The 57,671-nt window shown below is 57.2% G+C and carries 51 protein-coding genes (1 of these 51 running past the window's edge); 3 read left to right on the forward strand and 48 right to left on the reverse strand.

Annotated elements, in window-relative coordinates; genetic code table 11:
* Positions 1–149 precede the first annotated feature (149 nt).
* The 43 genes from asnB (AB1555_05365) to AB1555_05575 all read right to left on the reverse strand — a co-directional run bounded on the left by asnB (AB1555_05365) (position 150) and on the right by AB1555_05575 (position 50,742).
* Positions 150–2,060 carry an asparagine synthase (glutamine-hydrolyzing) gene (gene asnB / locus AB1555_05365; GenBank protein ID MEW6246124.1) on the reverse strand — a complete coding sequence of 637 codons (1,911 nt, stop codon included), beginning with the start codon at positions 2,058–2,060 and terminating at the stop codon, positions 150–152.
* A 114-nt stretch (positions 2,061–2,174) separates the two neighbouring features.
* Positions 2,175–2,327 carry a DUF5989 family protein gene (locus tag AB1555_05370; GenBank protein ID MEW6246125.1) on the reverse strand — a complete coding sequence of 51 codons (153 nt, stop codon included), beginning with the start codon at positions 2,325–2,327 and terminating at the stop codon, positions 2,175–2,177.
* 14 nt (positions 2,328–2,341) lie between these two features.
* Positions 2,342–2,737, reverse strand: a complete 396-nt coding sequence (locus AB1555_05375; GenBank protein MEW6246126.1) for an SxtJ family membrane protein — start codon at positions 2,735–2,737, stop codon at positions 2,342–2,344.
* Positions 2,738–2,751: 14 nt separating this feature from the next.
* Positions 2,752–4,596: a carbamoyltransferase gene (locus tag AB1555_05380; GenBank protein MEW6246127.1), complete on the reverse strand. Its 1,845-nt coding sequence runs from the start codon at positions 4,594–4,596 to the stop codon at positions 2,752–2,754.
* An 80-nt stretch (positions 4,597–4,676) separates the two neighbouring features.
* Positions 4,677–5,864: a glycosyltransferase family 4 protein gene (locus AB1555_05385; protein MEW6246128.1), complete on the reverse strand. Its 1,188-nt coding sequence runs from the start codon at positions 5,862–5,864 to the stop codon at positions 4,677–4,679.
* Positions 5,857–8,511 carry a beta-L-arabinofuranosidase domain-containing protein gene (locus AB1555_05390; protein ID MEW6246129.1) on the reverse strand — a complete coding sequence of 885 codons (2,655 nt, stop codon included), beginning with the start codon at positions 8,509–8,511 and terminating at the stop codon, positions 5,857–5,859. The genes AB1555_05385 and AB1555_05390 overlap by 8 nt, the downstream gene beginning before the upstream one ends.
* A 73-nt stretch (positions 8,512–8,584) precedes the next feature.
* Entirely contained in the window at positions 8,585–9,931 is a 1,347-nt protein-coding gene (locus AB1555_05395; GenBank protein ID MEW6246130.1) for a glycosyltransferase, read from the reverse strand.
* A gap of 42 nt (positions 9,932–9,973) precedes the next feature.
* On the reverse strand, positions 9,974–10,936 hold the full coding sequence (locus AB1555_05400; GenBank protein MEW6246131.1) for a glycosyltransferase: 963 nt from the start codon (positions 10,934–10,936) through the stop codon (positions 9,974–9,976).
* A complete protein-coding gene (locus AB1555_05405; protein ID MEW6246132.1) occupies positions 10,936–11,739 on the reverse strand; it encodes a class I SAM-dependent methyltransferase in 804 nt (267 codons plus the stop codon). The genes AB1555_05400 and AB1555_05405 overlap by 1 nt, the downstream gene beginning before the upstream one ends.
* 11 nt (positions 11,740–11,750) lie before the next feature.
* Positions 11,751–12,278: a serine O-acetyltransferase gene (locus AB1555_05410; GenBank protein MEW6246133.1), complete on the reverse strand. Its 528-nt coding sequence runs from the start codon at positions 12,276–12,278 to the stop codon at positions 11,751–11,753.
* A gap of 62 nt (positions 12,279–12,340) precedes the next feature.
* Positions 12,341–13,120 carry a formyltransferase family protein gene (locus AB1555_05415; protein MEW6246134.1) on the reverse strand — a complete coding sequence of 260 codons (780 nt, stop codon included), beginning with the start codon at positions 13,118–13,120 and terminating at the stop codon, positions 12,341–12,343.
* Complete coding sequence (locus AB1555_05420; protein MEW6246135.1) at positions 13,086–14,351, reverse strand: hypothetical protein; 1,266 nt, start codon at positions 14,349–14,351, stop codon at positions 13,086–13,088. The genes AB1555_05415 and AB1555_05420 overlap by 35 nt, the downstream gene beginning before the upstream one ends.
* A 16-nt stretch (positions 14,352–14,367) precedes the next feature.
* Complete coding sequence (locus AB1555_05425; GenBank protein ID MEW6246136.1) at positions 14,368–15,522, reverse strand: glycosyltransferase family 2 protein; 1,155 nt, start codon at positions 15,520–15,522, stop codon at positions 14,368–14,370.
* Entirely contained in the window at positions 15,519–17,414 is a 1,896-nt protein-coding gene (gene asnB / locus AB1555_05430; GenBank protein ID MEW6246137.1) for an asparagine synthase (glutamine-hydrolyzing), read from the reverse strand. The genes AB1555_05425 and asnB (AB1555_05430) overlap by 4 nt, the downstream gene beginning before the upstream one ends.
* A gap of 13 nt (positions 17,415–17,427) precedes the next feature.
* Positions 17,428–18,474 carry a FemAB family XrtA/PEP-CTERM system-associated protein gene (locus AB1555_05435; protein MEW6246138.1) on the reverse strand — a complete coding sequence of 349 codons (1,047 nt, stop codon included), beginning with the start codon at positions 18,472–18,474 and terminating at the stop codon, positions 17,428–17,430.
* A complete protein-coding gene (gene wecB, locus AB1555_05440; protein MEW6246139.1) occupies positions 18,471–19,715 on the reverse strand; it encodes a UDP-N-acetylglucosamine 2-epimerase (non-hydrolyzing) in 1,245 nt (414 codons plus the stop codon). The genes AB1555_05435 and wecB overlap by 4 nt, the downstream gene beginning before the upstream one ends.
* A gap of 14 nt (positions 19,716–19,729) precedes the next feature.
* Positions 19,730–20,734 carry a UDP-glucuronic acid decarboxylase family protein gene (locus AB1555_05445; protein MEW6246140.1) on the reverse strand — a complete coding sequence of 335 codons (1,005 nt, stop codon included), beginning with the start codon at positions 20,732–20,734 and terminating at the stop codon, positions 19,730–19,732.
* Positions 20,735–20,772: 38 nt separating this feature from the next.
* Positions 20,773–21,858 (reverse strand): glycosyltransferase, encoded by a 1,086-nt coding sequence (locus AB1555_05450; GenBank protein MEW6246141.1) that lies wholly within the window; start codon positions 21,856–21,858, stop codon positions 20,773–20,775.
* Between the two features lie 121 nt (positions 21,859–21,979).
* Positions 21,980–23,299 (reverse strand): glycosyltransferase family 4 protein, encoded by a 1,320-nt coding sequence (locus tag AB1555_05455; protein ID MEW6246142.1) that lies wholly within the window; start codon positions 23,297–23,299, stop codon positions 21,980–21,982.
* A gap of 6 nt (positions 23,300–23,305) precedes the next feature.
* The gene (locus AB1555_05460; GenBank protein ID MEW6246143.1) at positions 23,306–24,781 is read right to left on the reverse strand and encodes an SGNH/GDSL hydrolase family protein; all 1,476 of its coding nucleotides are present in this window, start codon (positions 24,779–24,781) and stop codon (positions 23,306–23,308) included.
* A 6-nt stretch (positions 24,782–24,787) separates the two neighbouring features.
* Complete coding sequence (locus AB1555_05465; protein MEW6246144.1) at positions 24,788–25,894, reverse strand: hypothetical protein; 1,107 nt, start codon at positions 25,892–25,894, stop codon at positions 24,788–24,790.
* A 32-nt stretch (positions 25,895–25,926) separates the two neighbouring features.
* Positions 25,927–26,424, reverse strand: coding sequence for a hypothetical protein (locus tag AB1555_05470; GenBank protein ID MEW6246145.1), 498 nt, complete (start codon positions 26,422–26,424; stop codon positions 25,927–25,929).
* Between the two features lie 70 nt (positions 26,425–26,494).
* A complete protein-coding gene (locus tag AB1555_05475) occupies positions 26,495–28,348 on the reverse strand; it encodes a carbamoyltransferase (GenBank protein ID MEW6246146.1) in 1,854 nt (617 codons plus the stop codon).
* Positions 28,349–28,353: 5 nt separating this feature from the next.
* Positions 28,354–30,018, reverse strand: coding sequence for a GMC family oxidoreductase (locus AB1555_05480; GenBank protein ID MEW6246147.1), 1,665 nt, complete (start codon positions 30,016–30,018; stop codon positions 28,354–28,356).
* Positions 29,981–31,003 (reverse strand): glycosyltransferase, encoded by a 1,023-nt coding sequence (locus AB1555_05485; protein MEW6246148.1) that lies wholly within the window; start codon positions 31,001–31,003, stop codon positions 29,981–29,983. The genes AB1555_05480 and AB1555_05485 overlap by 38 nt, the downstream gene beginning before the upstream one ends.
* An 18-nt stretch (positions 31,004–31,021) precedes the next feature.
* The gene (locus AB1555_05490; GenBank protein ID MEW6246149.1) at positions 31,022–31,564 is read right to left on the reverse strand and encodes a gluconate 2-dehydrogenase subunit 3 family protein; all 543 of its coding nucleotides are present in this window, start codon (positions 31,562–31,564) and stop codon (positions 31,022–31,024) included.
* Positions 31,565–31,739: 175 nt separating this feature from the next.
* A complete protein-coding gene (locus AB1555_05495; protein MEW6246150.1) occupies positions 31,740–33,044 on the reverse strand; it encodes a glutamate-1-semialdehyde 2,1-aminomutase in 1,305 nt (434 codons plus the stop codon).
* Between the two features lie 24 nt (positions 33,045–33,068).
* Positions 33,069–33,872 carry a dTDP-glucose pyrophosphorylase gene (locus AB1555_05500; GenBank protein ID MEW6246151.1) on the reverse strand — a complete coding sequence of 268 codons (804 nt, stop codon included), beginning with the start codon at positions 33,870–33,872 and terminating at the stop codon, positions 33,069–33,071.
* A 27-nt stretch (positions 33,873–33,899) separates the two neighbouring features.
* A complete protein-coding gene (locus tag AB1555_05505) occupies positions 33,900–35,162 on the reverse strand; it encodes a DUF4910 domain-containing protein (protein ID MEW6246152.1) in 1,263 nt (420 codons plus the stop codon).
* 94 nt (positions 35,163–35,256) lie between these two features.
* Complete coding sequence (locus tag AB1555_05510) at positions 35,257–36,531, reverse strand: class I SAM-dependent methyltransferase (protein ID MEW6246153.1); 1,275 nt, start codon at positions 36,529–36,531, stop codon at positions 35,257–35,259.
* 109 nt (positions 36,532–36,640) lie between these two features.
* Positions 36,641–37,999: a UDP-glucose/GDP-mannose dehydrogenase family protein gene (locus tag AB1555_05515; protein MEW6246154.1), complete on the reverse strand. Its 1,359-nt coding sequence runs from the start codon at positions 37,997–37,999 to the stop codon at positions 36,641–36,643.
* A 16-nt stretch (positions 38,000–38,015) separates the two neighbouring features.
* Positions 38,016–39,218, reverse strand: a complete 1,203-nt coding sequence (locus AB1555_05520; GenBank protein ID MEW6246155.1) for an NAD-dependent epimerase/dehydratase family protein — start codon at positions 39,216–39,218, stop codon at positions 38,016–38,018.
* Positions 39,179–39,964 (reverse strand): glucose-1-phosphate cytidylyltransferase, encoded by a 786-nt coding sequence (gene rfbF / locus AB1555_05525; protein ID MEW6246156.1) that lies wholly within the window; start codon positions 39,962–39,964, stop codon positions 39,179–39,181. The genes AB1555_05520 and rfbF overlap by 40 nt, the downstream gene beginning before the upstream one ends.
* Complete coding sequence (locus AB1555_05530; GenBank protein ID MEW6246157.1) at positions 39,961–41,277, reverse strand: ABC transporter ATP-binding protein; 1,317 nt, start codon at positions 41,275–41,277, stop codon at positions 39,961–39,963. Before AB1555_05530 ends, rfbF begins: the two co-directional genes overlap by 4 nt.
* A gap of 17 nt (positions 41,278–41,294) precedes the next feature.
* A complete protein-coding gene (locus AB1555_05535; GenBank protein MEW6246158.1) occupies positions 41,295–42,116 on the reverse strand; it encodes an ABC transporter permease in 822 nt (273 codons plus the stop codon).
* A 320-nt stretch (positions 42,117–42,436) separates the two neighbouring features.
* The gene (locus tag AB1555_05540; protein ID MEW6246159.1) at positions 42,437–42,946 is read right to left on the reverse strand and encodes a transcriptional activator RfaH; all 510 of its coding nucleotides are present in this window, start codon (positions 42,944–42,946) and stop codon (positions 42,437–42,439) included.
* A 112-nt stretch (positions 42,947–43,058) separates the two neighbouring features.
* Positions 43,059–43,994, reverse strand: a complete 936-nt coding sequence (locus AB1555_05545) for an XrtA system polysaccharide deacetylase (GenBank protein ID MEW6246160.1) — start codon at positions 43,992–43,994, stop codon at positions 43,059–43,061.
* Positions 43,991–45,028 carry a TIGR03013 family XrtA/PEP-CTERM system glycosyltransferase gene (locus tag AB1555_05550; protein MEW6246161.1) on the reverse strand — a complete coding sequence of 346 codons (1,038 nt, stop codon included), beginning with the start codon at positions 45,026–45,028 and terminating at the stop codon, positions 43,991–43,993. Before AB1555_05550 ends, AB1555_05545 begins: the two co-directional genes overlap by 4 nt.
* A 19-nt stretch (positions 45,029–45,047) precedes the next feature.
* Complete coding sequence (locus AB1555_05555; GenBank protein ID MEW6246162.1) at positions 45,048–47,354, reverse strand: XrtA system polysaccharide chain length determinant; 2,307 nt, start codon at positions 47,352–47,354, stop codon at positions 45,048–45,050.
* A gap of 4 nt (positions 47,355–47,358) precedes the next feature.
* Complete coding sequence (locus AB1555_05560; protein ID MEW6246163.1) at positions 47,359–48,882, reverse strand: hypothetical protein; 1,524 nt, start codon at positions 48,880–48,882, stop codon at positions 47,359–47,361.
* Positions 48,883–48,925: 43 nt separating this feature from the next.
* Positions 48,926–49,564 (reverse strand): polysaccharide biosynthesis/export family protein, encoded by a 639-nt coding sequence (locus tag AB1555_05565; GenBank protein ID MEW6246164.1) that lies wholly within the window; start codon positions 49,562–49,564, stop codon positions 48,926–48,928.
* A 59-nt stretch (positions 49,565–49,623) separates the two neighbouring features.
* The gene (locus AB1555_05570; protein ID MEW6246165.1) at positions 49,624–50,301 is read right to left on the reverse strand and encodes a polysaccharide biosynthesis/export family protein; all 678 of its coding nucleotides are present in this window, start codon (positions 50,299–50,301) and stop codon (positions 49,624–49,626) included.
* 123 nt (positions 50,302–50,424) lie between these two features.
* Positions 50,425–50,742: a PilZ domain-containing protein gene (locus tag AB1555_05575; GenBank protein ID MEW6246166.1), complete on the reverse strand. Its 318-nt coding sequence runs from the start codon at positions 50,740–50,742 to the stop codon at positions 50,425–50,427.
* Between the two features lie 478 nt (positions 50,743–51,220).
* Between AB1555_05575 and AB1555_05580 the strand changes: the two genes are divergently transcribed.
* Entirely contained in the window at positions 51,221–51,835 is a 615-nt protein-coding gene (locus AB1555_05580) for a LuxR C-terminal-related transcriptional regulator (protein MEW6246167.1), read from the forward strand.
* Positions 51,836–52,141: 306 nt separating this feature from the next.
* A complete protein-coding gene (locus AB1555_05585) occupies positions 52,142–52,633 on the forward strand; it encodes a hypothetical protein (GenBank protein MEW6246168.1) in 492 nt (163 codons plus the stop codon).
* 71 nt (positions 52,634–52,704) lie between these two features.
* Here AB1555_05585 and glgA read toward each other — a convergent pair whose 3' ends face one another.
* Both glgA and AB1555_05595 read right to left on the reverse strand, forming a co-directional pair.
* On the reverse strand, positions 52,705–54,186 hold the full coding sequence (gene glgA, locus AB1555_05590; GenBank protein MEW6246169.1) for a glycogen synthase GlgA: 1,482 nt from the start codon (positions 54,184–54,186) through the stop codon (positions 52,705–52,707).
* Positions 54,187–54,215: 29 nt separating this feature from the next.
* The gene (locus tag AB1555_05595; GenBank protein MEW6246170.1) at positions 54,216–54,572 is read right to left on the reverse strand and encodes a DUF971 domain-containing protein; all 357 of its coding nucleotides are present in this window, start codon (positions 54,570–54,572) and stop codon (positions 54,216–54,218) included.
* A gap of 253 nt (positions 54,573–54,825) precedes the next feature.
* On the opposite strand from AB1555_05595, the gene AB1555_05600 reads away from it, so the two are divergent.
* Positions 54,826–54,981 carry a hypothetical protein gene (locus AB1555_05600; protein MEW6246171.1) on the forward strand — a complete coding sequence of 52 codons (156 nt, stop codon included), beginning with the start codon at positions 54,826–54,828 and terminating at the stop codon, positions 54,979–54,981.
* 161 nt (positions 54,982–55,142) lie between these two features.
* On the opposite strand, the gene recO is transcribed toward AB1555_05600, so the two are convergent.
* The 3 genes from recO to era form a co-directional block, all read right to left on the reverse strand.
* On the reverse strand, positions 55,143–55,919 hold the full coding sequence (gene recO / locus AB1555_05605) for a DNA repair protein RecO (GenBank protein ID MEW6246172.1): 777 nt from the start codon (positions 55,917–55,919) through the stop codon (positions 55,143–55,145).
* Between the two features lie 58 nt (positions 55,920–55,977).
* On the reverse strand, positions 55,978–57,411 hold the full coding sequence (mgtE, locus tag AB1555_05610; GenBank protein ID MEW6246173.1) for a magnesium transporter: 1,434 nt from the start codon (positions 57,409–57,411) through the stop codon (positions 55,978–55,980).
* A 92-nt stretch (positions 57,412–57,503) separates the two neighbouring features.
* On the reverse strand, positions 57,504–57,671 hold the 3' end of the coding sequence (era, locus tag AB1555_05615) for a GTPase Era (protein ID MEW6246174.1). The gene runs 717 nt beyond the window's last position; the window shows 168 of its 885 coding nt (coding positions 718–885); the start codon falls outside the window, past its right edge — the gene reads right to left on this strand; its stop codon occupies positions 57,504–57,506.

Here is a 57,671-nt window from a genome sequence, read left to right on the forward strand (position 1 = left end):
TCGACCAATCGAACTCCTCCTCGGTATCGATGACGACAACAAGGTGCGGTGGGCTACCGGATGGAAGATTGCAAAAGTCTTGCGGGCTTGGGCGCAACACGATTCAGGTAAGGGTGGCTTGGGCATTGCGCCCAAACGAAGGTGTCGGCCTATGAGGGCGATACACGCCGAGTGTCTGGATCGATGAACGTGCGGTGCCACTGCTCCAACATGAGAAGATCCCAGAGATGAACGGACCAATCCTCCACTCCGGCTCGGTGGTTCTCAATCATCCGAGCTACGCGATCGGATCGGAAATACCCTCGTTGGTTCGCGCGGCTCGACAAGAGAAGCTCCTCGCTAAGATCCCGTAATTCGTGTCTAAACCACTTGGCCAACGGGACTTCGAACCCCCTCTTGGGACGGTCAAGGATGCTGTCGGGGATAGTTCCGCGCAAAGCGTACCGCAGAAGCCGCTTCTTCTCCCGCCCAAACAATTTCATCTTCAGCGGCAGACTGGCTACGAATTCCATCAGCTCGTGGTCGAGAAACGGCGAGCGTGCCTCCAGAGAGTGGGCCATAGTAGCTCGATCCATTTTCACCAGGAGATCATCCGGAAGGTAGAGGCTGATATCCACATCTAACGACGCATCGGTCCAATCCGCAGCGTCGCTTTGCTGAAACCGGTCGATGAATAGCTGCTCCGGGTCATGACCTTCGAGTGTCGCTAAAAAATCATCGGTATACAGCGCCTGCCGCTCGTAAGGTTGAAAGTGTTCGCTCCACCGGGCAAAACGACGCTCGGGCGTCTGAGCCATCATTTCAACCATTCTGTTGAGTTTTTTCATCGGCGACCATCGCCGCCAAGACCGAGGCAACAGATGAGTCAGATCGGCAATATTTCGTCGGAGCCCGGACGGTAAAAGGTCGCCGTAATGAGCTAGATGATTAAGGACGTATCGATCATACCCCGCAAAGTTCTCATCCCCGCCGTCTCCGTTTAAGACCACTGTGACGTGCTGGCGGGTCACTTGGGCGATCGCGTAGCTGGGGACGGAGGACGAATCTCCGAAAGGTTCATCATAGAACCAGGCAATATTGGGGAGGATGTCCGCCACCGGGGCGTTGACGACCAGGTCCGTGTGATCCGTCCGAAATCGCTCTGCGACCAGTCTTGCGAACGGCCTTTCATCAAATGCCGCATCTGCGAATCCTACGGAAAAGGTCCGCACCGGACGATTCATCGCTTTGGCCATAGCTGCGACGACTGCGCTCGAATCGACGCCGCCGCTCAGAAATGCTCCAATGGGGACGTCGCTCACAAGCCGGAGCCGTACGGCTTCTGCGAAGCGCCATCGGAACTCGGCCGTCGCCTCTTGGAACGAAATCACACGCTTGGGAGTGTAATGCAGCTTCCAATAGCGACCGATCGCGACCTCACCTTCTCGAACTTCTAGCCAATGGCCTGGCGGAAGTTTGCGGATGCCTTTAAATGCGGTTCTCGGAGCAGGGACATAGCCCAAAGCAAGGTATTGATCGATGGCGATCGGATCGGGCTCAATGGAAACGGACCATTCGGCGAGAATCGCTTTCACTTCCGACGCAAATATGAACCGGTCTTGATCGTGGTAATAGACAAGAGGTTTTTTGCCGAGACGATCTCTTGCGAGCAGGAGAGTTCGAGACCTTCCGTCCCAAACTCCGAATGCAAACATGCCGCGCAAACGGTTCAGGCACTCGCGTCCATACTCCTCATAGGCGTGAACGAGCACCTCTGTGTCGCTGTCAGTTCGAAAACTATGGCCGCGTCCTTCAAGCTCCTTCCGTAATTCCATGAAGTTATAGATTTCTCCGTTGAACGTAACCCATACGGTTCCATCTTCATTGCACATCGGCTGACCGGCGATGGTCCTCAAGTCAATGATTGAGAGCCGACAATGAGCCAGACCGACGTGTCCTTGTATCCACATTCCTTCGCCGTCCGGCCCACGGTGACGAAGCTGTGCGATCATCCGCGACAACTCCTCACGGGTCACAGAGTGATGCGGATCAAAATTGAGTTTTCCGCTGATTCCACACATGGTCGAAATTAATCAGGCGGTCAGAGCTACAGATTGCAACAGTTTCGGCGATTCAAGTTGCCAATCCGGAGTCTCCGGACAGAGCCCTTATTGACGATCGATTGGTCTCCTTTGTCAAAAGAGGGTATAGATGAACGGCGCGACGGCGGAGCCTTGAGTGAAGACAATTAATGTTCCGAGGAAGAGCAACACCAGCACGATAGGCAACAGCCAAAACTTCTTTCGCTCTCTCATGAATGCCCATAACTCTATGAGAAATTCACCCATACGCGGATTCCTTATTAGAATTGGTTTTTCATATGCGTTCGCGGGCGTGGATGGCGAATGATCCGATAAGTGGGAGAATCGTTGGCAAATCCCCGGCGCATGGCATCCCACCCAAAGAGGCGCATCGCTAATCCCATAGGCGTAATCAGGCCGAAAAAGACGATGCCCAAGAGGAGCCGGGTATTCATCCACCCAACGACGTGCCCCAGTTTCATCCAGATTGCGTAGACAGGCTTCAAGGTCCGCGGAAACGCTCCGCCGAGTCCGACGAGTCCGCTGCCGAGGCTGACTGCCCATAGCCTCAGCTCTTCGCCTCGCAACACCAACGGCCAGAGTCCGATAACCAGAAAGATCCCCCCGACCAAGAAGCCAAAGGTGCGCAGCTCTTTTGTGGCGTTTACCTGTTCCATAGCGAGGCTCTCCCTCAATCGAGCTCGAACTCGTTCTTCCAATCCGTGTCCCCTTGGAGCGGTTTCTGCTCAGATTTTATAAGCACACAGTTCTCCAGAACGAGAATGTCCATTTCGGTCCGCATGAAACACCGGTACGCATCCTCCGGTGTGCAGACGATCGGCTCACCTCTGACGTTGAAGGAGGTGTTGACCAGCACTGCACAACCTGTTTTTGCCTCAAAAGCATTCAAAAGTTGGTAATAGCGGGGATTGGTCTCTCGGTGAACAGTCTGAATGCGGGCCGAGTAATCGAGATGGGTGACGGCCGGGATGTCGGAGCGCGGCATATTCAACAGGTCGATCCCCCAAAGTTTGGTGCGATCGACCGGGAGAGGCAGGCGGCGCCGTTCGAGAACGGGCGCCACGAGGAGCATGTAAGGACTGTCGGTATTCATGTCAAAGTAATCGGACACACGCTCCCGAAGGACTGACGGAGCGAAGGGGCGGAACGACTCTCGATATTTGATCTTGAGATTCATCACGGATTGCATCTTGGGATTGCGAGCATCGCCCAAAATGCTTCGAGCTCCGAGCGCCCGGGGGCCAAATTCCATACGGCCTTGGAACCAGCCGACAACCTTACCGGCCGCCAGTTCGTCGGCAATGCGATCGAACAGGCGGCTGTCGGCCAGGACTTCATAGGGGGCGTTCTGTTTTCTGAGGAATCGCTCGATTTGGTCATTCGAAAAGGCGGGTCCCAAGAAACTGCCTTTCATCCGGTCATGGCCTGTCGATTTCCGCGGGTGCTCTTCATATTGATGCCAGGCCGCTAAGGCTGCCCCGACCGCACCCCCGGCGTCACCCGCTGCCGGTTGGATCCAAAGTCCCTTATAAGGACCCTCGCGCAGGAGGCGACCGTTTCCCACACAGTTCAATGCGACTCCTCCTGCCAAACACAGACGGTCGCAACCGGTTTCTTGATGGAGGGTACGGCTCAGGCGAAGCATCACTTCTTCCGTCACTTCTTGGATGGAACGAGCGAGATCCATTTCGCGCTGGGTCAAGTTACTTTCAGGCTCACGCGGTGGTCCGCCGAACAGCTCGTCGAACTTGCCTCCGGTCATCTTCAGACCGGTGCAATAGTCAAAGTAATCCATGTTGAGCCGGAAAGTGCCGTCGGCTTTCAGATCGATCAAGTGATCGTAAATCGCTTTAACGTATTTCGGCTCGCCATAGGGAGCCAACCCCATGACCTTGTACTCACCGGAATTGACCTTGAAACCCGTGTAATAGGTGAACGCAGAATACAGCAATCCAAGGGAATGGGGAAACGGGATCTCCCACAGCGGTGTTAGCGTGTTGCCGTTGCCCAGCCATGCGGAGGTTGTCGCCCATTCCCCTACCCCATCCATGCACAAAACCGCAGCCTGTTCGAACGGTGATGGATAGAAAGCCGAAGCCGCATGTGACTCATGGTGTTCGCAGAACAGAATGGGCGGGAAGTCCTGTGTGGATTTGCCGGAACCAGCCGAAAGCAATTCCTTTTGCAGAAGACTCTTGAGCAGCAATTTTTCTTTGAGCCAGACAGGCATCGAAACGAGGAACGATTGAACACCTTTGGGAGCGAAGGCCAGGTAAGTCTCAAGTATCCGTTCGAATTTCACAAGCGGCTTGTCATAAAAGACGATGTACTTTAAATCCGAAAGAGATACACCGCCTTCTTTCAGGCAATAGCCGACGGCGTGGATGGGAAAGCGAGGATCATGCTTCTTGCGCGTAAAGCGTTCCTCTTGGGCAGCCGCCACGATATCCCCGTCCGTGACCAGACACGCCGCACTATCGTGATAGTACGCTGAGATTCCTAGAATGCTGGTCACGGCTCCTCCTACTTCGGATCAGCTTTGATCATCAACTGCCGCGCAAGGTCAGTAGTAAGTTGTGAGAATTTGGTGGTGCACTAGGCACGCAGGTGCGCCGCCTCTCTAAGATTCAGAGCTTCTGTCTTTCCCCGGATCAACTGCTCGTAGAGATCTTCGATCCGGCGCAACCGTACCTGGAAGGAAAACTTCTCCTCCACTCTTTTTCGCGCAGCCAGAGCCATCCGCGAGCGCAGGCGCTGGTCACCGAGCAGTTTCAGGAGGGCTGCGGTCATGCCGGTCGAATCACCGACCGGCAGGAGGTGTCCACTGTCTCCATCCTCGATCAATTCCTTGGTGCCGCCAACGTCTGTAGCAACCACGGGCAATCCCATGGCCATAGCCTCCAAAATACTGTTGGACAACCCCTCCCGACACGAGGTCATAAAAAACACGTCTAACGCCGCATAGATGTTCTGAAGATCCTGGCGGTAACCCGTAAAGACGATCCGTTCGGAGATTCTCAGGCTGGTCGCCATTTCTTGTAGTTCGGTTTGGAGGCGGGGACTTGCACCATCACCGACAATTACAAACCGTGCTTCGGTGTATTGCCGTGCAATGTTGGCTGCAACCCGAAGCCATGTCTGGAGATCCTTCTCTTCGGTTATTCGTCCGATATAGCCGATAAGCGGAAAGACACCTTCCAACCCGAATTCGGACCTGAACGTATTCGTTGCCCGTGGCGTCCAGGCCGTTGTATCTATGGCGTTATGGATGACTGTAATCTTTCTGGGGGATAGCCCTGCATCGATCATTGCGGATTTTGTCGCGTCGGAGACAGCAATCAGGTGGTCGAAGCGCCGCATGACAAACAAGTCCAATCGCTTATAGATTTCTCCCCGAAAACCCATCATGGCCCAGTTATGGGCGGTAGAAATCAACGTGAGAGGGCGGTTCCTCAGCGAGAGGCTGACCAGGTAACAAAAAAGGTCGCTTTTATAATCATGGGGATGGATGAGATTGATGTCGTGCTGGACAACAAGTTTCCTCAATGCCGACAGGACACGCGGATCGAATTTTCCTCGCTCTGGAATTTCGTAAAAGTTCAGGTCGAGCGCACGTGCCTTTTGAGAAATCGTAAACTCTCGATCACGGACATCCCTGATATAGGCGACAACGGTCGATACGCGCGCTCGGTCATGAAGAGCCGCTGAAAGAAGGATGGTCTTATCGGGCCCGCCGCCCCATTTATAGGTGTTCCGCACCTCCAAGAGCCTGATTTCAGGCATAGCGACCCTCGGCGGCGTTTCGTGTTCCTGAGAAACGGGAGCGCGTCCGAAACACGATGTCCTTCACCTGTCCGACCAATTGCTGAATCCCGTCCCTTGCTCGATACAATTCGTGGAACTGACACTTGAACGGTCGAGGACGACCGAAATCGAACTGCCGGAACGGCTCCGGAGCCATTCCCTCGCCTTGGACGAGACAATACGCGTGAATATATGCATGACCCAATAGAATGACGATAGGCCTTGTCAATCTGTGCGTCGGAAAAGACAGGAGATCTGTTACGCTAGCATTAAAGTAGAAGGACGCTTTCGAGCGAAATTGTTCCCGAAAAGGTTCCGAAGAATGCTTGGCTGCCCAATGGAAGACCGTGGCTTTTCTGATATCCTGGGCCGGCCAGGTTTCCGTAGGAATCTCTACCTTGTGGAGCACGCTCTTGTACGGTACTTCATGATCGAGCATCCATCGTGCGTAATGAAGCAGGCTTGCTCTTGCGTATGCATACATGTCATCGCAGGCATCCTGTTCCATTTTGAGATCGAGATATTTTCCCAACACGCTCAGAAACACGGTATAGGACCATCTCCGTTCGACATCATCGAGTTTCCGGTCTTCGATATCGTCGTTCGGGTGAATGCAACGGCGAATCAGTTGCTCGGCTCGATTGAGATATCGAGGGGCGCCGGTCAACGTATAGGCGTCGATCAAAGCATTGACGGAATTTCCTGCCCCACGTCCAGGACCGTGATAGCCGGGAGTGGCGGTCAACGTACAGTAGCCTGTCGGTCGGGGGTCCAAAAGCCCGAGTGTCCGTTTAGACCCATCGTCCATGTTGACGACCCAGTCGGCCAAGGTGATGACCGAATCGAAAGCTTGAGGATTTCCCGTCAGGTAGTAGTAATACAGTAGCCCTGTCGTATAGTTGTGTTCGCAAGCCGGCCCCCCTCCGTATCCGGACGACCGTGCAGCCTGCGGGCTCGCACGTGAATACGCCCGATGGGTTGCGGTCCCGGCATCGGTGTAGTGGTCGGTATGCCAAAACAATCCTCCGTTGACGGCCGGCCGATCCTCCCGGGTGTGATAGATGTCGATGTCTATGACATGTTTTGCAAGATCGTCGGCCAGCGTGAACCACCGATGATCGCCGCTGCGGCAGTATTGCAGAAGAGCGCCGTGGATCACGTCATACTGATTGTTGTAGTGGGCTACCAGGGGAGTTCCGCCCGTATGGCTCACGGCCTCATGATCGGCATACAAATCCCCGAAGTGTCTCCACCCATATTCATCGATGATTTCCCGCCTGTGAAAGAACGTATCGTCGCCATGGACGGCGCTGTCGATCAACTCGCTGGCTAAGACAAGCTCTTTGCTGCGGCGCGGTTGTTGATCGGTCGGCAGGAAAAAGGCAAAGACCTTGGTGTCAGCATACCAGTCTGGAGTAGAACGAGCTAGGATGCGATGATTCATCCACAGAAGATTGGAGATCGATAAATTGTCTTCTCCGAAATACAACCACGCGGCATGTGTCTTTTGCTCTCCTCCCTGCAACTCGAAGACGTCCTGATAGGCATCAGGGAACAAACCGAGTCGGAGCGCATAGCCGTTGATCTCCAGCCGTTTCGGAAAATTCTGCCAAAACTGTTCTATAGTCGTAGCGACCGTCGCCGAATTGGTCGATAAAGCCACGATCGGCGTGGCTCGATTCCCACGTGCAATATCGATCCCATCCTCCGTCACACGGTACCCTTTGAAACTATTCGGGACTACTCCGAGCCGGTTCACGTGGTTATGGCTTTGCCAGTTTTGTCCTCCGCTCGAATCTTGATAAATCTGGAAACGCTCATGATGTCCTGACTGCACTGCCTGCAGCGGTTCGGCAATCCACTGAAATCGACGGCTATCGGCGCAGCGAAGGCCGATCGAAAGAGAAAGGTCCTTAAAATAAGCTGAGCCGGCGTCTCCCAAATCCCATAATCCCCGCGGATGCCGCGCTGCCCGGGGATTACGAAGAGTGAACTGAAGTCGAACCAAGGTGGTTCCGCCAAAGAAGTCAAGTCGAGAAAAGAACTCCGAATGGAGGGTTCCATCTTGAAGTCGGAAGGTTCCCTCGAATCTGACGGTTGCCCTGATCGGTCCTTCAGACTCCACGACTACTTTGTCGACTCGCTGAAAGCACGGGACACCGGCGTGATCTGTCAGGACCATCCCGCTGGCTGCATTGTCCAATATCTCGACGCCTTTTGTTATCACACTTGAGAACGGTCCGAACGAGGTGGTTCTTAATTGGAACACGGCTGCGCCGGTTCGAACTTCGACACTATCGTTCTGTCTCATCACCGACAGTTCAGGATAGGTGACCAGGCCAGCGGAATGGCGTCCAATCAGAAGGTGGTACTTCGTTGTGCGCAAAGGTTCTGCGTCCGCAAAAAAATCGAGCAAGACCCACTTCAGACTACCATCGTTCCATCTCGCCATCTCGCGGACCTGAAAGGGCGCCACGTTATCGTTCGTATCAATCAGCGAGAAGACGCCTAAGGACTGACTTGCCCCCTTAGGAAGCGGAATTCCGAGCGTCACCGGTTCCTGCTTCCTGGTGATCCCCAAGTGTTCTTCTAAAACAATCGGAATATCGAGAGTACGAAGCATCATCGGATGGCTACACTTCCCTGATCATTTAGTCTCACGGAGATGATCAACCAGACATCCTGGTGGGAAGCAAGGATCATTGAGGCAGCAGCGAGGCCAGTTGTTCCGTCATAAATTGTACGTTGTACTTCCGATATGCCGCCTCGTAAGTGAAATCGGGGCGTTCCTTGGCCTTCCAGCGCTTGTAGAGTCTTTCCAATGCGAGTGCGATCTCCTCGACGTCGTCCGGATCGGCAGTTTCGCCCAGTCCTTCCTCGGATACAATTCTACTCGTGGCACCGGACTTGGGTGAGATCGCCAATATCGGTTTTTTCATGCCGATGTATTCGAACAGCTTGGACGGCACTTGCGTTGTGGTTCCAGGTTGGAGTAACAGCAGAACGGACGCGCGACGCATGTGGTCCAAGCTTTCCTGAAAAGGAACGTGATTGTGAAGCATTACGATGTCATCCAGGCCGTGGGCGACGAGGAACTCCGGCAAGTTATACGGCAACTCCACAGTGCCGACAAGGTTGACCGTCAGATGTTTGCGATCTATTTCCGATCGGCTAATGAGTTTCTTGACAGCCTTTAAAAATGGTAATGGATCTCTCCGTCCGTACAAGAAGCCGGTATGGGCGACGACAAAGCTCTCTCCACTCTCATTAGACTGTCCTTCTTTCGATGGTCCATAATCGTCCGGATCAAATCCGTTCAAGAGGACGGCAAACTTGGTACATGGCTGACTCGGAAAACGCCGCATGAATTCAGCTTGCAATTCCTTTGTGTTGGCGATGACGAGATCAGCACCTTCGATAACCTTACGCTCAAGGAATCCTTCCAGAGTATCTTTCAGTCGAGAATAAGGTAATCTAAACGGATTCGTCATCCAGGGATCGCGGAAATCCACGACGAGGGACTTACCGGTGATTCGCTTGAGGAGAAGACCGATCACATGGGCGCTCCATGGGCGACCGGTCGAAAAGATCGCATCGTAGCGATGACGCCTGTAGGCCGCCAAGCCGGCGAAGGTCGCGGGAAGGATCCACCCCATTTCCTCGTCGGGGATTTCGAATAAGTCCGTGATGCCGTCTTTGACCCGCTGGTACCATCCGCCCCGGGAAGAACGCATCACACTCTGAGGAGGCACCGGAGGCGCTTCAGCACAAGGCGATCCTACCGCAACCGGTCGTCTCAGTTTGCCTTTCAGTTCGAGGATGCGGGTCAGCCACCGGATGATGGGCGTCCGAACCACCGGGGTTCCAGGAGAAACTTTCGAGAGTAGCGACGGATCTGTCGATAAATACGGCTCGTAACACTGCTCTTTGACGGAAAGAATGATCGGTTGCCATGCATACTTCGGCAGGTATTTGGCGAACTTGAGGACACGTTGGGAGCCGGCTGCGCCGATCCCTCCAACGGGCGGGAAAAAGTAAGCGATCATGAGGACGCGCTTCATGGGTGATAGGTGCGGCTGTGTTCAGGCTCAGATATTGCGCCACGCATGGATCGGCCCCAGACCGCGGGCCAAGAAATACACCAGGAAATAGGCGGCAAAATGGAAGACATAGCGCGCTGACTCGGCTCTCGCGCTGAGAAGCGCTGATAAAGCGAGAATCGGGCCGCCGAGAGCAGCCGTTGATCCGGCGAGCCACCACCATGCGGCGTAATGATCGACCGCCCAGACGAGCGGGCTCGTGAGGACGCCGAGGAACGCACACACCACGTAGATGGGCACCACCAAGCTCGGCAGTTCTGACGGTCTCAGTCCGTGCCGGAAGGCCCCGGCGAAGTTGTCTCGTCCTCTCCATAACTCCTTCCGAAACACTTCCCACAGCGTTTGGGGCTCGCCATGGTGCCAGCACCGAATGCGGGAGTCCGCAACGATCTTGTACTGCCTGGCCAAGCGATAGCAGAGATCCACGTCCTCACATGTCAGGAGCGCTTCGTCGAAGCCGCCGCATTCCCAGAAAGCGCTCTGGCGGACGAACATGTTTCCGGACGGAAGCCAGGTCGCTTCGGCAATACACGGACGGGCCTGAATCTGTTTTTGTAAGATCCTCCGAACCCAGGTCGGAGGTTGCAAGGGCACGAGATGATAACTACCGACCGCGCCTACTGCGACGTCTTCAAAATGCGGCATCGCGTGGGCAAGCCACTCCTCATCGACTGTGCAGTCGGCGTCGAGGAAGGCCAAAATCTCACCGCCGGCGGCCTTCGCTCCGGCATTGCGGACGCTGGAGATAGTTCCGCCGTGTTTTCGAACGACGGTGGCGCCGGCGTGTTCTGCGATCCGACCGGTGTCATCCGTGGATTCGTGGTCGACGACGATCACTTCCATCTGGTCTTTGGGGAACTTGAGCGAAGCAAGCGAATCTAACAGCGCGGGGAGATGTGCTGCTTCGTTGTGTGCAGGAATGATCACTGACACACGAGGACGAATGGCCATCAGTTGCGCACCTCGATAATAGCTGCCCAACAATACCGCTGGAGAAATGGGAAGGCCGACAGGATCCAACGATCCAATCGGTCCGTCACGCGTAGAGCATTGCGGAGGAGCCATTCGCTCCCCGTCAGCCAAAACAATCCTTGCGGGAAAATGGATAGGAATTGGTGGCCGCGATACTCCCCGAAACGGAATGCGCGTATGAAGTCCGTGATCTGCCTGACCGTCATCGGTTGCTCCGTGGGAGTCCGTCTATGCGGGGTCAGCCGTCGAAATATTCGCAAAAAGATATTGTGCGCGAGCGGCTCAATGAATAGGGCACGACCGCCGGACTTCAGGACGCGGGCAATCTCACGACCTACACAGCTCACGTCCGTGTGATGAAGGATGGAGACTCCCAAAACCAGGTCGAACGTCTTGCTCGGATAGCCCAGGTCTTCGGCAGCCATCACGGCGGGACGGATCCGTCCGGCGACGCCGGCGGTTTCAGCCTCGCGCACAAGGTTGCGAATACTCTCGGGGGAAATGTCGAAACAATAGACCATCGCGCCGCGTTTGCAGTACGCGATGGTGCTCCAACCTTCTCCACATCCGAAGTCCAGGACCCTCCTGCCGTCGAGCGCTCCGACTGAACGCAAGTACGCGTCCCAAACAGGGTCCATGCCGCCCCTCGCATAGAAGTTATGTCCGTTCGAATCGTGGCCGTGGTGATGATGATGGTGCGAAGCGGCCTTTTCATCGTGGAATCGGCGCTCGACTTCGTGCCGCGATTGAAGCGAAGTGTGTTCCTTCTCTCTGTGAGACATTGCCGGTTCCTTTACATTCGGCCGGATCGAGACGACGACCGTCCGGGTTTGCAGACTGCAGGGACGCCTACCGCGAGCGAGTCGGGAGGGACGGAAGCCAGCACGACCGCGTTGGCCCCGATCACACTCCGATCTCCAACGTCGATGCTCCCAAGAACCTTGGCTCCTGCGCCGATCAGGACATTGTTCCCCACGCGAGGCGCGCCGCCCCATCCGCCGCGATCGCCCAAGGTCACATCATGGTACAGCGTACAGTGTTCCCCGATCACGACCTCCGGATGCAGGATGACCCCCCCAAAATGGTGGATGCGCAGGCCCTTTCCGATTTGCGCCTCCACGGGGATGGAGATACCCGTCGTAATTTCCACCAATCGTTCAACCAGGAACCGAAACGGCTGGGTCGGAATGCCGCGCTCGTGAAACCATCGAAAGAACCGATAGACCAAGATCGCGAGAAATCCCTGTGAAGCAAAGCCTCTGACGATGTTCCTGAGGCCGCCCTTGTCCTCCTGAAAGCGGGCAAGATCGGCTCGGATCATGGTCCAGAAGGACGATCTCGGCTTGGAAGAAGACAGGCTTGAATCACGGGTGTCGCAGATATTCATGCAGTGCCTAGGGCAAACAGAGGCAGGCGAGCTTCGGCACAAACCTTCAACCGAGGATGCATGGCGTAATATTGCTTGCCGTCTTCTCGGCGCTGTGATCGTCTCGGCAGGAAGCCATGATCGGCTTCGCAAGCCGTTCGCGCGAGCAGCTCGCTCTGTACCCGGCTCGCAGTAGCTCGGACGGAGACGAGCGTATCGCCGGGATGAATCGGGATACGCTCCATCGCGACGATATCTCCAGTATCGACGCCGGGATCGACGAAATGCACCGTAATGGTGGGGGGGATCCCTTCAAGGAGCGCCCATTCGATGACGTTCATGCCGCGTAATTGAGGGAGCGCGCCCTGGTGCGCATTGAGAGTTCCGATGCGGGGCACCTGAAGGATAGGAGCTTTGACGATCGGCGCGCCGCCGAGAATCATCAGATCGACGTTGAGGTCGCTCAGCGCGCGTCGGGTCTCCTCGCTGTTGACATCCTGAACGACGAGAAACCGCCCGCCCTGGGCTGTCGTCTCGGACTCGAGGGTCGGGGCATGATGTTGCGTCGCATTCAGCGGAGCATGAAGCGCGGTCAGAAGACGGCGGGCGACCCAGCGAGCCGCTACGAGAGGAAGGGCGAACCCGTGGGTCCTCCAGAGCTTTCGGGCCGATCGCTGACCGGACGCGCCGCTCGCTGCGACGACGTGCACTCCCCGGAGTCCCCGGCTATTCAGCGCCCTTAGAATATCCCTGGCGTATTGACTATTGGGGTATCCGCACAGAATGACGATGGTCATCGTAGTGGCTCCGGAAGATGGTCATGGCATCTTCTTCCGCAAACAACGCATCGAGCATGAACTTGGCCGCCCAGTTGGGAACACGATATGACATATAAGGGCCCCGGACCGGATACGACCCCAACACACCTCCGCGAAGCCCGGCATTGCCTGAACGAAGGTCGATTCGGCTGATCACAAAGTCGTTCAACTTCAAAGCTGCGTTGAGGTATCGGGCGTCGCGGGTGATTTCGTACAACCGGTTCCAGATTCGGCTGATTTGGGCGCAGCCGGTCAAACAGGAAAAAGAATGATCGCCTTTCCAGCCCGGTGCATAGGTGCCGGCGAGATGGTGGCGCACTTCGTATCGGTGCAGTAGCGCGTCCGCGGCACGTTGTCCGACCGCAATCCACCGATCTTCTTTCAGGAGGAGTCCGGACTCGATAAATCCTTCGATCGTATAGCCGATCGTGTGCGTGAGCGGCGGCTCGTTGATCTCCAAAGAGCAATGCTCGAACCAGCCGGCGTCATTCTGACAGCGGGCGGCCCATTCCAAGAACCGAACGGCGCTGAGGCGGTAGGCGACTTCGCCGGTGACCTTGGCGAGCACAACCAACGGCCACGCCACCCTGGTGAAATAGGTGTTGGACGTATTCCGGTAGGTAAATCGACGCCATCCCCCGTCTTCGTCTTGGTTCTTGACCAGCCAATCTCCGCCGCGTGCCGCGGCTTCCAGGTAGCGGGAATCTCCGAACCAGGAGTGGGCCGCCACCAGCCCTTCGATCACTTGGCCGGTATTGAAGACCGCCGGCACTTTCGGAGCGGTGACAAAGCTTGATTGCCAGGAGCCGTCGGCGAGTTGAATGTCCGCTTCCCAATCGGCCATCCGCCTGGCCCGCTCTTCATATTCCGAAATCTTGAACCGTCTGGCCGCCTCCAGAAACGTCGGGATGATGTATCCGGTGGTCTCGGGGTACGCCGCGCTCCATCCGTGCGAGAAACTGTAATACCCCGCCACTCCGCCGCCGCCCGTCGCGTCCTGCGCCCGGCAAAGCCAATCGAGGATGGCCTGTCGGCACACGGTCCGGCTTGCTTCGCCGAGGGTCGTTTCGGCTCGAAGCGGCTGAACATCGCGCCAGACGATTGCCATGTGGCTCGGTCGATACAGGCGCTGTCGCACGGCCTCTTCTGCGAGACGGAGCGAGCGGAGCACCGCAGGCGGCAACAATCGTTTGAGTTTTTGACGCATCATTCTGTCTTCGTAAAACCTAGCGTCGCTCGGGAGCCCAAACCATTTCGACATCCCCGCGGAGGGCGCGGGCTATTCCGAGGACGGCGGCCAGATTGACCAGGTAGAAATAAAACATGCCATGGGCGACTCGAGTGCCGATGCCGCCTCGATCCGGGACGACCGCTCCCACGCCGGCCAGTCCGACGCTCAAAGCAAACCCCAACAGGCCGACTCGGTACGCCCATCCATCCTGCGCCGCAACCAGACATCCGACCACCGCGATCATGATCAGGGGGAGAACCAACCAGCGGAGGACTTTATGGGACCAGACTTGCCAGGCGAAGAGACCCACGCGCCACGGCTTGAGCACATCGGCGACACTCATGACTCCCCGCCAACTCCGGTTGACGATCCGTCGCTTTCGGCGGAACTCCTTCCGAAAGTCTCCCGCCGCCGGTTCATAGCCCACGGCCGTCGGCTCGTAAATCGCGCGATAGCCCTTGGCGACAATCTGAAGCGGAATGACCAGATCATTGATAGCCTCCGGGGCCAAGGGGGTATAGAGCTGCCTGCGGATGGCAAAGATGGCGCCGTCTCCTCCCACGGTGCTGCCGACTTGGCTTTCCCATAACCGAATCATCCGTTCGTAGCCCCAGTAGGCGTTCTCCTGCGCGTCCGCCGCGGATTGTGTCTCCTCGAGATAGCGTGAATCGCCGGTCACACATCCGACGCTTGGGTCCGCGAAACCTCTGACCAAATTCCGAAGCGTGTCGGTTTGATACAGGATATTCGCATCGCTGAACACGACCACATCTCCCGTGGCCAGAGTCAAGGCGGCATTGAGCCCGACCGTTTTCCCTCCCCTCGAGAGCATTCTCAGCAAGGTCACGCCTCGGTCTTCGAACGAGCGCACGATCCAATCGGTGCCGTCCGTCGAGGCGTCGGAAATGACGATGATCTGGAGTTTCTCCTTCGGATAATCCAGACGAAGGGTGTTCTCCAACTTTGGTCCGATCGCATGCTCCTCGTTGTACGCGGAGATCAAAAGCGTGACCGACGGCGTCGTGTCGCTCGAAGACACGGCGCGCGGTCTGAGGCGGGCCAGGCACCATAGCGCCAAGGGATACCCGACGTAGACATAGCCCACCAGACCGAAAGCCGTCCATGCCGCGATGACCGCCATTGTCGTCATGGGAGCGCCACTTTGAACCGTTCGCGCCAGAGCTCGAAGACCAAACACGCCAGGATCGCCTCGGTATGGTCCTCTTTTCCCGCATCATGGGCCGCGATCACGGAAGCGACGACGTCGCCGTTCAGAATGCCGTCGCGCTTCAAACGGTCTCTCGCGAGCAACTGGGCGATCAACGGCCGAAGGTCCGTCCGAAGCCACGCTCCCATCGGCCCGCCGAACCCACGCTTGGAGCGGTCGAGGACAAAGTCCGGAACGATGCCCCTGAGCGCGGCTTTCAGCAGACGTTTCAAGGTCCATCCCCGCACGCGGTAATGGGCGGGAACGCGGCGGACGAAATCAACGACCCGGTTGTCAAGGAAGGGCACTCGGACCTCGAGAGAGTTCGCCATCCCCATCTTGTCGGTGAGCAGAAGCAGGCTCTCCGGAAGGACGGTTTTCGCATCGACGTACATCAAACGATCCAGCGAGGCCTCGGCTCCCGCCCGATTATAGAACTCGCCCAAATCGCCGCCAGGATCGTGACCTGGCGTCCGACGGCTCAGCAGGTCGTCGACCAACTCGACTGAAAGCACGGAGAGGAGTCCGACATACTGCTGTGCCATAGGAAGGGCTAAGGCTCGTCCCCACGCCTTTCCGTAGCGACCGAGATTGCCCCAGACCGTCCCGCGGTCTGCGTGAAGCCGGTGGTCGAACAGCTTCCCGATCGATCCCCTGACGTTCACCGGGATCCAGTCAATCAAGCGGTTCAACGACGGAGCGAGATAGCGACGGTAGCCTCCGAACAACTCGTCTCCGCCCAACCCGGACAGTGCGACTTTGACGTCGTGATGAGCGAGTTCGCTGACCAGGTAAGAAAGAAGGAACGAGGTGTCGGTCAACGGTTCATCCAGTTTCTCGACGAGACTGGGCAAGAGGTCCGCGACATGGGGACGAACAATCAACGTCTTGTGTACCGTCCCCAACGCCCGTGCTGCCGCTTCCGCGAACGGGGCTTCGTTGTGATAGACATATTGCGCGTCGAACCCGATGCTATAAGTCCTGACGCCGTGGGTCGCTGCTTGCCGCATGAAGGCGACCACGGCGGTCGAATCGACCCCGCCGCTGAGAAACGCGCCCAGCGGCACGTCGCTGACCATCTGGCTCGTGACCGCCTCCCGCAAGACCGCCCGCAGTTCCTCGCAGCACTCCTCGAAGCTCGGCACGAGAGCGGGGCGGACAAAGTCCAGATCCCAGTACTTCTGCAATTGAAACGTTCCGCGCTCGGCGACCAATCGCCAACCGGCCGGCAACTTGTGGATCCCGCCGAAAAGGGTGCGCGGGGGGGTGACGAATCCCAGGCGAAAGAATTGAGCAGCCGCCTCCGGGTCGATGACCCGCGGGACTCCGGGAACCGTCAGCAGTGCTTTGATCTCGGAGGCCAGGGCGAATCCTCGCGGCGTGCGGGTGTAGTAGAGAGGTTTGACCCCCATCCGGTCTCGGGCGACGACGAGTCGTCCGGCCCGCGCATCCCACAAGGCGAAGGCGAAAATGCCGTTGAATTGCTTGACGCAATCCTGACCATCCTCTTCATACGCGTGAACGATCACTTCGGTGTCGGTCTGTGTCCGAAAGCGATGACCGCGCCGGCTCAAGTTCTCGCGAAGCTCGCGGTAATTGTAAATCTCGCCGTTGAAGACGACCGTGACCGTGCCGTCTTCATTGGAGATCGGCTGATGCCCGCCCGCGACATCGATGATACTCAGACGTCGCATACCGAGGCCGATCCCTCGGGAAAGGAAAACCCCCTCGTCGTCCGGCCCCCGGTGCGTGATGCTCTGACACATCCGCTTCAGGTGATCGCCGACCGCCTCAGTTGGCTCGTTCCAGTTGTAGAGACCGACGATCCCGCACATGGGACATTCGCGCTTAGTTTGTGAGGTGTTTGCGAATACGCGGTCCAAGAACTCTCGAGACGCTCACCGGCAGTCTGCGCCAGATTTCTGCAAGCAAGCGGTATTTCACGTCACTGGCTGACAGCGTTGAACCGGATCCGCCGTCCTGCGTCAGCAGTCGCCAAGGGAGTGTTAGAGGCCGGGCGCCCCACTGTTTCTTGAACTCGAACGTCCCAGAGCCCACAGAGGATCGACCGAAGTCGAACGTCCGGTATCCGTGCTTGCATCCATGTTGAATGGCCTCCCAATACAGGAGATTGTTCGGGCATTTGGCGAAGTGTTCCCTCAGCGAAGAAGCCCACGGGACGAGCATCGTGTCCTTGAAAAACAGACAGACTCCACCTCCCACGGTGTGCTGCCCGTGGCGAACGAGAATCACGCGCATCTGGGGACCCAGTGCCGTTCCCATCCGTCGAAAAAAGGTCCGGGAATGAACCGGCGAGCCGAGATCGCGCATGTTGACGGCAAAGACCTTGTAGAACTCGTCCAGCAGTTCAAGCCCGCCCATGATCGTGGTGAGCCCGGACTTTTCGGCCTTGCGCACCTGATTGCGAACCTTGGCAGGCAACGACCGCCAGAGCGTGTCGATACCGCCGGACAGGTCCAACAACATGCTCGCCTTGTCCGAGCGCAGGGTGCCGACGTGAACCAACGGAAGCGCTTGCCGAATCTCCAGCGCCCGACATCGCCGCTCGCGCATGAGGCGCATCGCATGATCGAGCAATGCCTGCGCGGTCTCCTGATCATCGGCGCAGATACCGCCGTAATCCATAAACGGCATCGAAGTCAGGGAGGCGTCGAAGAAACCTCTCACCATGACAAGGGGGAAGATCCCTTTTACGGTTTCGCCCTCTTTGGCCATGAGGTAGGGAGTCTGATGGTCGTAGGTGTCCCTGATGACGGATTGCCAGGCGAACTGATGGCTGATGGTTGCTGCGGCCGACTGCTGAACGTAACCGTCCCACAACGGCTGATGACTCGGGCCGCAGAAGACAATCTCCGTTGTCGAAGATGAGATCATGGCTCCGGCGAGGGCGTCGGTCTTCGTCCGGTTCCGTTGGTCCCGGGAGAATCTTCGGACGCTGCTAGGCCGGGAGGCCTGCGCGGGATCGCGGAATGACCGGGAGTGTGGGAGCCCCCGCCTTGAGGGTCCAGATGCCGGAGCAAGATCGAAACGATCCGCTCGGAGGCGTGTCCATCCCACAAGGGCGGTGGCGACGGCTTCGGATACGGGCTCGCCAGGACGCGCTCGGTCTCGTAGACGATTTTGTCCGGAGAGGCCCCGACCAGCCGATTGGTGCCATGAGTCACGGTCACCGGACGCTCCGTGTTTTCTCGAATGGTGAGGCACGGGATGCCGAGCGCGGTCGTTTCTTCCTGAATGCCGCCGGAATCCGTCAGCACCAGCCGTGCTCCGGCGACCAAGGCCATGAAGTCCAAATACCCTAACGGATCCAGGCCATAGACCGCGTTGGCCGTTACGGCAGACGCGTCAAGCCGGAGGCCGTAACCGACGGCGCCGGAGTGTTCGAGCGTTTTCCTCGTGCGCGGATGGATGGGGAAAATGATCGGCAACGACTGCCCGATCTTCTTGAGCGCGTCGAGGATGCGGCGAAGCGTCTCGGGATGATCGACATTGGAGGGCCGGTGCAGCGTCACCACCCCGTAGTCACGAGCCGTCAGCCTCAATTGCGCGCGGATGTCCGATCGACTCCAGAGTCGGCGCGAAGCCTCTAACGAATCGATCATGACGTTGCCGACCAGGAAGATCTTGTTCTTGTCCACCCCCTCGGCGAGGAGATTCTGCACGCCGCTCTCCTCCGTGACAAACAGGAAGTCGGCGACCGCATCGGTCACCACCCGATTGATCTCTTCCGGCATCGTGCGGTCGAAACTGCGCAGGCCGGCTTCGATATGGGCCACGGGAATCAAAAGCTTCACGGCCGCCAGCGCGGCCGCCATGGTGGAATTGACGTCCCCGACCACCGCCACGAGGTCCGGTCGTTCCCGCTCGATCACCGGCTCCAGCCGTTTCATGACCTCCGCGGTTTGATAGGCGTGGGACCCCGATCCCACTTCGAGGCACACATCAGGATCAGGGATTCCCAGGTCCTGAAAAAACCGGCCCGCCATTTGGATGTCGTAGTGCTGCCCCGTATGCACCAATATCGGCGTAATCTGCCGATGCTTCCGCATCTCGCGGATCAACGGCGCGATTTTCATGAAGTTCGGACGGGCGCCGACGACGGAAAGAATCTTCATGACTTGGCGTTTGCTTAGAGAACCTTCCGGAAGTATTCGATTGTCTGCCTAAGCCCGTCCTCGAGTTCGACCCGAGGCTCCCAACCGAGTAATGCTTTGGCTCGCCGGATGTCGGGTCGTCGAACGCGAGGATCGTCGGCCGGCAGGGGCCCGTATTCGATGGCGGTCTTCGCCCCAACGAGTTGCACCACGAGCTCGGCGATCCCGTTGACCGTCAACTCCCGGGGATTGCCGATGTTCATGGGATCGTGAACGCTTTCAGGAGGACTCTCCTTGTGGGTGGTCAAAAAGCCGGACCGGTCGGTCCGCTTCTCGATGGATTTGTCCGAGTCGGTCATGAGCAGACCGAGGATACCACGGACCAGGTCGTCCACATAGCAGAAGCTCCGGGTTTGAGTGCCGTCGCCGAAGACCGTGAGCGGCTTGCCCTGAAGCGCCTGTACGATGAAGTTCGACACGACACGCCCGTCGTTCGGCCTCATCCGCGGACCGTAGGTGTTGAAGATCCGGACAATGCGTGTGTCGAGGCCGTGGTAGCGGTGATAGGCCATGGTCATGGCTTCCGCGAACCGCTTGGCCTCGTCATAGACTCCACGGGGACTGAGGGGATTGACGTTGCCCCAATAGCTCTCGGGCTGTGGATTCACGAGGGGATCGCCGTAGACCTCCGAGGTGCTGGCCAGCAAGAACCGCGCACTCTTCACTTTGGCCAGACCCAGGGCTTTGTGAGTCCCCAAGGCCCCGACTTTCAGAGTGGCGATCGGCATCTCCAAATAGTCCTGGGGGCTGGCCGGTGACGCGAAATGCATGACGGCGTCCAGCGGTCCGTCGATGTGCAGGTAGTCGCATACGTTGTATTTAATGAAGCTGAACCTTTCGTGGCCCATGAGATGAGCGATGTTGTCGGGACGACCGGTGCAAAAATTGTCCAGGCACACGACCTCATGGCCGCGCTCGACCAAGGCATCGCACAAGTGACTGCCGAGGAAGCCCGCCCCACCTGTAATCAGTACGCGCATGAACTCCTCCTTACCTCTCTTCGAGGTTGTGTTCGTCGTTACACGATCAACGATCGATAGATCTCGGCCAATTGCGAAGCGCAGTGCCGGACGTCGAACGCGGAGCGGATACGGTTTCTCATGGCGACCCCATCGGGGATCAACTCTTCCGGGTTCTCGGCGTAGTATTGCAGCCGGTCGGCGATGGCGTTCGAATCTCGTTCAGGCACGAGCAAATGCTTCAAGTCTCCGAAGATGAAAGGGATGTCGGAATGCACGGTGGCGATGGCCGGCATGCCCGTGGCCATCATCTGTTGCAGGACGAACGGAGTCCCTTCGCAATCACCGTTGGACGCGGTCACGCTGGGCGAGAGAAAAAGATGACAATTCAGGCCCAGTCGCAACAATTCTTGAAAAGGAAGAAGCGGGGAACAGGTGACCAAATGTTCGATCCCGAGTCGTCTGATCGTGGCGAAGGCGGCGTCGCGGGTTTCCTCCTCTCCGCTCTTGCCCATTTCTCCGGCCACCAAATGGAGGTGGAGTTTGACGCCTCGTCGGTGCGCCGACGAAACGCCCTCCAAGACGTAATGAATCCCCTTTTTCTCGCGGAATGTTCCGGCGAAAAGGAGCTTCAACGGCTCGCCGGACCGGAGGACGCGCAGTTGAAACGGCAGACTGTCCACCTCGACGCCGAGGGGATGAACTTTCACCTTCTCGGAGGGACACCCCATCTTCTGCAGTTGATCGGCCATCACCGGACCGAGAGCCAGCGCATGAGAGAGGCGTTCGAACAGGCGGTTATAGGTCTCTTGCCACTGCGGTTGGAGGCCCAATTGATAGACGTCGGCCCCGTAGAATCCCACGAGCCAGGGAATGCCCAATGCTTCCTGGAGTCCGAGGTCTTCCGCCCCGACGTAACCGAAGTGAGAATGCAGTACACGGGGCCGGCGGGCTTTCACGCGCATCAGATCCACAAGATAGGGTCGACGGCCGGCCAGTTTTCGCCAGACCCGGCGGGCGAAACTGTGAGGATTCACGCACCAGGCATCCAGCTCTGGAAATTCGTCGCGATTTTGCAGCGAATCGCACAGAACCAACTGGCGGACATTCGGCACGAACCGGAGGTGATCATAAAGCCAGTTCATCGTCCGAGCGACAAACCGGTCGCAACGCTGAAGCACAAGAGGATGCACGGGTGCAGCGCGGTTCATTGTATTCTGGTTCCCCATTTACGGCCGTCAGATAACCGGGAAAGCCGTCCGGCGCTCAGAGGCCCCGGACCCCTTCCAATAGCTTCCCAACCTCCTTTTCATAACGGTCAGCGGCCTGTTGCCAAGTCCATCGGCGATGAACATACTCGACCGCCTGTTTGCTTATTGAGGCGCGAAGATTCTGAGAGACCATGAGACGCAAGATTGCCTCGGCGATTTCTCCGGAGTTCCGATCCACAAGAATTCCGCTTACCCCATCGACGACGGATTCTCTGATGCCCGCTTCTCTCACTCCTATGACGGGAGTGCCACAGGCCATCGCTTCTATGGCAACCAATCCGAACGGCTCCATGATCGGCACAAAGATCAACGCTATCGCCCGGTTGTAAAGCCTGGCCAGTTCGTGTTGGCTCGGCCTGTACCAGATCTCCAAAGCAACCCCTTTATCTTTCGCCAACTTTTCGATCCAGGCCCTGTAGGTTGGATCTTTGAGGGAGTCCTTGGATTCGGGCGTCGCGATGACCATGCGGGGTCTTACAATCCGGTCGATCATCCCGACAGCCTCGATGGCTGTGTGATGTTGTTTGGCTTTGACAATTCGACCGATCGAGACGACCATCGACTCCACAGGCAGCGACAGCGGACGAAATGTTTCGTGATCGACCCCATAATGACAAACTCTTGAAAGGCGGCCGTATCTTTGGAAGAACACCTCTCTGGAATATTGCGAGTTGATAAGGATGGTTTGCGCGTGGTTTGTCAGTCGAATATCGTGTCTGTTTTGCAAATGGTCGGCCAGGAGGTGAAGGTTTTCACACACAAAGGTGTACGCGCCCTTAAGCCCAAAGGGCTCTCGCAGGGCCCCATTACTGTTTACGCTCAGGTATCGAGCCGGCGACGGTTCGTGACTGTACAGAACAGTCGGGAGGTCAAGATAAGGCAAAATGCTTGTGGTCCGGCAGAACGGGTACTGATCGATGTGCACGAAGTCATAGTCGGACTTATTGATCTTGTCCGCAAGGATCTGAAAGTCCCGATGCCGTTGACGAACCTTCCATACGGCATAGGCCAGCAACGCCGACGAATAGACCAAGTAGGGTCGCAACCGGGACAGGTTGGGACTATGGACGATCATCTCCATAGACGTTCTGACGAAAGGCTTGAGAGGCAAGTAGTCCGAATCCGTTGCAGGACCGCGAATAATCACTTCATCGAGCACGTGGCCGCGCTTCGAGAGTTCTCGCACCATTTCGAAAGCGAACCGCTTGGATCCGCCGGCATCGCCGTTGTGACACCAGGCTAGTTTCCAGGGTCTTCCCATCGTCTGCGTCAACGCCGTTTCCGAGGGTGGTGAGGTAGCTTCGGCAAGAGCCACGGGAATCTATCGCGTGGGCTGAGATCCCGCATTGTACGCAGGCTGCCGACCGGACAAGGCGGTGATTTGTCGTAGACTCTCTGCCAGGCATTCGGCCACGGCAGCATTGCCTCGCGGTGAATAATGTCCGCCCGGCTGGAACCGCTCCGCTTCAGGCACCTGCAACAGGCAGGAGGTCGGATCGATGTAAGGGATGCCGGTCCGTTGGAGAAACGTTTTGCCGGTCAAATTGGGCCGTTGAGGGTGAAAGTCTCCCGCAGTAGGGAAATAGGCAATGACGGGAATAGTTCCCGACTCGGTTGTCTGTTCGATGAAAGAACGCAAGACTCGTTCGTTGAGCGAGAATACCGCTTCTTCAGATGCATTTGCATTTAAAGGTGTCCATCGAGGAAATCTGGTCAGCAGGAACCGCGCGAAATAAGAGGAGTGGTACCACTCGTGCTGCCACTCCAAAGGTGTGTATCCCATATCGTGCCTGAGGTACGGCAGTTCGGTGATCGCCGACTTGGAGAAGATCGTGGCGGGGGGAATGGTGGGTACGTTGAGCAGCCGAAGCCCTTCTGCGGTCGCAAGGAAACGCGGCTTCGAAAACGGATTCTCCCACTCGGGGAAATTCAGGAACGTATACACAGTCGTCGATCGAAACAGGTTGTTGGAGATGAAACCCAACACGGCGACGGTGGGACGCCACGGCCGTACATCCCGTAGATAACGAAGATACGCTTGATCGACGCCGTATCCAGCCACACCGAAGTTTGCGACGGCGAACCGCCCTCCTAAGAGCTTCTCAAGCCGCGCTGCCCACGTGTCCTCGTACGCCACCTCTTCGCCGAATGTAAATGAATCTCCTAGCGCGGCGATCCATGGTGCGGCCTGAGGCAGAGGAAAGCTCTCACCGGTGCGGGGAGCGCGCAAGCCCTGAGGGTTGGAAAAATAGAGTCCGTTCGCGCTCCTGCGGTTGGGTCCGATGGACCAACCGAGATCTCGATCGTACACCACGTAGCCGACGTCTGAAGTAATCCCTTCCTGATTGTCCCCAGAGGCTTTTTTCCATACTGCGAGGTAGTGGCTCCGCATCCGGTCCCAGTTCTTTGGAAACAAAAGCATGCCGTTGATGGCGTCGCCTTCCGGAGTCCGTTTAGCGAGAACCCGAACCGCGAGCTCACTGCATACCAGAACAAATATAACGGTCACTAGGTTCATCGCCACAGTGAGCTGAAATGCTCTCAAAGCATTTCTGTTACTGAGAAAGTAGGCGCAGCCTATCCATCCGGCCGAGATAGCGAGAACGGCAAGGCTGATGATGAAGAACATTCCTGCGTTGGTCTGAATAAACGAAGAGAAACCTTGCTCTCCCTTCTTGTAAAGGGCTAACAGGGCGAGGCCGCATGAGCCTTCCAGAGCAAACAAAGCGACAATGACGGACCAGTTCAGGGAAGGTTGGGCGAAGCTTCTGCCGGGGGTATCCGATAGATAGGTCATGTTGGGTTATGCCGACGGGCTGGACGTTGAATGCGAGACAGAAACGAGTCTATGGTCATTGTGTGTCGGTCGAACACTTCCGTCGCCGTTCCGGTATTGACGATACATATCCCAAAGAGCTGCAGCGACCCGTCGATGGCCTTCCTCGGTCCAGTGATCGTCGCGATCCTTGTAATGGCGAAGGTCAAGATGTGGTGTTAAAGACTCGTACCGGATTCCGAGTCTGGCGCAAATGTCGCTCAGCTTGCGGTCCGGTAAGCTGCGGTCAACAGGCAAATGGAACGATCTTGCTGCGCACATGGCGCGCATGTGGGACTCGCTGATCGTCACAACGGCCGGCACAGACATCACGACAAGTTCCGCTCCTGCCTCTCTGCAGACGCGGCTGCCTCGGGCCAGGAGAAACTCACAGGCTGCGTAGGCACGCTTGGCGAATGATGTCTCGCTGTGGAGAGCCGCAAGCACGGCGTGAACACGGCGCAATTTCACGTTGTCGCTGCATGTCCACTTGGCCGGTGAGAGATGACGGGTGACGATTTCCCATCGGTTCTCCCCCTTCACCTGGCGCACAAACGGCGTTCGATATCCGTCCATTTCCGGAGTGAGATTGTCGGAGAAGTCGTTGCCGATATAGACAAACCACACGACAAACTTTCCTTTGAGCTGAGGCGCCAGTTGTTCCAACAGGAGAAGCTCCTGGACGAGATTGTATCCGGGAGCGCCGATCGCTTTGATCCGCATGCCGGGATTCAGATTGAAGAACGCCTTGCGATGATCGACGCCGTATCCCCATGCGTGAGAATCCCCGACGACGACCACGTCGCTTTCGGAGATCGTCGCTCTGCCCGCCCATCCGAATCTATCCGTCACGACATGAAATACATCGTCACGGTCTTCGAGGACATGGCAATCGAGATCGCCCTTGGCTTTCCATCCGAGCATCGGATTGAATTCGTAAATGTCCTGCCAACGTTTCACAGAAGGTTCCATCTTCCGGGCGGTCCATCTCATCAGCCCGATGGCCAGCCAGAAAGGAGCCCCGATCACCAACAGAGGCGAAATCACGACGAGAGCGATCCCTGATGCGAGCAGCGCTAGCCCGTATCGACTCATAGCTCTTGAGCTCTCCGCCAAAGCCTTAAAGCCTAAAAGAGGGTGTAGATGCCGGCAGGAAAGACGCGTTCCTGTTCCGGCTCGAGCAGAGCCAGAAGAAGCAGGAAAGGAAGCAACGAAATCGCCCACCCGTTCCCGGATGATCGTGCCCAGGCCGCATAGACCGAGACCCACGAGCGCGGCCTGGCCGGTCCGATCTCGCCCTCGTACTCGTGCGGATAATTCGCGTCAGGCAGTGTGTTGCGCGGCAGCCAGATCGACGCCATCTCAGTCGGCCGATCAAAAAGAAGGGACGATTTCCGACGTCCGACGATCACGAAGATCACGAAAAAGCAGACGGCCTTCACGGCGAGTCGGACAACGCGAAAATAGAGATCCGAGATTCGGAACCACAGTCGGTACGGACCGAGCGTAACGGCAGGAAAGAGAAAGCCGATGTAGCTCAACAGTCCTCCGGCAAGCACGCCCGCGGCTATCCATATGGACCCCAGTCGAGCCGCAAGGAGTCCTCCGACAAGAAACCCGCTCATCGAACATGCGACGATCCAGAAGCTTTGCAGCCAGGCTCGTCGCGGATGCGAAGGGACAAGCATATGGACCTCAATCCAGCGCGTATTGAGCCTTATAGGCCTCGACATCGTTGAGCGAGTCTTCCGGTTGCCGCGTCTTCATCAGAATGAAGTTTTCGAGGATCAGGCAATCCATGTCGGTCGTCATGAAGCACCGAAACGCGTCTTCCGGCGTGCACACGATCGGTTCCCCTCGGATGTTGAAGCTGGTGTTGATGACGACCGGACAACCGGTCCGATCGTAAAAGCGCCGCATGAGACGATAAAATCGCCCATGCCGCTCGGCATCGACGGTCTGAATTCTGGCGGAATAATCGACGTGAGTAATGGCCGGCAACGTGGATCTGGGAACGGCGACCCGAATCCGCAGATCCGGATCCTGCATGCGGCGGCGCTCCTCTTCGGTCAGGTGCCTGCGCCATTGCTCTTTCACTGGGGCGACCAGAAGCATGTAAGGGCTTTCCTGCCCCTCTTCCAGTTCGAAGATTTCGTGCGCGAACTCTTTCAGGACACAGGGCGCAAAGGGTCGAAAGGATTCGCGGAACTTGATCTTGACGTTCATGACCTGTTGCATGCGCGGCGACCGTGGGTCGCCGATGATGCTGCGGCTGCCCAATGCCCGAGGGCCGTATTCCATTCGTCCGTGGAACCACCCTATGACTTTTTCCTGAGCGATCAGCTCGGCTACCGTCGTCAAAAGCTGCTCCTCATCGGGCACGTAGTCGTAGACGGCTCCTACCGAGTCCAGATAGAGACCGATTTCTTCGTTCGTGAACGAAGGGCCAAGCAGAGAGCCCTTTTGGCTGTCGCTCCGACCGACCGAGCGGGGACGGCCGAGCAGATGATGCCACACCAACAGCGCCGCTCCCAGCGCGCCGCCGGCGTCACCGGCGGCCGGTTGAATCCAGAGATAACGAAAGGGTCCTTCCCGCAAGACCCGTCCGTTTGCTACGCAATTCAATGCCACGCCTCCGGCCATCGCGAGATTGCGCGAGCCCGTCAATCGATAGGCATGCCTGGCGGCGTGCAGGACGATTTCCTCGCAGACAACCTGGATCGACGCGGCGATATCCATTTCCTTCTGAGTGATTTCGCTTTCCGGTTTGCGCGGAGGCCCGTCGAACAGCTCATGAAACTTGTCCGACGTCATCGTGAGGCCCTGACAAAAATTGAAATAACTCATGTCGAGCCACAACGAGCCGTCTTGACGCAATTCCAGCAGGTTGTCCATGATCAGCTTGGCATAGATCGGTCGGCCGTAAGGAGCCAGGCCCATCATCTTGTATTCGCCGGAATTGACCTTGAATCCTGTGTAGTAGGTGAAGGCGGAGTACAACATGCCGAGCGAGTGGGGAAATCGCATCTCGTGCGTCAACGTCAACCGGTTGCCGCAGCCCATGCCGATCGAGCTTGTCCCCCACCCGCCGACGGCGTCCAGGGTCAGGACCGCGGCATCTTCAAAGGGCGACGGGAAGAAGGTGCTCGCTGCATGAGATTCATGGTGATCGGTAAAGCAGAGTTCGCCGCGAAAGCTCTCGCCAAGTCCTTCTAGAATCTCGTCCTTGATCCTGAGCCGGTGTTTTGCCCAGAGGGCGACCGACTGTCGAAAAGATCGAAACCCTTCCGGCGCGAACTGCAAGTACGTTTCCAGTAAACGCTCGAACTTGGCATACGGTTTCTCATAGAAGACCGCATAATTCAAATCCGCGACACGGATTCCGGCGGCCTCCAAGCAATACATCACGGCGTTGGAAGGAAAACCGGAATCGTGTTTTACGCGTGTGAACCGCTCCTCTTGGGCTGCGGCGAGAATCTCGCCGTCTTTTAACAGAGCGGCGGCCGAATCGTGATAAAAAGCCGATATGCCCAGCACGTAGATGGCCATAGCTCTTAGATATCTCCTGTTTTAAACCGCTCGATGATGTAATCCGAAGTTCGTGCCGCCAAGGCCATCAAGGTCAAGGTCGGATGCGCGGCCCCACCTGTCACGAACGTGCTCCCATCCGCGATGAAAAGATTGGGCACATCGTGCGCGCGCCCCCACCGATCTACCACGGAATTGCGCGGATCGGTTCCCATACGACAGGAGCCCATGTAATGCGTAGATGCGCCTGGTTGATGCGACCATTCGGACAATACCTCTTTCACTCCCATGGCCGTCAGAAGCTCTCGAATGCTCTGGCTCATCGCCTTGAGCATGGGGAAATCGTTTCCTCTTGCTTCGCTCAAGATTTTCGGAACCGGAAGGCCGAAGTGGTCCGTCATGGTTGGATCGAGCAAAACCTGGTTGCGGATGTCCGGTATCTGTTCGCCCTGCGCGAAGATCGACAGCTCGTGACCGAATCGGCGCTTCATCGCGGCCTTGTGGGTCGAACCCCATCCACCGATTCGTCTTGCGAGCGCAATCGGCCAACTTCCGCCGGTGGAAACCTCAAGGAGCCATCCACGGACAAATGGATTCCGCTTATTCGTCTCGTAAAAATCTTGCAGCATGGCGGAAACCGGAACGCCTTTCCAACCTTCGAGAGGCTCTTCGCGGTACACGAGGGTGCCTGCATCGAGATGATCGAGCAGATACTTGCCGACGAGTCCGCTTGAGTTCGCAAGTCCGGAAGGATACCGAGATGACGTGCTCAACAACAGGAGCCGCGGAGTTTCGATTGCATTGGCCGCCAGCACGACCGCACGGGCTTCAACAGAGTGCTCCGTCCTATTCTGGTCGAAATAGACAACGCTTTTGGCGCGTCCATTGGAATCAAGCGCAATCTCACGAGCCATACAGCTCGTCCGAATTTCGACCCGTCCGGTGCGTTCGGCTTTTCGGACATACGTCACGTCGGCGCTCGATTTGGCTTCTATACGGCAGCCGTAACCGCATGCCCCGGCTTCGATGCAGGCCCGGCGACCATCCCAAGGAACAGTCGGCATCGCGAGAGCCGGAACATAAGGATGGAGTCCTAGCTTCCGAGCGCCAGCCGCGAATAGCTGTCCAGCTTTGGTCATCGGATGAGCCGGAGTCGGGAACGGTTTGCTTCTCGGCGAATCAAACGGATTTTGATCGTTCGGAGCCGGTCCCGACATGCCAAGCTCGTACTCGACTTCGACGTAGTAAGGCTCGACCTCCTCATACGTCAGAGGCCAGTTGTCGGCAATGCCGTCCAGGTCTTTGACGTGAAAATCCGAAGCATGGAGACGAGGCGACACTCCCCAACTCACCAGTGTCGTGCCCCCGACGCCTCTGACTCGGGAATAGCGGAACCCCTTCGGCCCGGCGGTATAAAGGCCGTCGTCCGGTGACTGAAATATCCGGCCGGCATTGAGCGGGAAATCAGGTTGGTCGGAATGATAATCACGCTCCGCGATAAAGCGTCGCCCCGCTTCTAGAACGACCACGGATAAGCCCGCGTCGGCCAGTTTTTTGGCGACCACTGCGCCCCCAGCCCCGCAGCCCACAATAACTACATCAAAGGAAACACGGGAACGAGTTGTGGCAAGTGACATAGAGGATGAGACCGTCTTAGTGGGAGATGGAATGCCGCAGTTTTTTGAGGGCATCGATGCCACGGCGGTTTATCGAAGCCTTAAGCCGTGTTTTCCAATAGATGGCCAGGGTCAATAGACAAGGGAACGTTCTCGCCATGCTGCGCAGGAACTTTCGCACCTCTGCCTTGCACGTCCCGTGATCGAGCATAGAGTCGGCCTGAAAGGCGACTCGTTCTCCGGTTTCCAAGCGAACCAGTCGCCGAAGTTCCTCGGCATCAACAATGTCTCTCTTATATGTGTTGAGAATTTTGTGCTTGGCGCGAAGCTGATCTCGAAGACTCTCTGCGCTCGAGCCTGTTTTGCCGCCGGCCATGTACTTGCTAGTATGGGTTTGTGAGTGCACTCGCCACATCGCTAATGGCTCGGCTACATAGCCCACGTCGTAATAGACAGCCAGTCTCATCCAATATTCATAGTCGTCTGTGTGTCGAAAGGATTCGTCGAACCCTCCAAGCCGTTCGAAACACGCACGTCGAAACACCGCCGTAACGGGATTCACCTCGCAAAACCCCGTGAGCATCCTCCGAAGGAACACCCGGCCAGGTTCGACCGCATCCAATTCTCTTTCGGGTCCATGTCCCCAATTTGTGTCGGCGCGAACGATGGTTCCATGTTCATCGACGACGTGGAACCGAGAATGGACCAGGCCCATCGTCGGCACACGCTTCAGTAACTCGACTTTTCGAGCCAAATTGGAAGGGAGCATCAAATCGTCGTCCGGACACAATGCGATGAATTCTCCTTTTGCCGTAGCGAAGCACTTGTTAATGTTGGCGGTCATGCCAATATTGCGACTGTTCCTCATATAGACGATTCTCGGGTCCTTGAAAGACCTGACGACTTCCTCCGTATCGTCTTCCGAGGCATTGTCGGAAACGATAAGTTCGAAATTGTGCAGGGTTTGGGACAAGACGCTGGCGACCGCTTCGCGAAGCATCTTGGAGCGGTTATATGTCGGAAGACAAACACTGACAACAGGTTGACCGCCCAGGCTCATGGCGATGCCTTTCGTCGCTCAAGAATTCGCCGTTCTTAGATCGTTCACATAACCATTCGGGAAAGGAGGCCCATCGTATCCGAGCCAATCCCAAGCCTCTCGACTGCTGTAAAACACGGTCAGTACATCGGCCCTGACTATAATCCAAAACTCGATGAGAGGGAGAAGTCTGTGCCAACGGGCGTAGTACCAATAGCTGATCTTCCGTTGCGCTCGCTCGGCCAGCGAACCGGCTTCAGAATGGATTCGCTCGCCGGCCTGATGGACCGCGCTCAACAGTTCCAGTTGCCGGTGGTGCGGAAGAGTCGGAAATCCGCTGCCAAATCGAGTTCTTGCATAGTCATCAAAAGCCCGAAGTCCCAAGAAGTATTGCATTCGTCGCGCAGGATTCCCGATCAGTGTTCTGTCAAGCTCGATCGCCACCCGTGCTTCAATGGCGCCAGGCCCATGCCCATCGGTTGGCACGATCAGCGATGCAAGTGCCTCAAGGACCGCAAATGATTCGGTGGGAAGCGCACGTGTGGCGGCAAGGTTGCCGATCGAAACGTAGCGTTCTTCCATGCTCCCATTCCAGGGGAACCACCTATAAAACCACCTAGTGAGACCGAATAGGCCGACGCCGGCCAGAGGAAGGGCGAGAGCCAACGTCACAATCTGTCGTCTGGTCCACAGTCGAAGATCTGTCACGGCGAGAAGATTTTAGAATCACTGAGCAAGCGGTTCGGCTACGTTCGGTTCAGTTGAACGTTCGCCACACGGGCTTGACGGAGCGTCCGACCAAATATTTCTCGATGCCTTCGTCGATGGCATGACGATAAATGCCAAGACTGTCCTGCGCAGCTTCCACTGTGCGAGAAATATCGAGCTCGGTATGGGCATAGCTGACGATGAAGGAAGGCGCGAGAATACCCCGCCTGATCATTTCTTGAAGAAAGAGCGTGCGGAAAGGTTGAGATGGTTGTCTTTTTGGATCGAAGGTGGCATACACCATACAACAAGGGGGACCTAACAGCTTGAAGTGATCCTGGAGCCTGTGGGTCTCAATGGCCTTCTGCACTCCCTCCTTCAATAGGCGCCCTCTTTCCCACATCACCTCTATAACGGGTTCCCGCTTATACGTGCGAATGACTTCGCGAGCCGCAGCGAGTGAACAGGTCTCGGCTCCATGGGTGTAAGAGAGCAAAAAGACACGTTCTTTGTCATGATGAAGTCCGCCGAGGTGCAGAATGTCTGCTTTTCCGGCGAGTGCTGCAACTGAGAATCCGTTCCCTAAAGCCTTTCCAAATGCCGAAAGGTCCGGTGTGAGGCCGTAGTACTGTTGTGCGCCGCCGATATGCCAACGAAACCCGGTAATCATCTCGTCCAATATGAACACGGTTCCCTGTTGTTTGCACAGGTGTTGGACCTCGTGCAGGAACCCGTTCAGCGGCGGAACATCCTTTTCTGCTTCGAGAATGACACAAGCGATCTGGCCTGGATATTGCCGAAATAAGGCCTGCAGGCTTTCGATGCTGTTGTATTGAAATGTCAGCGTAAGTCGCTGCACGGCTTTGGGTACACCGGCGTTCATAGGAGTAGCCCCGATGAACCAATCGTCGACGGAGAAGAACGGTTGCGCGCAAATGGCAACGAAATCGCGCCCCGTATACGCCCGCGACAGTCTTACTGCTGCGCTGGTTACATCCGATCCGTTCTTGGAAAATTTCACCATCTCGGCCCCGGTGATGACGCTTAGAAACTCCTCAGCTAAGTGAACCTCCAATGGATGCGGACGGGTGAAGTTTGATCCTCGCAACATCTCCTGATAGGCGGCGTCAATAACAGGCCTATAGGCGTGACCCAAGGTGACCGAGCGCAATCCCATTCCGTATTCAATGAATTCATTGCCGTCTACATCCCACACATGAGAACCGTCCCCGCGAAGGATGAATCCAGGTGCCTCTTCCGGGTATTGGTCGTCCCCTTTGGCATAGGTATGCGCACCACCTGGAATCAGAGCGTGAGCGCGTTTCTGGAGAGAACGGGATTTGTCATAGTTCATATTGTTTCACTTTGCCTCATTTATTTATTCGGTGTGAACTTCGCTTGTGTATCGTAGTACGGCCTCCTTCATGGAGTCGGGTGTTCCGATGTCCAAAGAAGTCCCTTTGGGAAACATAACTCCACGCATTCGGATGCCGCTGTTGAATGCCGGCTCGATGACATGGCCGACGGTCAGTTCTTCTGCAATCCTTAAACCCGCGTGTCCTTTTGTGCGCTCGATGAATTCGTGCATGTAATCCGTGAAACGCGGGCCCCAGACCGCTATACTCCACGTATGAGGGTGGTTCGAGCCTCTGGTGCTTACTACGAATTCTCTCACTTGCCCTCTCCGCCCTAACAAAACTCTATCGTCCTTGATGGCTCTCTTAATGGGAAATATCCCTAATACGACGTCCACATCGCTGTCCTGTAATTCGGCGAGCAGTTTGCTGAAGGCCTGAGGGGCGTGGACAATGATATCCGGAAATCCAAACGCAATAGTGGCATTCCTGACAAATGAGTATGCATGGTCCAAGGCAAACGGCGGTCCAGGTGATTCATCCATGACCCGGTACACAATCTCGACTCCGAACTGATGCCCGTCACCGAGATAGGCAGGGATGTCCCATTTCCCTTTGCGTATCACCACGAGGATCTTTCTAATCCCTGCTTCTCTCATGCTGTCAATCAGATATAGGCATACGGCTTTGGGTCGTATTTGATTCGCTATGTTCGAGAAGCCAACGGGGTAAATTTCTTTGCTGCATGGAATAGGATTGAGTCGCCGAGAATAGCCTGCCGCAGGAATCAACCCGATGACCTCTTGTTTGATGATGGTCTGTTTCATTTTCAACAATCTGATGGTCTGTCCCTCTCAGCCACCGATGCTTTTTAGCAATCCGTGTTCCTCTAGCATCATTGCCGCCGCATAAGCGTCTCTGAAAGGCATGCCAGCACGTTCTGCGATATCCAACAACGAGTGTTCGCCGTCGGACATATTCAGGACCCACAACATGGCCATTTCGCGAGATCGACTGTCATGTTGTCCGGCGATCTGTCGATAGAGGCCTCTTCGCCCCAACTGCGGCTCGCACTTGGGGCTCAGATTGAGATACGTTCGGTTCCACTCGAGGACTTGGAAGACGGACAGGCAGTACGAAAGAGTTTCGGCAAGAGATTCCGGACGGATGAAATCGAGGTTGTCGGCCGAGGTATGGTATTCGGGGTACCGCCCGTGCGGCGTCCGCATCAGACAGCCGACAGGAAGGTTAAACGCCGGCGAGCAATACTGACGCTCGTCGTATCCGTACGGGAAAAAGTCGATCACTTGATGCGGTCGGCCGGAAAACCGAAGCACGTGTTGCATCGCATGATCGATGTCCGCATCGCCTCGTCGGGTCTTCTTGTAAGTCACTACCCCTGGATCCCCGACTCCCGTAATGACCAGCCCGTGCTTGATCCTGCCCAGGCGTGTCTCGTTCAGGGCCATCCAGGCGATGGCGCCGATTGTGGCGGGGATGAAGAGAAACCGATAAGAATAGCGCCGCGTCGATTCTGCAGTGGCTTTGGCCAACCAAGTGGCGACAGCCAAACCGGACAGGTTATCGTTGCACAAAGATGGGTGGCAGATGTGACAGGACACCAGGACTTCGTCGTCGGTTTCCCCCTGAAGAAGGTATTCGCCGTACGTCAAAGATCCTTGGGTCAAGGTCGAATCGATGCAAACCTCATATTCGTCTTCAGGCAGTTGGGATAACTGCTTGTGTGCGAGACAGAAGCCCCAGTTTTCTTTGTAATAGGACGTGCGATACGGAATCCAGTCCGGATGGTCGGGAATCGTGTGCAAGTATGGCTTCAATTCGGCCAGACTCATGGTTGCGCGCACGGGCACGCTATAGCTCACCACGTGGAGGTTACAGCGGCGGAAATCGACCACTCGATTGCCGTGACGATCTTTGATGTAGGCATCCTGAATGTTCCATTCCAGGGGAACGGTCCAGTCAAACACCTGAGTGCCGCTCGGAATCTCCTTTACTTCGATCGGGATATGCTCTTGGGCGAGCGCCAGCGTTCGTCGCACTCCGTCGCCTGTGATGCTGCGGCAAATCGGGTACAGCTTTGCAATGAACTCGTGCATCGCAAGGCCTTGTTCATCCAAGGACTGAATCGGTGTCTTCTGATGATCTAGCGGCCGCACGGTTACTGTAGACTGAAGTGATGGTCGAGCCGGCTCAAGGATAGATCTTCACGTCCGGAAGAGGGACGACAAACCGGCCTCCCCATTCGCGGACAAATGCCATCTGATTCATGATTTCATCCTTCAGATTCCAGGCCAATATGAGCACGTAATGCGGCCTTGTGTCTCTGGCCGCTTCGGGAGAGAGGATTGGAATGTGACTGCCTGGAAGAAATTTTCCTTGTTTGTGCGGGCTCCGGTCCATCGTATAATCGATGAAGTCGGTTCGAATCCCGCAATAGTTCAACAACGTGTTGCCCTTCGCCGGGGCACCATAAGCTGCAACGCTCTTCACGGAGTTTTTGGCCTCGATAAGAAACGCGAGCAAATTCCGCTTCACCCGTGTCGCTTGCTCCGAGAATGAGAGATAGGGTCGAAGCTGATCGAGTTGCTTGGCTTTCTCTCTCGCCTTCAGCACCGACACCCGCGGACTGATCGCGACGGAAGAATTCTCCGCATGCCTTGCAAAAATGCGCAGCGATCCGCCGTGAGTCTCGATTTCTTCCACGTCAAAGACCGTCAATCCGTGCTTGTTGAACACTTGTTCGACCGTCAGAAAGGAAAAATACGAGAAATGTTCGTGGTAGATGGTGTCGAACAGGTTGTTCTCCATGAGCCGCACGAGATGCGGAAACTCCATCGTAATGATACCGTCCGGCTTGAGGAGAATCTTGAGACCAGCGACGAAATCGTTCAGTTTGGGAACGTGGGCCAATACGTTGTTGCCGATCAAGAGGTCCGCCTGTCGCCCTTCGGCCCTCATCTGTAGAGCCGTCTCTGTGCCGAAGAATTTGACCAGGCAGGGGATGCCCCGATTCATTGCCGCCTTGGCCACATTGACGGCGGGCTCGACGCCGAGCACCGGGATGCCCTTTTCGACGAAGTTCTGCAAGAGATAGCCGTCATTGCTGGCGATCTCCACCACGTGACTCTTGTGGTCGAGTCGGAATCGCTCGACGGCCATCTCGACGTATACCTTGGCGTGACGGAGAAAGCTGTCCGAGTAGGATGAAAAGTAGGCGTAATCGCCGAAGATGTCTGCCGGACTTTCGAATTCCTGAAGTTGCACGAGAAAGCACTGCTCGCAGACTAAGGCATGGAGGGGATAGAAGCGCTCAGCCTGGTTGAGTTGCTCCTGCGTGAGATACCTGTTGGCGAGCGGAGACATTCCGAGATCGACAAACGTTCGTCTTAAGACGCGGCCGCAGAACCGGCAAGTCCCAAATGTCTGTTCCGAGTCCCAGACTTCACAAGAAGGGGTCTTATGCATGCGTCATGTCCTCTCGCTGCGCGGAGGCGAAATCCGTCACATTTAGAAGCGAACGTTGCGCGATCGACGACTCGGCTATTCCTTTTGTGGAAGACTATCCTGGGATCGCCTAGCTTTCCGGTGTATACCCGATACCGCGCCATTTGACCCCGGCCTGCGCCAATTCATGGGGATCGAACATTCCCCTGCCGTCGATCACCAACGGGTTGTTCATCAGACTTACAAAATCAGCCGGTCGAATGGCGCGATACTCCGGCCAACTGGTAATCAGACAACAGGCGTCGCATCCCTTCAACGCAGTTCGCCAATCCGGAGCGAATCGAGCGTCCTCGAAGAGGCGCTCCTGTTTCGCGCCCGGCATGGCGACCGGATCGTGGACGACGACATGAGCTCCTCGCGCTAATAATCCTTTCACCACCGGGAGCGCGGGGGAATGCCGGAGATCGTCCGTTCCGGGCTTGAACGCGAGCCCGAGGATCGCTATGGTACCGCCGGACAGTGTTATTTCCCGCTCGAGAAGCGACACGATTTTCGTCGGTTGCAACCGGTTGACGGTCAGCACCGCATCGAGAATCGCGGTCGGCGTCCCGATCCTGCGGCCAAACCCTTGAAGCGCCGCGACGTCTTTGGGAAAACAGCTCCCGCCGAATCCGAGTCCGTGCCACAGATATTCCAGGACACCAGGAGGATTGTCCCGATCAGCCTTTACAGGGCAAAACCGGCGGTCGAGATGGACGCCCTTCCATACTTCTCTTGCGTCGATCCCGGGAACGGCCGCGCACAGATTGCCGACCTCATTGGAAAACGAGATAAGAGTGGCGAGTAGCGAGTTGGCGACGTACTTGATCATCTCTGCGGTTCTGGGCGTCGTCACCAACTTCGGGCAGTCATAGGGTTCGTACAGCTCGAGCATCGTCCTCGCTGTCTTCTCATCCGATGCTCCGACCACGATGCGATCCGGGCACTGGAAATCTTCCACCGCGCGCCCTTCCCGGAGAAACTCCGGGTTCATGCAAAGGCCCCAGCCCTTGCCCAACGGCTTGTTGCTTGCTTCCTCTATGGTCTTACGCACGACACCTTCTGTAGTGCCCGGAAGCACGGTGCTCTTCACCGTCACCACGTGATAGGCCGAGTTGGTCGCCAATGCAGCGCCTACCCCACGCGAAGCCGCAAGCATTTGGGACAGATCCATCTCGGCTCCCCTCGTGGGCGTTCCCACGCAAATCAATGTCACCTCCGAATCGCGAACGGCTGAATGCAGATCGGTCGTCGCCTGCATGTGCCCCGTTGCGACAACCTTGCTCAACAACGGCGCGAGATCTTTCTCGTGGATCGGCGAGACTGCGGAATTGATCTTTTGCACGACGTCCGTCCTGATATCGACGCAATGCACGGTGTGGCCGCAGGCGGCCAGACATGTGCCGGATACGAGCCCGACATAACCCGTCCCGATAATCGAAACCTTCATGGTCGCGATGTCCTCTTCAGCGGCTGTGATCGATCACTTCTTCCAGGGCAAGGAAGCGTTTATACCATTCGATCAGGCGTGAAATTCCGGTTTGCAGATCGACTTTCGGCTGATATCCTAAAAGAGTCTTCGCCTTGGACAAATCGGGGCAGCGCCGCTGAGGGTTATCGGTCAAGTACTCTTTGTCGCTGCTTGGGCGGCAAACCGGCGGCCGGGCGCTTCCTGCTGTCTTCGAAACGAGCGTTGAAAGTTCGTACATGGAAATTTCAGGCGCTTCCATACCGACGTTGAATGCCTCCCCATCATGGCGCGACAGCAACGCGAGCAGGTAACCGGTGAGCGCATCGGATGAGTAGCAGAATGTCCTGGTGGCTTTGCCGTCCGAATAGAGGACGATATCCCGATCGGCCAACGCATCGGCACAGAAATCAGGCAGCACTCTCTTGTCCGTCAGGCGAAGCCCGGGACCGTAATTGTTGAACGGCCGAATGATTTTGACCGGGACCCCGTGCTTTTGCGCATAGATGTAACAGAGCGTCTCGCCAAGCCGCTTTGATTCGTCATAACAGGCTCGCGGACCTGTGCAGGAGACATTTCCGCGATAGGTCTCCTTGGTCGGAATCTCGTGCGCCGGCGGGTCTCCGTAGATCTCGCTCGAACTGAAAAACACCATGCTCCTAATTCGCGCTCTGCGGGCAAGTTCGAGCATATTCCTGAGCCCCGTGACGTTCGCGTCCAGCGTCTCCAGCGGATATTGCCGGTAGAAGGTCGGACTGGCGATCGAAGCGCCATGAACGATGAAGTCGAAGGCCGCGTCGTCCGATGGCCAGGGCTGCGTGATGTCGAATGCGCGCAATTCGATATTGCGATCTTCCTGAGATAACTCGACGATCCACCTCGATTTCCCGCGCAGGTAGTTGTCCACCGCAAGCACCTGCACCGGCCGCTGGGCGGGAGATCTCCTTTTGTTGAGGTAGCTGAAGAAGTGCAGGAAGTTGAACCCGAGAAAGCCCGCTGCCCCCGTCAGCAGAACTCTCCTGCCATAAAAGGATGCCGCTTGCGCTCCCAAGTCGCGTTCGACACGCTGCCAATCCTCCGCAAGCCATGATTGAGCCTCGGAATAGAGCGCTGAGGGGGAAGCGCCGGCGATCATAGCGGGTGGCATCGTCCTTCCAGCGGTCATTTCCAAATCTTCCACGGCGCTTTTCCTGACAGCCATAGCTCCTCCAAGTAATTCTTTTCTCGCAATGTGTCCATGCAGGACCAAAAGCCATAGTGCCGGTATCCGACCATTTGGCCCTCACGGGCGAGCTGTTCCGACGGAGCCCGTTCCCACGGCGTGTCGTCTCCTTCGATGTACTCGATGACCCGGCGGTTTAGCACGAAAAAACCGCCGTTGATCCAGCCTTCTCCGGATTGTGGCTTTTCATAAAAGTCTCTGACATGGTCTCCTTCGAACGCCATCCGTCCAAAACGGGCCGGTGTTCTAACGGCTGTGACGGTCGCCAGCTTTCCATGGGATTTGTGGAACTTGATGAGGGATTCGATATCAATGTCTCCCACGCCGTCCCCGTATGTGAAGAGAAACGTTTCGTCGTCTCCCAGCCAGGTCTTGACCCGCTTCAATCTCCCGCCGGTTTGGGTATGGAGGCCGGTTTCAACGAGATGAACCCGCCAGTCGGTTTGGACCTTCGTGTCGCCGCCGTTGTGAATCGTCGTCGTTCCTGTCGCCAGATCGACCGAGATGTCGTTGTTGAAGGAGTAGAAATTGAGGAAGTAGTCTTTGATCATTTCGCCTTTGTAGCCCAGGGTGATGATAAATTCCTTAATCCCATGGGCGGCGTAAATCTTCATGATGTGCCAGAGAATAGGTTTCCCGCCGACTTCGACCATCGGCTTCGGTTTCAGGATGGTTTCTTCGGAGAGACGGGTGCCGAATCCCCCGGCAAGGATGACCGCTTTCATACGTTGCTCTCCTTTGTGACAGCCAGTGTCGAGCGTTCACCGGCCGGGGTGAACGTCGTCGTCCACTTCAATAGCGGCCGCAACACGCCTTCCATTTCTCCAGCCCAGTCACCGCGGGCGGAGTCGCCGTCAAGGCTATCGAGCACCTGAAACGACACGACGTTCCGTTCATGGAATTGGACGATCACCCCGTGCAGAACACACAACGCTACGTCAACGAAGATGCGTCCCTCGGCGAACAGATTGCCCGGAAGCCAAACTGTCGTCACGTAACGGCCTGCCGGCCTCGGCCGCCCGCGCCATGACGGATCGAGGTCGGGAGGACAGAACAGGCAGACGTTTTCTTCGTTGGTGAATCGAAAAAACGGCTGCAAAACGTGACCCCCCTCTTTGACTTCGTATTCCATATCGACGCCGAAGGGTTGCCGAATGTCGATGGCGTCGGTGACTCTGCCTTCTTCCGTTCTCACCCGCACCGCCCTTAAGCGAACGGTTTCGCCCTGGGGCGCCGTGGTTGAGTCCGGCCACTCCCGCTCTGCCGAGGATCCGACATCCGACCCCATGTACGTGGCGATCACATGATGGGCCGGGCCATCCATTCGCACGACTCCTTCTTCGAGGAGAATGGCTCGCTTGCAAATGCGGGCCACGGCCGGCATGCTGTGCGACACGAACAGGATCGTGCGGCCGTGCTTGCCGACGTCCTCCATCTTGCTGAGGCATTTCTTTTGAAAGCGGCTGTCCCCGACCGCGAGCACTTCGTCGAGAATCAAAATTTCAGGTTCCAGATGCGCGGCGACGGCAAACGCGAGGCGCACGAACATGCCGCTCGAGTATCGCTTGACGGGCGTGTCGATGAACTTCTCGATTTCAGCGAATGCGACGATCTCGTCGAATTTGGCGTCGATCTCGGCCTTTTTCATTCCGAGCAACGATCCGCTCAAGTAGACGTTGTCTCTCCCGGTAAGCTCCGGGTGAAACCCTGTTCCGACTTCGAGCAGACTGCTGACTCGGCCGTGGAGAACGGCCCGACCCTCGGTCGGCTCCGTAATGCGCGACAGGATTTTCAGCAAGGTGCTTTTCCCCGCTCCGTTGCGTCCGATAATGCCGACCACTTCCCCGGGCTTGATCTCGAAGGACACATCTTTGAGCGCCCAGAACGCCTCCTGAGAGTCGGAGAAGAACCGACGCATCGTGACGAGTCGGCGGAGCCTTTCCGCCAGTCTGTCGCTCAGGGTGCGATAGGATGTTTGCCGCACGCCGATGAGGTACCGCTTGCTGAGATACTCGACTGTGACGGAGACGTGTCTCATCGAAGGCGAAAGAGAGATCAGACGATGTCGCTGAAGGTTCTCGACATCCTGTTGAAAAAAACGAGACCGGTCAGAAGCAGGATGCCAGTTGCCGATGCGCTTACAATCGCCGTGCCTGTGTCGGGCGCAGCTCCTCCAAGGAGCGCCCACCGGAACCCTTCGATGATGCCCACCATCGGATTCAAACTGTAGACCGCGCGCCACTGCTCGGGTACGAGGGACAAGGGATACACGACCGGTGACGCGTACATCCATAGTTGTGTCAGCAACGGTATGGCCCCGGCCACGTCTCGATAGTGGACGTTCAGCGCGGAAAGCCAGAGACTGACGGCAAGGGACGTCCCGATAGTAAACAGCACGAGGGCGGGAATCGCGATGACTTTCCACGTCGGCGTGATTCCATACCAGCCCATCAAAAGAAGGAGCAGAACAAGCGCAATGAAGAAGTCGATGACGCCGGCGAGCGTGGAAGCGATCGGCAGGATCACTCTCGGGAAATAGACCTTTTTCACCAGGTTGGATTCTGCGACCACGCTTTGACCGCTCCGCTCGAGACTTTTCGCCAACAGAGTCCAAGGCAGGAGAGCTGCGTAAGCGAAAAGCGGATAGGGCAATCCGTCAGACGGCAGCCTGGCCCATAGACTAAACACGATTGTAAAGATCGCCATTGCCGCCAAGGGCTGAATGACCGCCCATGCGATGCCCAAGACGGTCTGGGCATAGCGTGCCTTCATGTCCCGCCAGGCCAAGAAGTACAGCAGCTCTTTGAATTCCCACAATTCTCTGAAATTCAGATAGAGCGAGTTTCTCTTTGACTCGATCACGGTCGGAACGAGCACCGCGCTTCCTCGGGGCGTCGAGCTACAAGTCTGCATCATCGCCGTACCAGGATCAGGTTTCGCTGCCGTCGTCCTGCTGAATGCTGTCGGAACAAGCAGGCTTAGAGTTGATGTTCAGAAGAAGGAGAGGATGGACTACCGTCGATCCGGTGAACACCGGCTCGACTTACCTTGTCTTCCAGCACCTTACAGTGATCGGCTCGGCGGCGACAAATCCAACGGATCCTCTCAAGTCGCCGAGACTAGGTTGCCGGACTTATGATCACGCCTGGCAGGACCACGCGACGGTCCGCCGGTTCTCGCCCTATGCTCCAGACTGCCTAGAGATTGGCAATCTGCTCCAACTCGACGACGACTCTGGCGCTGAAAGCGAGCGCTTTCAACAACAGGATCGCTCGCTGAGACCCTGTCAATTCCCGTTCAAAGACCGCCTCGAGGCCGTTCAAAGTGCCGTTCGCGATCCTGACAATCTGACCGGGACGGAACGATGTGGTCGGGATTGTCAGGTATCCCTCATCGAGACGGGCTTTCAAGCCTTCAATCAAAGAATCGTCGACAACGGCCGGATCGTGTCCGAAGCGGACGACACTTTTGACGCCTCGCGCATAGATTACGGCGCGATACGACTCCTCGATGATGAACCGCGCGAACAAATACCCAGGAAATAGGGGACTGACCTTCGTCTGCTGTCGATGCCGGATGCATTTGCGTTCCCGCAAGAGCGGGCAAAACGTTTCGATGCCCAGACGCTGAAGGGTTCTCTCGGCGATGCGTTCTTGATGCGGTTTGGTCGAGATCGCGAACCAACAGCGCTTCGCCGGAGGCGCCATCGGCGAATCGTTCGTCTCTCGCCATGAGCTTTTGGCAACCGATCCGCTGGACAGGGGCGCCACGGCTGTCTCCGTCGTGTGCGGGTCGAGCCTAAACGGTCGCGCAGAGGCGTTACGCCATTCCATAGATGTTCTCCTGGGCGCGCGATATAGACGCGGCGCCGTTCGGTGCGTTGGGGTCGCTTGCAACGGTGAGCGAGGTCGGCACGGCCTCTCGGAGCGGACAAAACGCGAAGTCCTGCAAGAGGCATTTCAGTCGCAGTTCGGTTTTTTCGAGATTGAGGTAATGACGCACCCGCGATGTCAGTGTTCCCTGCATCCTTGGCTGCGCAGGGTCCAGCTCCCACGGGTGGAGATACATTACGAGGGGATGACCGTTCCTCTCCAGGCGTTTGAGCATCGTGCGCAGCACCGGATAAGGAAACAGACGAAAATAGCCTCCTCCTGCAACGGGAATCCTTATGCCGAGCACGCCGAACGACGAAGGAGGGATCTCCCACAACGGGCCGGCCGTCGTGGATATCTCGTGGCACCACGGTATCGCCCCGGGCAGCCCGTACAGGTCGTGGAATACCGGAAAGATGCTGGAATCGTACGCGTATCCCTCTTCCACCAGAATAGGAAGCGCCCATTGGGTCTCGGACGTGATCGTGAAACTCGGCGCCCTATAGCCCAATACGCTCCTCCCGATTACGTCTTCCAGGATCCGTTTGGCTTTCCTGACGTCCTCGCGAAAGAGAACGGGAGTCTGCGCGGTGATCAGCTCGTGCGCGTAACCGTGTGAAGCCACTTCGTGTCCCTGATCGACCAGGTCTCTGACCATGCGGGGATGCCGCTCGGCGACCCAACCCAGAACGAAGAACGTCGCTCTTATTTTCTGGTCGTCGAGCATCATCAGGATCTTTTGCATATTCCGCTCGACTCGGCTCTCGAAGCGGTCCCAATGCCTGCGTCGCATGGGAGAAGCGAACGCCGATACATGGAAATGTTCTTCCACGTCGAAGGACAGATAATGCTTCACTGTCTCTGGGGAAACGAGCCCGTTCACCGCGCCCCCTCGCCGCGCAGCATGACGCGAACCGTTTGTACGAGCACCAGAGCATCCAACCTCAGCGACAAATTCTTCACGTAGTAGAGATCGTATTGCAGTTTTGTATGGGCGTCTTCCGCCGACGCGCCGTAGCGGAATCGGGTCTGGGCCCATCCCGTGATGCCCGGCCTGACCGTATGTCTCAGATCGTAGTACGGAATGATGGATCGCAGTTCCTGCACGAAGATCGGGCGCTCGGGCCGCGGACCGACCAGGCTCATTTCTCCTTTCAGCACGTTGATCAATTGCGGAAATTCGTCTATGCGAAGCTTTCGCAGCCATCGCCCGACTCGAGAAATGCGGGGATCGTTCGCGTCGGCCCAGCGAGGGCCATGTTTCTCGGCGTCCTGCGACATGGAGCGAAACTTCCACATCATATAGGGATGTCCCCGCAAGCCGACGCGCATTTGGCGATAAAAGATCGGGCCCGGAGAGTCGAGCTTGATCAACAGTGCGACGACGAACATGAGCGGCGCCAGCGTCAAAAGGCCTGCAATGGAAACGACGATGTCGATCAGGCGTTTCAGCGTCATCGTGATCCAACGGCGGCGGAAACCGGTCGAAAAAATCAACGCGCTCGGTCTCAGCACATCGATGGAGAGGCGGCCGGCTTCTTCTTCGAACAACATGTGACCGTCGATGACGTCTATCCCCATCGCCTTGAAGTCGAGCAATGTCTGTACAGGCAGCACGGCTCGCCGGTCCTCCAAACAGACCGCGATGGTGTGCACGTTGTAGCTTTCGGCTATTTCGAAGAGCTGGTCGTAGGTTCCGATGATCGACGGCTGCCCGAGCCGCTGTCCGATTCTGCCGGGCTCCTTGTCCAGAAACCCTACGATCTCGGTCGTCCATCTCTGGCGGTCGAGCACAATCTGACAGAGATCGACGGCGAGTTTCCCGCTTCCCAGGATGAGCATACGACGCTTCAATCCCGGCAATGGGAGCAACGGCCGGGAGGAGGGTCGCACACTTGTCGCTGTGATCATCTCCATGCGTTCGTGACCCCGCTCATCAATGAGCCTTCGCCCCAGGCTGGATGTAGTACCCTTCCTGCAAATAATGAGGGGCGTCCTGAGAGCGAACGCCTGTCAACAAAGCCGTTTTTTCATGCTTGGCTTTCAGAGCCGACAGCGCGCGCTTGACGAGGTCTCTGGGCGTATTGCCTGCCCGGATGACGAGAACGACAACGTCGGCCATGTTTGCGAGAACATTGACGTCCGCCAATGGATAAATCGGCGGCGTGTCGAGCACGATAAAATCGTGCTGGTCGCGAAAAGTTTCGAGCAGCGATTCGAGCTTTTCGATTTGACGCAACTGAACGGGATGCTTTGACACGGACCCACCTGTAAGGACGGAGAGCGGATCCCCATTCAGCGATTGAATGCAGGACTCGACCGGGACGTTTTCGCGGAGCACCTCGGCTAATCCGGGTCCTTCCGCCAGTCCCACGTACCTGCTCAATCTCGGATGCTTCAAGTCGCAGTCGATAATGAGGGTCGATTTTCCTAAATCGTGAGCGAGCACATAAGCGAGGTTCAGCGCGCTCGAAGTCTTGCCTTCTCCTTTCAACGTGCTGGTCACCAGCACGACCGTAGATTTGCGGTGCCCGCTCATCAGGACCAGTCGAGTCGCGGTGACGCGATACTGTTCGGCCGCCACGGATGCGGGTCTCCACCTGGCTATGAAGTTCAGTTCATGGCGATATCGGGGATGGGGACCTTTCGTTCCCGCGCGCTTGCCGTTGTCCGTTCGTTCTTTTCCCCACGTGGTCAGTGATTTCCAGCTTCCTCGGGGCGGCGTTGCGTGCTGTGAAATCGGCGAAAGTGTTTCGTCATGTGGTGCCGGGAGCGGGAGATGGGCTTCTGACCTCAGCGACTTGCCGAGCGCGGTCCCGTAGGCCAGGCTGAAATCCGGAACCGTTCCCACGACGGGTATGCCGAGAATGCGTTCGGTTTCTTCGGCGTCGTGAAACGTGACGCGCAGTTGCTCCAGGAAAATCGCTGAACCGAATCCCAATCCGCATCCGAACGCGAGGCCGGCCATGATGAAGCGAAACTTGTCCGGCCACTCCGGCGTGTCCGGCAGGTTTGCAGGATCGATGACTCTGAACTGCTCGCCTTGTTGCTTGCGTTCCAGGTTCTCGGCGATGCGGGCGTTCAGTCTCTTGTCCAGCAACGCCTGGTAATTACGTTGAAGATTTTCATAGTCGCGCATCAGTGTGGCCAATTGCTGTTCGCGCGCCGGCGTATTCTCCACCCGTGTCTCATAAATTTTGATCTGCGCGTTCAACCGATTGAGGGCATCCTTCGTGGTTTCGATGTCGCTTTTGACTTCTCTCTGCTGCTTCAGCAGTTCGCGCAGGACCGGATTGTTCGAGGCCTTCAGTTCGGTCCCAGCCGTCGCGGAGGGAGATTCCTCCAATGTGTCCGATTCGGGTGGAAGCGACTTGAGCTTCGCGATCTCTTCCTTCAACAAGATGATGTCCGGGTACGTGTCTTTATACGTCGCCGACAACGTCGCCAGCCGGCTTTCCATCTCTTTGAGTCTGGCGGAACGAGTGGTGGGGCGGAGTGGTAACGGAATAGAAGCTGAGCCGGTGGTTTGATACTCTTTGATGGCTTTGTCTATGGAATCCAGGCGGTCGTTCAGCTTGTGGAGCGTCTCCGACCGCGTGGCGACTTCCGTCTGCAGTCTGTCCAACGCCCGCAGGTTGGCCTCGATCTGGCCGGGCAACTCACCCATGTAGCGAAGTTTGAATTCGGATATGGCCTTCTCCTTTGCCTCCAACTCTTCCTTGGCCGTATTAAGCTCTCCGAGGAGGAACTCCGTAGCCTTTTCGACCAGTTGTTCACGATTTCTCAGATTCTCCTGGATAAAGAGTTCGGCCAACTTCGCCGTCACCTTCATGGCGGTGACGGGATTCTCATCCCGGTAGGAAATGGAAAAGGCTTCGTCTCTGGACGTGGTGATGTCGATGTTCTTTCGCAGACTTTCAAGGATGTCGTCGATCGAGTCGCTCTTCTGTCTTTCCGAGGCCAGTCCAACCTCCTCGATCACCTGGGTCAATATCTTCCTGCTGAGCACTAGTTGTCTGATGGTCCCGAGCCGCTCCTGCACGGAGCCAGTGACGACCCCCTTCACATAGCTTTCGGGTACCTTCTGACTTTCCACGACGATCAACGTCGAGGACTTGTACCGCTTGGGCAGGAACTCGGCCAGGGCCCAAGCGGCAACCACGCTGCTGAGGAGCACAATCGCAATGAGCCACTTTCGCCGGCTGCAAATGCGAAGATAGTCATGAGGAGTGTAGTTCGTCACGGGCTTAGAACCAGACCTTTTGAAGTTGGATGAGGATCATGTGCCTGTCGAAGGTGATCTGCTCTCCAGTAACGCCAATAACGCCTCCGGCTGGAGTCAGACCTTCTGATTGAAAGAACGAATACAGGTAGTTGCCTGAAATGAGAAGCCCTGGGGCTACCCTGTAAATGAACGAGGCGCTTGCGAGGTACGAATCAAACGAAAAATCTGTTGGCGCATTTGGGACGCCTTCTGGTAAGGCGGCGCCGATCGATTGACTTCTCGAGTAATTGGCGGAGAGACTTGCAGACAGTCTCGGACCAAGTGTGCGCGTGACACCAAGACTCACGAGGTCGGTGATGATTGGGGCGCCTACCGTGAGAAAATTTGGAGCAACTTGCCGCGAGTAGCTGAGCGAGACCGTATCGGGAAAACGAGTCCAGGTGACTGAAGCACTTCCGGTATATTGAAGACTATGGCTCGGTATGACTTCCTGAACTGAAACGGACGCGAATCCGATGATGGCAGGCGTAAACAGTGGTCGGCGATATGCGATCAGCCCTCCGTTGGTCTCAAAGTAGGGGGGGAATTCGCTGGTCTGACCGCCAAGGAAATCGGTTCTATTGTGGGTGAGCAGGATACGAACTGTTTCGTTCGGTGAAAGACTGATCTGGGGACCAGTCGAAAACGATCGAGAATCGGTACTGACAAGGCTGGCCACTTCTTGTGCCCCCGGCGTCGCTCCGTACCGTTGAAAAGCATGACTCGCATTCATGTATAAGCTGAGCGCGGGAGTCACAGCATAGGTGCTGATGACCGAGGCCGAGTTCGTAATGGTGTTGACGCGTTGAACTTGAAGCCCTCGAGCGAACGCATTGGCGGGGTCCTGGTCAGCCGGATCACCAGCCGCGTTGACTGCTCCGCCAGCCAAGAACGCCGGCGGCTGCGGGGTGTATGTGAATGAGTCTGAAACCAGCAACGTCATCCGAGGCACGGCTTGCTGTACCAGGCGCGTCAAGTCCAGGAAGCCGCCGACGTTGCCTCCGATATAGTTCAATTCAGGATGTTTTGCGTAGTATTCCGCTATGCCACCGAGTTGCAAACTTCCTGTCACCAGTCCTCCAGTGCGCGGAATAAGGGCCACCTGGGGAGTGATTGTGGTGACGAAATCATCTCTTTCGAGCCCTGCGATTCGCGGCGTGTTAAATACATTTGTGTCATAGCGTTGAGCGATGGAGACAGAAGGCACTACGGCCGGTAACATAGCGGAGCCCCCTAGCACCCCTGCTGTGAGAGGAATTCCTTGCAAGGCTCCCCCCGGGTTGGGCACTCCATACTGGTTGCGAAAGTCAGCAGGCCCTTGATCTAGAATTCCGTCCAACAGGCGCCAGACCTGCGGAGAAGCTTCGTCGCCTAATGCCTGGGGAATCCAACGTGATTGAACCGACGAATCCGTTCCTTGAAAAGGAAGTGTGTTCAGGAACGCAGCTCCCGGCAGCAGCGGTTCACCCGCGGATATGGTCGCTGAATTTCCGAGGATCGTCATCATTCCCCATACCCAGATCAGGTGCCGTCGCTGCCTGATCGATCCGCTATGGCACCACAATCGTGTCACCTGATCGAAGAATAAAATTCCCTACCTTGCTCTTTCCCGCTACTAAATCGTCGTACCCGACCGGTATCCGGACTTCTTCCATGCGGCCTGTGCCGTTTTTCACCATGCGGACGACGTGCATCTTGTTCTTTGATGCGAAGGGGGTGAATCCGTTCGCGAGGGAGATGCCCTGCAACACGGTGGCGTAGGATTGCAGCGGGTATTTGCCGGGTTTTGTAACCTCCCCGACTACGTAGATATAGTAGCTTTTCACCTCTTTGACCTGGACGGAGACCGTGGGATTGCCCATGAATTCAACCAATCGCTCGGCGATCCGCTTGGCCAGGACGTCGGTGGAGACTCCGGCTGCCGGTACATCCCCGATGAGCGGCATCGAGATCATCCCGTCTGGTCTGATGACGACTTCTTTCGACAGATCCTGATTTCGCCAAACCGTGACGGTCAGGACGTCTTCGGGCCCGAGCAGGAAGGACGACGGCGGCTCATATTCGACCTGGTATTTCTGTTCAGCGGAGCAGCCGAGTATCCCGCTGAAGCCAGCCATGATCATCAGGTTTACGATGGCCGTTCGAATGATCGGTAAGCCTCGACTGCGCGTAAGAATATTGTTCGCCATGCTTTCGTACACTTTAGGTAATGGATGTGAGTCGTCGGGCAACCTATGGGAATGCAAGCTTACCGCTCCGGTATGACCACCATCGTTTCGGATGGGATCACAATCTGGTCGCCCGGTTTGAGTTCGATGTTTTGACTGGTGCCGTCGCGCAACACGATGTCGTCATAACTGGCTTTGATCTTGATCAGTCCCTCGCCGTCTCTTCCGAAACGAAAGACGACGATCTTGTTCCGTGCCGCCACGGGGGTGAACCCGCCGGCGAGTGTGATGGCCTGCAGCAGCGTGGTTTTACTTTTCAACGGGTACCTGCCCGGCGTCTTGACTTCGCCCAGGACATAAATCAGGTAGCTGTTGACCTGATTCACGACGATGGATACGACAGGGTTTTCCATGAAGGACTTGAGACGGTTGGCGATGTCGGCCGTCAACTGCGAGGTCGTTCTGCCGACCGCGGACACGTCGCCGATGAGCGGCATGGAGATTCTTCCGTCCGGTCTCACCTGAACGGATTTCGATAGATCGGCGTTCTTCCAGACCGTGACTTCCAGGACGTCTTCCGGTCCGATGATGTAATCGGGCGTGACGATAAGGGAGGATTTCTCCGCGAACTGGTTGGCTGATTGCCCCTCCGACGACGGATTTTGTCCCGGCGATGCGGCGCGTGCCTGATTGCTTACATGGCCACCCCATACCAGAACAAAGACGCTCGCCAGGATGAGCCATTGAACGGGTTTCATTGCCTTACTCCTGTTGTTGCGATTAGCGGATTTTGGTTTGCTGCTCATCGTTCATAAGATTTGGAACACTTATCGGTCTGAATAAACTGCGCGGTGGTGCAAGAGGACAATAGAAACCAAGCCTCAAAACATGAATTTCAGGCCGACGAAATACGGGCCATTGCCATTAACCCGCCCGAACGGGAGCCGACGTGTCCAACGCACCTCCGCCAGCGTCGGCGTTTCCGCCAATGTAATGGGGGTCGGCACATAGACTTTCAAGACCTGCTCAATCGCCGGCGCGTGATCCATGAGCACCAGCATTCCACCGCTGCTGATATTGACGGACAAGGCCTTCCCTTGGCGAACCGCCGGTGTCGGTTCGCCCACCGGCGCCGTCATTTCGTATGGAATCGGCCGCAAGAGCGCGACCCGTTCGCTATGCTTTTGATGACTAACCATGATGGGCCACTCCCATTCGCTCGGTACCACGTGCCTCCCTCCTGGATGGAATTGTGTGGAGCTTCTCCATGTGCCTGGTCGCGTCCGCGGATTGTCGCTCATGCTTAGATCCGTACCTTTCACGCGTTCCGGGACGTGCGTTTTTTGTCTGTGGCTGAAAATGAATGAGCCCCGTGTCCAATTCCTCCAGGGCCGCTGTTGCCGGAAACATCTCGATCGCTCGACCGATCGATCTTTGTTGCCGTTATCGAGATCGCGATGTGTCAAAGATATTGTTGCGGACTATAGAGGACTCCCTGTGGAGCGACAATACCGACGATGTAGGCTCTGCAGATCGAAAGGCGGGTGTTGACTCCCTCGAAAGGGTTAGGTACGATCGGCCGTCCTCATTAAGACTTATTCTACCTATCTAGCGCGCTAAGCAGAAACCGATTACTTGTCCGCATCAAGTCGGCCGATATTAGGTGTGTGATCCACAATGAGCGATCCACTGATTGAGTCTTCCGACCGCGTCGAAGCGATCGCGGAACAGCGGTCAGGCCCCGGGATCATCGTTCTTTCGTCTTCCATGCAACTGCTCCATATGAACCGACAGGCTGCGGAGTTGTGTCGCCAAATTAATGCGGCGGAGAACACGACGGGCGGCAACGCGAAGGCGGCTCATGGCGTGCTCCCGACCGCGCTGACGGAGCTGTGTGCCGAAATCGTCAAGGCCTTGCAGGTTCGGACGGAGGCCAAAGACTGGGAGCAGTTCGAGTTGAAACGTTTGGCCGGTCCCGTCAAGCAGCAGGTCTTATTGAGAGGCTTCGGACTCCCCGATCGGGGGGGGATCCAGCAAGCGCGTCTGGTCATCACGATGGAGGAAGTCGGGCGTCGGCAAAACGTGAGCACCGAACAGGCCAAGGAGCGTTTTCAACTAACGAATCGCGAACAGGCCGTTGTGGAGCACCTGGCGAAGGGATGGACGAACAAAGAAATTGCCAACGCGCTGCAGATTACGGAACAAACGGTCAAGGAACACATTAAGCACATCATGCGCAAGACCAACGCGACCACGCGGACCGGGATTCTCGCTCAGATCTTCAGGGCGTAGCCATCCTTTAACAGCCAGCAGCGAATAGCGAATAGGCAGTAGCTCACCCCTACCCATCCCTCCCCCATCGAGGGGGAGGGTGAGGGAAAGGGGGCGATTTTCATGGCGCTGGATGAGCCAAAGGCTCATGGAGGCTTGTTGTAAAAACCCAACAGGCGTTGGCCATTTGAGACGGGTACACAGGGCCATACTAGAGAAGTGATTAACAATAACAGTGAATCAATAAGTTAGTGATCACCACTGCTGGCCCGGTCATTGCTACCTTTATATATCCGGTTCGGATAGTCTATAAGAAGGTTTTTCTCCATGAAACGGATTCTCCTTCAGTCGTTAGCAGGAATCATCGGGGTTGTTTTGCTGGCTGGTTGCCAGGCTCTCAGTCCTGGCGCCAAAGCCGCTTACGTCGACAATGGTCAATTCATGGATCTCTGGAACAGCTATACCCGCTGTAAATCGGGGACCGATGTGGAGGTGATGCGGGGTGAGGCGGGCAGATTGATCCGGACCGCTCAAACTCTCAATGTCGGGGACGGCTTTGTGCTTCCCTTGCCTGGACGCTTCGACCGGTTTGTGTCCGAACCCTCGCCGCGGCTGGCCGTGGATGTCAAAGCGATGGCCGCTGCCTGTGCGCTCTATACTGGAAATTTAGCCCTCTCGGTCGGTAAGAACGACATTGCATTTGAAATGTTTCAGCACGTGATCAAGAACCATGCGCAACCTGAATATGCCTACTACGTGTCGCAAGCCAAGGTCGGTTTAGCGGCAGTTGATCTCGGGTTGCAAGCTTCGGTGCGGTGATCCTCTCCCCTCCCTCCCCCATCGAGGGGGAGGGCGAGAAAGTGTTCAGCAGCTCCTTCGACCGGCGGTGCTTACCTCACTACCCTGCGGTATAGCTCGACATAGGCTTGGGCCGGTCCGGCCCACGATACGTCCGTGCCCATTCCTGCTTCGATGAGCGCGCGCCAGGCGTCCCGGTCATGGTAGACGCACAGGGCCAAGCAGGTCACCGTGAGTAACGCGTGCGGCGTCGCTTCTCCGAACATGAACCCCGTCGCCCGTCGCTCGCGCACAGCCAGAGGGGAATACGGAACCACGGTATCCGCAAGCCCGCCGGTCCGGCGCACGATGGGCACCGTCCCATATCGCAAGCTGTAGAGCTGACTCAAGCCGCAGGGTTCGTAGCGCGACGGCATCACAAACATGTCCGCTCCGGCTTCGATCCGGTGCGCGAGCCCTTCGTCGAAGCCGATGCGCACGCCGATCTTTCGGGGAAATTTGGCGTGAAGCGAACGCAATTCGGTTTCGTACTCCGGATCGCCCGTCCCGAGAACGGCCAGTTGCAGGTCCAGCTCCATCAGTTCCGGGACGATGCTCACCAGCAGATCCAGGCCTTTTTGCGCGGTCAGGCGGGATACGATCCCCAACAGCGGCATGTCGCTCGCTGGGAGATCGAGTTCTCGCTGGAGCGCGTGCTTGCACATCGACTTCCCCGAAAGATCGGCGGAGGAATACCGTGCCGGTATCAGCGGGTCGGCGGCGGGATTCCACACCTCGCCGTCGACCCCGTTGACCAGGCCGACCAGACGATCCTTCCGCTGCGCCAACACTCCCTCGAGTCCGAACCCGAATTCAGGGGTTTGAATCTCACGACTGTACGTCGGGCTCACCGTCGTCAGAAAATCGGCGAAGAGGATGCCTCCCTTCAACAAATTGAGCGAACCGTAAAATTCCAGACCTGCCGGAGTGAACAGCGCGGCGGGCAGTCCGGTCTCGGCAAAGCGCTCGCCGGGAAAGAGTCCCTGAAAGGCGACATTATGCAGGGTCAGGATCGAGCGGACGCCGGCGACTTCCGGACGTCCGGCATAGAGCGTGCGCAAGTACACCGCGCACAGCGCCGTCTGCCAATCGTGCAGGTGCAGGAGATCGGGTTTCCAGCCGCCGGCGCGCTGGAACGCGATCAGCAGTTCCAGGACCGCGCGCGAGAAGAAACAGAACCGCTCCAGATTGTCCGGATAGTCGACGCCTCGTTCCTGATAGAGTCCGGGTCTGAGGAAAAACGGGTCGTGCCGGACGGCAAACACCGAGACGGATCTCCGGGAACTGGAATTCGACGGGTGGAGTGTGGTCCGCTCCACCACCGCCTCGACTGGGCCGGAGGGTGACGGCACCGTGATGCGCGCGTACTCGGTAAACCGGTGACCGCTTTGGTCGAGCGCGCCGTAACGGGGGATGACCAGACGCACGTCATGACCCAACCGCGCCAGCTCCAGCGGCAGCGCCCCGGCCACGTCGGCCAACCCGCCGGTCTTCGCGAACGGGACCGCTTCCGAGGAGGCCATTAGAATCTTCAACGGCTTGGAGTCGCGCGGAGAGATCGCCATCAGAGCAATCGCCGGCTCTTCGGTTGCTCCGGTTTCACCGGTTGGCACTCGTCGCACTGGCAGATCCGGCGCAGGAACGTATAGGAATAGATGCCGGTGTCGTGACCGTCGCTCCATTTGAACCGCAAGGCGTATCGCCCGACCGGCTCGACGTCCTGCAGCAGGATCAACAGCGGGACATCGTCGGGCTTGAGGCGCAGCTTGCCGGTCCACTCATCCGTGCACGCCGCGCAAGGGCAATGTTGGCGCAGATAGCGGACCGGATATACGCCCTTGTGGCCGTCGCTCCAGACAATGCCGAGCACGCCTTTGTCAATCCACTCCATGTCCTTCGGTTCAAGTACGGTCGTCGTCATGTCCGGTCGTCACCGTAGCTTCGTCGTGGAATCGTCCGCTATCTGATCACCCGGATGGGACTCTACCAGAACCGTCCTGGGTCCCACAAGCCGACGGTGGCTCCCGTGAGCGATCGCTCCCGCCGCGCATGAAACGCCCCCTCTCCTCCCCCATCACCCGTTGCAACTTGCAGAGCAACGGGTCCTCGGGGGGATAAAGGTGAGGGGGGCCTCGGACGGGACATTTTCATTCTGCAGGGTGAGTCGCAGGCCCATGAAGACTGTTCTCATCTCAGGGAGAGGGAAGTTTGTGGTTGCCCTCTCCCCCGGCTTTGCTGGGGAGAGGGTGCGGGTGAGGGGGGAGATCGGCATGGGGTTCGACGTGTTCAGAAACGTCGTGAAAATCCATGGGCATCACAATCTTGTCTAAAACCCTGCCATCACCCTCACCCTACCCTCAAGGGAGAGGGAAAGCAAAAACGAACACGATTTCTTAAAGAGCCTTTTGGGGAATGAAAAGTGGGAATTGTAATCTCTGCCGGCTGTCAGAAATGCGCGGCCTGCTGGAATGATCGCCGTGAGGCCTGGGGATCAGCGTGGAGGACCGTACGTTGACGAGCCTTCGGCGGCGAGAAAATCGATCGGCGGGAGGCGTTTGCCCGCGACGGTCGTCACATAGGACTCGATGGCGGTTTCCAGTTCGGCGCGGATCCGGCCGGTGGCTCTCAGCCGATCGACGACGGCCGGCGCCCAGCGGAGTGCTTGCCGCATAAACGCGAGGCTTCCGGGAGAAAGCGGAAGGCAGCGGAGCGCTTGACGCCGGGCGCACAGACTGCAGATCAATCCTCCGGATGTCGGAGAGAATTGCGGCTCGCCGGCCAACCGGGTGTTTCCGCAGGCGGAACACTGATCGAGCTGCGGCTTGAAACCCGTGAGCCCCAGCAGTCGAATTTGAAACAGCAGCGCCGTGAGCGGGGCATCGCGACTGTCTTCCAGCGACCGCAGGCCGTCGGCCAGCGTATCGAAGATCCGAGGCTCCGGATCGCCTTCCGGGGTGATCGCGGCGACCAGATTCACCATGCGCGCGGCAGCCGACATGCGCGTCAGGTCCTCCCGCAGTTTTGTGAAGGGTTCCCGCATATCGACTTGCGAAATGCGAAAGAGCGAATCGCCGGCCTTCTCGAACAAGTTCAGGTCGCAGGAGACGAACGGTTCCAGCGCGGCGCCGAATCGGCTCTTGAGTCGCCGCGCGCCGCGCGCGATGCCCCGCACTTTGCCGAGCCGGAGCGTGTAAAAGGTGACGATGCGATCCGCTTCGCCCCACTTGCGGCTCCTGAGGGTGATGGCGGGTGTCTTGAGCAACGGCATGAGAACAGTCAGGCCATGGACGGTGGCCTCTTGCCTCTCGCCCCTTGCCTCCTGCTCTTCATCTGAGATATTCCAGGAACACGGTGGCGAGCGTGAGATAAATGGAGATGCCGGTGATGTCGTTCGCCGTCGTGACGAACGGACCGGCCGCGATGGCCGGATCGACGCCCATGCGTTTCAGCAGGATGGGCATGAACGTGGCCATGCTTGTCGAGACGATGAAGGCGATCAACATGGAGGCCCCGATCACCATGCCCAGGACCGCATGGCCGTGCCACAGCCAGCCGACCAGGGTCAGGATGACGCAACAGGCCAGCCCCATCAGCAGCGTGATCCGGATCTCCCGGAAAAACACCTTCCACACATCGGTCAACTCGATCGAGCCGGTCGCGAGGCCGCGGATGATCAGGGTCGAGGACTGCAAACCGACGTTGCCGCCCATGGCGGCGATGACGGGAATAAAGCTCACGATGGCCACGACTTCCTGGATCGTGAAGCGGAAGAGCCAGAGGATCGCGCCGGAAACCAGACTGCCGATCAGGTTGGTGAACAACCACGGCAGCCGCAGCCGGGCGGCGGCGAGGCTGGAGGATTTGGATTGCGTCTCCTCCTCGAGAGCGCCGGCCATTTTCAGCATGTCCTCCGTCGCCTCTTCGCGGATCACGTCCACCACGTCGTCGACCGTAATGATGCCGACGAGCGTGTTGTCCTTTTCGACGACCGGGATGGCCAGCAAATTGTAACTGGCGACCTGGCGGGCCACCTCTTCCTGGTCCGTATCCACCGTGACGCTGATCACGTCGCGCGTCATGATGTTCTTGAGCGGCGTATTCGGCGGCACGGTGAGGAGTTGGCGCAGCGACAGGACGCCCACCAGGCGATTCTCTTTGTCGGTGACGTAAATGTAGAACACCATCTCCGCATCGGTCGCGTGCTGCAGGCGGCGGATCGCTTCCTGCGCGGTCGTGTCCTCCGGCAGGGAGAAAAACTCCGTGGTCATGATCGCGCCGGCCGAGTCCTTCGGATACTTCAGCAGGTCGGCGATCTCCGTGGAGTCCTCCGTCTTCATCAGCGCGAGGATCTCTTGGGCCCGCTCTTCGGGGAGGACGCCCAGGATGTAGGCGACGTCGTCGGGCCCGAGGTCCTTCAGGAGCCACGCCACATCGGAGGCAGGCAGGTCCGCCAACACCTGGTTGATGCTGTCGCTGTCCAGCTCGCTCAACACTTGGCCGCGCTGCGCCTCGCCGCGGACGAGTTCGAACACCGTGCGCTTTTCTTTCGGGGAGGAGAGGTGGTTGACGACCCTGGCGATGTCGGCCGGGTGCATGCGGCTCAGCATCTTGGCGAGGTTGGTGATCGCCCCGCGCCGGAGCAGGCGTTGGAAGGAGAGCAGCACGATATCGGACTTCGCCTGCCCCTTCTCTGCCAGTTCCCGGGAGGCTTCCTTCAAAATGTCCTTGTCCGATTGACGTGTGCGTTCCGTCGGCTGCATGGATTCGTCTCAGGCTGGGGGCAAGTGGCACGAGGCGATGGGCGGATGATCGTGCCTCTAGCCTCCGGCCTCTCGCCCCTGGCGTGCCTTGATCAGTACCCCAACTCCATCAGAACCTGCTCATCTTCGCGCCAGGCCGCCCGCACCTTGACCCACAACTCCAAAAACACCTTCATGCCGAACAGCCGCTCCATGTCGCGCCGGGCGGCGGTCCCGGCGGCCTTGAGCCGTTCCCCGCGCCTCCCGATGAGGATGGCCTT

Source organism: Nitrospirota bacterium, assembly GCA_040755395.1.
In the GTDB taxonomy this organism is placed as follows: domain Bacteria; phylum Nitrospirota; class Nitrospiria; order Nitrospirales; family Nitrospiraceae; genus DATLZU01.

Excerpts from the sequence above, each read along its gene's own strand:
- AB1555_05390 (MEW6246129.1), bottom strand. The coding sequence starts at position 8,511 with ATGATGCTTCGTACTCTCGATATTCCGATTGTTTTAGAAGAACACTTG.
- AB1555_05385 (MEW6246128.1), bottom strand. The coding sequence starts at position 5,864 with ATGCCTGAAATCAGGCTCTTGGAGGTGCGGAACACCTATAAATGGGGC.
- AB1555_05405 (MEW6246132.1), bottom strand. The coding sequence starts at position 11,739 with ATGTCTCACAGAGAGAAGGAACACACTTCGCTTCAATCGCGGCACGAA.
- AB1555_05520 (MEW6246155.1), bottom strand. The coding sequence starts at position 39,218 with ATGGCTGTCAGGAAAAGCGCCGTGGAAGATTTGGAAATGACCGCTGGA.
- asnB (MEW6246124.1), bottom strand. The coding sequence starts at position 2,060 with ATGTGTGGAATCAGCGGAAAACTCAATTTTGATCCGCATCACTCTGTG.
- AB1555_05595 (MEW6246170.1), bottom strand. The coding sequence starts at position 54,572 with ATGACGACGACCGTACTTGAACCGAAGGACATGGAGTGGATTGACAAA.
- AB1555_05470 (MEW6246145.1), bottom strand. The coding sequence starts at position 26,424 with ATGAGCGGGTTTCTTGTCGGAGGACTCCTTGCGGCTCGACTGGGGTCC.
- AB1555_05370 (MEW6246125.1), bottom strand. The coding sequence starts at position 2,327 with ATGGGTGAATTTCTCATAGAGTTATGGGCATTCATGAGAGAGCGAAAG.
- AB1555_05560 (MEW6246163.1), bottom strand. The coding sequence starts at position 48,882 with ATGATGACGATCCTCGGAAATTCAGCGACCATATCCGCGGGTGAACCG.
- AB1555_05575 (MEW6246166.1), bottom strand. The coding sequence starts at position 50,742 with ATGGTTAGTCATCAAAAGCATAGCGAACGGGTCGCGCTCTTGCGGCCG.
- asnB (MEW6246137.1), bottom strand. The coding sequence starts at position 17,414 with ATGTGCGGGATCGTCGGTCTCTACAACTGGAACGAGCCAACTGAGGCG.
- AB1555_05425 (MEW6246136.1), bottom strand. The coding sequence starts at position 15,522 with ATGACGACAATGGCGGTCATCGCGGCATGGACGGCTTTCGGTCTGGTG.
- AB1555_05580 (MEW6246167.1), top strand. The coding sequence starts at position 51,221 with ATGAGCGATCCACTGATTGAGTCTTCCGACCGCGTCGAAGCGATCGCG.
- AB1555_05420 (MEW6246135.1), bottom strand. The coding sequence starts at position 14,351 with ATGATGCGTCAAAAACTCAAACGATTGTTGCCGCCTGCGGTGCTCCGC.
- AB1555_05515 (MEW6246154.1), bottom strand. The coding sequence starts at position 37,999 with ATGAAGGTTTCGATTATCGGGACGGGTTATGTCGGGCTCGTATCCGGC.
- AB1555_05410 (MEW6246133.1), bottom strand. The coding sequence starts at position 12,278 with ATGATCCGAGCCGATCTTGCCCGCTTTCAGGAGGACAAGGGCGGCCTC.
- mgtE (MEW6246173.1), bottom strand. The coding sequence starts at position 57,411 with ATGCAGCCGACGGAACGCACACGTCAATCGGACAAGGACATTTTGAAG.
- AB1555_05500 (MEW6246151.1), bottom strand. The coding sequence starts at position 33,872 with ATGAAACAGACCATCATCAAACAAGAGGTCATCGGGTTGATTCCTGCG.
- AB1555_05510 (MEW6246153.1), bottom strand. The coding sequence starts at position 36,531 with ATGCATAAGACCCCTTCTTGTGAAGTCTGGGACTCGGAACAGACATTT.
- AB1555_05480 (MEW6246147.1), bottom strand. The coding sequence starts at position 30,018 with ATGCCCTCAAAAAACTGCGGCATTCCATCTCCCACTAAGACGGTCTCA.
- AB1555_05565 (MEW6246164.1), bottom strand. The coding sequence starts at position 49,564 with ATGGCGAACAATATTCTTACGCGCAGTCGAGGCTTACCGATCATTCGA.
- AB1555_05450 (MEW6246141.1), bottom strand. The coding sequence starts at position 21,858 with ATGAACTGGCTTTATGATCACCTCCGGTTCGTGCCGAATGTCCGCCAG.
- AB1555_05465 (MEW6246144.1), bottom strand. The coding sequence starts at position 25,894 with ATGAGTCGATACGGGCTAGCGCTGCTCGCATCAGGGATCGCTCTCGTC.
- AB1555_05600 (MEW6246171.1), top strand. The coding sequence starts at position 54,826 with ATGAAGACTGTTCTCATCTCAGGGAGAGGGAAGTTTGTGGTTGCCCTC.
- AB1555_05485 (MEW6246148.1), bottom strand. The coding sequence starts at position 31,003 with ATGAGCCTGGGCGGTCAACCTGTTGTCAGTGTTTGTCTTCCGACATAT.
- AB1555_05550 (MEW6246161.1), bottom strand. The coding sequence starts at position 45,028 with ATGGAGATGATCACAGCGACAAGTGTGCGACCCTCCTCCCGGCCGTTG.
- AB1555_05495 (MEW6246150.1), bottom strand. The coding sequence starts at position 33,044 with ATGAACTATGACAAATCCCGTTCTCTCCAGAAACGCGCTCACGCTCTG.
- AB1555_05585 (MEW6246168.1), top strand. The coding sequence starts at position 52,142 with ATGAAACGGATTCTCCTTCAGTCGTTAGCAGGAATCATCGGGGTTGTT.
- AB1555_05530 (MEW6246157.1), bottom strand. The coding sequence starts at position 41,277 with ATGAGACACGTCTCCGTCACAGTCGAGTATCTCAGCAAGCGGTACCTC.
- AB1555_05490 (MEW6246149.1), bottom strand. The coding sequence starts at position 31,564 with ATGGAAGAACGCTACGTTTCGATCGGCAACCTTGCCGCCACACGTGCG.
- rfbF (MEW6246156.1), bottom strand. The coding sequence starts at position 39,964 with ATGAAAGCGGTCATCCTTGCCGGGGGATTCGGCACCCGTCTCTCCGAA.
- AB1555_05460 (MEW6246143.1), bottom strand. The coding sequence starts at position 24,781 with ATGACCTATCTATCGGATACCCCCGGCAGAAGCTTCGCCCAACCTTCC.
- AB1555_05445 (MEW6246140.1), bottom strand. The coding sequence starts at position 20,734 with ATGCGCGTACTGATTACAGGTGGGGCGGGCTTCCTCGGCAGTCACTTG.
- AB1555_05375 (MEW6246126.1), bottom strand. The coding sequence starts at position 2,737 with ATGGAACAGGTAAACGCCACAAAAGAGCTGCGCACCTTTGGCTTCTTG.
- AB1555_05415 (MEW6246134.1), bottom strand. The coding sequence starts at position 13,120 with ATGACCATCGTCATTCTGTGCGGATACCCCAATAGTCAATACGCCAGG.
- AB1555_05475 (MEW6246146.1), bottom strand. The coding sequence starts at position 28,348 with ATGGCCATCTACGTGCTGGGCATATCGGCTTTTTATCACGATTCGGCC.
- AB1555_05435 (MEW6246138.1), bottom strand. The coding sequence starts at position 18,474 with ATGATCTCATCTTCGACAACGGAGATTGTCTTCTGCGGCCCGAGTCAT.
- AB1555_05395 (MEW6246130.1), bottom strand. The coding sequence starts at position 9,931 with ATGATCGCTTACTTTTTCCCGCCCGTTGGAGGGATCGGCGCAGCCGGC.
- recO (MEW6246172.1), bottom strand. The coding sequence starts at position 55,919 with ATGCCGTTGCTCAAGACACCCGCCATCACCCTCAGGAGCCGCAAGTGG.
- AB1555_05400 (MEW6246131.1), bottom strand. The coding sequence starts at position 10,936 with ATGGCCATTCGTCCTCGTGTGTCAGTGATCATTCCTGCACACAACGAA.
- AB1555_05570 (MEW6246165.1), bottom strand. The coding sequence starts at position 50,301 with ATGAAACCCGTTCAATGGCTCATCCTGGCGAGCGTCTTTGTTCTGGTA.
- AB1555_05540 (MEW6246159.1), bottom strand. The coding sequence starts at position 42,946 with ATGGCGCCTCCGGCGAAGCGCTGTTGGTTCGCGATCTCGACCAAACCG.
- AB1555_05505 (MEW6246152.1), bottom strand. The coding sequence starts at position 35,162 with ATGCACGAGTTCATTGCAAAGCTGTACCCGATTTGCCGCAGCATCACA.
- wecB (MEW6246139.1), bottom strand. The coding sequence starts at position 19,715 with ATGAAGATTCTTTCCGTCGTCGGCGCCCGTCCGAACTTCATGAAAATC.